This window comes from Pseudomonas sp. Colony2 (genome assembly GCF_019382755.1).
Classification (GTDB): domain Bacteria; phylum Pseudomonadota; class Gammaproteobacteria; order Pseudomonadales; family Pseudomonadaceae; genus Aquipseudomonas.
On the sequence record NZ_CP080030.1, the window covers coordinates 882016 to 939686 of the forward strand.

Here is a 57671-nt window from a genome sequence, read left to right on the forward strand (position 1 = left end):
ACCCGTTAATGGTGGACGTGTTCATCGAGAGGATCGAGCACTCGATCAGCGAGCCCGTAAGCAGATCAGCCATGAGTTGGGACATAACCGCATCGATGTGGTGAGTGCCTACATCGGAGGCCGGCGATGACGGCCGAGTTCGACATAGCGTTGTTCCTGCGCCCCATGCTCAAAGGTGCGCATGCCACGCAGCAGCGGCACATCAGGCAAGCAGAAAGGATGCACGAGGTGATTCGTGAACGCTGGGGTTGCGCGACTCCCTGGTCCTGGAGAGAAAAGCACGTGAGATGGTTTCTGGAGCACTATTTGCGATGCTCAGCTCCAGCTACCGTCTACTACTACGAGTTAACAGCAGGGTTGATCCGCCGTAGAAAGGCAAAAGTCGTGGTTGCCTGATAGACCTTTAAGCATGAGCCCCTGAGTATGGGAATGCGGAGCCTTCCCATACTCAGGGGCTTGGCTGAAGAAGCGCAGGCATACCAGAGATCTGGCAACTGTCGTCACTCCTTTCGCTCTACTACAGGACACGGATCGTAACCGGTGGCGCGTACCTTTTGGATGTTCAGCGAATCGGTACGACGTTGCGATCTCTGGTTTGATTGATGGCCGATGCCGACAGGCTGCCGGTGGCCGCCTTCTGGATATGTTCACTCCACCAGGCCATCATCGGACGCCGGCGTTCGATGTAATCCGCCCGGTTGTAGGCGCTACGAACTTCGTCCTTGTCGACATGCGCCAGCGCGACCTCTATCAGCTCCGGATCCCAGCCATGCTCATTCAGGATGGTGCTCGCCATCGAGCGCAAGCCGTGGCTGACCAGACGGTCCTGAAAGCCCATGCGCTTCAACGCCATGTTGGCGGTCTGGCTATTGGCATGGGTGCGGGGATTTCTATCTGAGGGGAACACGTACTCTCTGTTACCGCTGAGTTGCTTGAGCGTCTCCAGTAACGAAAGTGCCTGATCGGTAAGAGGGATTGTGTGCGGCCGACGCTTTTTCATGCGCTCTGGCGGAATGGTCCAAATGCGCTTGTCGAAGTCGATATCTGCCCATCGTGTGGTGGCCGCTTCGGCAGGGCGGGTCATCGTGTGCAGTTGCCATTCGATCAGGCAGCGGGTCGTGCGCTTGATGCTGGCGTTCGCGATTTCCATCATGAGCTCGGGAAGCTCCTCAGGTGGTAGCGCAGCCATGTTCTCTTTCTTGGGTTTCTTGAATACCGCCCGAATTCCATTGAGGGGGTTCGCGAATATCAGCCCGGAGTTGACCCCGTAGGTCATGATCTCGTTCAGTCGTTGGCTCAATCGTTTCACGGTTTCGAGGCTCCCTTTGGCCTCGATTGGACGAAGGATCTTGATAACCATCGGAGCAGTGATTTGAGAGAGCGGCGTTGTTTTCATGCTTGGGAAAACATGAAGCGTCAGCGATCTCCAAATGTCTTCGGCGTAGGCTTTGGTTACGGAGTCTTTCTTCAGCTCGAACCAGGCCGTGGCCACCTTCTCGAAAGTGTGTTCACTCTCAGCAAGTTTGGCTTGTCTTACCTCATCACGCTGGGTTTTGGGATCAATGCCCAAAGCGAGCAACTCACGCGCCTCTGCGGCTTTCTTTCGGGCGTTGGCTAGCGAGAGGTCGGGGTATGGACCAAGCGCCATGTTGATACGGCTTCTGGTCAACGGCTCGCGGTAATTGAAATTCCACATCATCGAGCCGCTGGCGCGTACTCGAAGCTGCAAGCCATCGCCGTCGCTGAGGACGAAGTCTTTACCAGTTGCCTTGACTGCCTTGAGCTGGCGATCGGAGAGGCGGGTTGCGTTAGTAGGCATGGGGCTACCTCCAGCACCGTTTTGGTATCCTGAAAATAGCATTTGGTAGTCCGGGATACCACCTGGGATACCAAAGCGCCTGGAACTCAGAAACCGTGCAAAGCCTCCATAAGCGCTGAAACCCCCGTATTCACTGGATTTCAGGCACAAAAAAAGACGTCCGTGGACGTCTTTAGATGATCAAGTGGTGGAGCCGGGGGGATTTGAACCCCCGTCCGCCAGTACTCCGCTGTCGGTACTACATGCGTAGCCGTTTCTATTAAGTTAACCCTCAGCGACCCGAAGGGCAGGGTGCTTTGGGCGAGTTGTGTAAGTTTTAGCCGCTTCGTCCACAACGTACTGCACGGCGATTCTGTTCTATATGACAATCACTTTGGGTTTACAGACATCCCCTGATGATTGCTGGACCCGAAGGTACCAGGAGGGAAGGGCTAAGGCTGCTTACGCAGCGAGAGCGTATTCCCCGTAGGTTTCGTCATTGGCAACTATAAGAAGTTGCAACAGTGGATTTACGAGTTCTGTTACCAACTCGGCATGCACCTAAAGTTTCGCAACCGGCGTCGAATCCTAAACGGCCCCGTGCTCGTAACTCGTTGTTTCTTAGTGAGTGACAAGCCTGTGCAGTGTACGTCAATCGATCACAGAAGGCCAACCCGAAGGTTGGCCTCGGGCAATCAGCGAGTTACTGATTGCCGCCTTTGTCCGAGTCTTGCAGGCTTTGCAGGGCCTTGGAGGTGATCTCGATGCATTTCTTGTCATCGCCTGCCGCATGGGCTGCCTTGGCTTGGGAAACGGCGGTGTCGATTTCGCCAGATTTGCCGCTGGTGTCGGTGGCGAGCAACGCTTTACCGTTGTTGATTTTGTCCAGGTTGATTTGGCACAGATCGTCTTTTGTTCCGGCCGCAAACGCGGGGGACGCCAGCATCGCAGCGGTAATGAACAAACCAGCAAGAGCGGAACGCTTCATGGGTATCTCCTTGTGCAAATAGGGCTCGATGCTGCCGGTTTTCCGTGCAGCCAGCGAGGTCACTGATGAGCCTCGTTTGTCGAGGCCTATGCAGATGACTACGCCGGCGCGCAGGGGTTCTGTTTTGTCGCTGGATTAGTCGAAAAACCCCGAAATCATTAGGTTTGGCACCAAAAAGGGGCGGCTCTAATGGGCGCGCGCCTGGGTTACTCGGTCCACGAGGTAGACCAGGCCGTGGTAGTCAATTCCACCGTGTTGCGTCAGACCAATCTCACACGTACGGCTGGTGGAGATGCCTTCGCTGCAATACTGCACCGCGTCCTTCAGGCTGCGTAGCGAGTGGGCATTCAGTTCGGGCGTGGTGAAGCCTTTGTCGCCGGCAAACCCGCAGCAATGAATGCCTTCGGGGATCACCACGTTTTTGCTGCACTGCCTGGCCAGGTCGATCAGCGCCTGGCTCTCTCCCAGGTGTTGGGTGCTGCAGGTGACGTGCACGGCGATCGGGGCTTCCTGGGGGGTGAAGTCGAGGCGGTCCATCAGGTGGGTGCGAATAAAACGCACGGGGTCGTAGAGGTCGAGACGGGTTTCGGCCAGGTCCTGGACCAGGCGCAGGGTGCACGGGCTGGTGTCGCAGTAGATCGGGTCGAGGCCGCCACGGCTGGCTTGGAGCAGGGCGCCGATCAGTTCCTGGCGTTTGTGTTCGGCTTGTTCGGCGTAGCCCTTGGATGCGAATGGTTGGCCGCAGCAGAGGTTGTCCTGATTGTCGGGGAAGACTACCTGGTAACCGGCTTTTTCCAGCAGGCCGCGGGTTTTGTCGTACAGCGACATCTGTTCGTGGTCGCCGGCTGCTGGGCCCATCGCGCGTGAGACGCAAGCGGCGAGGTACACCACGCGGGGTCGCTCATCGCTCACGGCGGGGCTGAAGCGAATGGCCTTTTCCGGTTGCGGCATGGCGTTGGTCCACTGCGGGATTTGCCCCTTGGACAGCCGGGTTACCGTGGCCGAGAGCTTCGCCAGTCGCGGCGCGCCCAGCAGCATGCGCGCGCCGTTGGCTACGTGCAGGGTGAAGCGCGCACCTTGCAGTGCCGTGGCGAAGTGCGCCGACAGCCATTCGGCGGTTTTCGTACGGTCGGCGTCGCGGCTGCGCAGCTTTTTCACCAGGTCGCCGGTATTGATTCCCACGGGGCAACGCTGAGCACAAAGCCCGGTCGCCGCGCAGGTGTCGATGCCCTGGTATTGATAGGCCGCTTCCAGTTCAGTGGTGTCGATACCGGCGCGTTTCCTGGCCTGGATATCACGCCAGATCACAATGCGCTGGCGCGGGCTCAGGGTCAGCCCCTTAGACGGGCACACCGGTTCGCAGAAACCGCACTCGATGCACTTATCCACAAGCTCGTCGGCGGCGGGCAGTGGCTTGAGGTGCTTGAGGTGGATTTGCGGGTCTTCGCTGAGCACCACGTCCGGGTTGAGAATGCCGTTGGGGTCAAGCAGGCGCTTGAGCTGCCACATCAATTGGTAGGCATCGCTGCCCCATTCCAGTTCGACAAAGGGCGCCATGTTGCGACCGGTACCGTGCTCGGCCTTCAGCGAGCCGCCAAACTCCACGGCCACCAACTGGGCGACGTCGTCCATGAACGCCTGGTAGCGTGCGACTTCTTCCGCGCTGTTGAAGCCTTGGGTGAAGACGAAGTGCAGATTGCCTTCCAGGGCGTGTCCGAAAAGGATCGCTTCGTCGTAGTGATGTTTGTCGAACAGCTCGATCAGGCGATTGACGCCAATGGCCAGTTGTTCCACCGGGAAGGTCACGTCTTCGATAATCACGGTGGTGCCGGTTTTACGCACGGCGCCCACGGCGGGGAAGGTGTCTTTGCGGATTGCCCACAGGCGGGCGTTTTCCACCGGGTCTTCGGTGAAGTCGACTTGTTTCTCCACTGGGAAGCTGGCCAGGGAAGCCATGATCAGCGCCAGTTGCTCATGCAGCAGCGAGGGCGAGGCGGCGCGGGATTCGATCAGCAGGGCGCAGGCATTTTCCGATAGCTGCTGTACGAAAGCCGGCATGCCGGGTTTGTCCTGCACCGAACGCATGCTGCGGCGGTCCAGTAGTTCAACCGCTGAAACAGGTTGGGTTTTGAGTACGGTCACCGCGTTGCAGCAGGTTTCCACATCCGGGAACACGATCAGGGCCGAGGCTTTGTTCGGGTGGTCGATCACCGTGTCGTAGGTCACTGCGCTGATAAAGCCCAGGGTGCCTTCGGAGCCGACCAGCAAATGGCTGAGGATATCCAGTGGCTCGTCGAAATCCACCAGGGCGTTGAGTGACAAGCCGGTGGTGTTTTTCAGACGGTATTTGTGGCGGATTTTTGCAGCCAGCTCAGCGTTTGCCCGGGTTTCGCGACCCAGGGTTGCCAGGCGTTCAAGCAGGTCGCCGTGACGTTGGCGAAAGGCCGCAACACTGGCCGGATCTTCCGTGTCCAGGCGGCTACCATCGGCCAGCACCAGGCGAATGCCCGCCAGGGTGTGATAGGTATTCTGCGCCGTGCCGCAGCACATGCCGCTGGCATTGTTGGCGACGATGCCGCCAATCTTGCAGGCATTGATCGACGCCGGGTCCGGGCCGATCTTGCGCCCGAACGGTGCCAGCCAGGCGTTGGCCTGCGCCCCGATCACGCCGGGCTGCAGACGAATTTGTGTGCCCTGGCCGCGAATCTCGCGCCCGTTCCAATTGTCCCCCAGCACGATCAGTACCGAGTCGCTGATGGCCTGTCCCGAAAGGCTGGTGCCCGCCGCACGAAAGGTCACCGGCACGCGATCGCGTTGGGCCAGTTGCAGCAGCGCCACCACTTCATCTTCCGATTCAACCCGGATCACCAGTTGTGGGATCAGTCGGTAAAAACTGGCGTCGGTGCCGAAGGCGAGTGTGGAAAGTGGATCGTCGAAACGACGATCTTTCGGGATCAGTTGTGCGGCGTCGCTCAGAAAAGCAGCAGGCAGGCTCATCGGTCCTCCAGAAATAGCAGACGCCGGAATCGCTGCCCGGCGTCGGTTCTTACCCTATCGCGTGCAGGTCTTAGTGCACCAGCATACCGGTGAACCAGTAAGCCTGGGCCAAGGTGATCAGCCCGACGATCGTCGCGAAAAACAGGCTGTGCTTGAGGGTAAAGCGGAACAGGTCGGATTCCTTGCCCACCAGGCCAGTGGCGGCGCATGCCACGGCAATCGACTGCGGCGAGATCATCTTGCCGGTCACGCCGCCGCTGGTGTTCGCCGCTACCAACAAGGTGTCGTTGACGCCGATTTGGTGCGCGGTGGTGGCTTGCAGCGAGCTGAACAGTGCGTTGGATGAAGTATCAGAACCCGTCAGGAATACCCCGAGCCAGCCGAGGAATGGCGAGAAGAACGGGAATGCCGCGCCGGTAGCCGCCAGCACCAGGGCCATGGTTGATGACATGCCCGAATAGTTGGTGACGAAGGCAAAGGCCAGCACCATGCCGATGGAAAGGATCGGCCAGCGCAGCTCATAAAAGGTTTCTTTCAAGGTGGTCAGACCAGTTTTGAAATCAATCTTCAGCACCAGCATCGATACCAGGGCGGAGAAGAAAATCGCCGTGCCGGTCGCGGAAATCGGATCAAGCTTGAATACCGCCGGGATGGCCGTCGGGGTGGCAACGATGGGCGCAACCTTGATCACCAGTTGATCCAGGTGCGGGATCGCAAAGTTGAATACCGAGCTGTACATCGCGCCGCCGGCGGCGAACATCGCCTTGAACGGCTTGAGGGTCCAGATGGTGACCAGCACGGTCAGGATCAGGAACGGCGACCAGGCCTTGAAAATTTCCCCCAGGCTGTAAGGCGAAGCCAGGGTGTTGCGCGGCAGGCCAAAGCCACCGGCGCTGGCAGTGACGGCAGTGCCGGACGTTGCGCCAACGATTTGCGCGCCGGCACTGCGCTTGGGCTGCCAGACTTTCAGGAACAGGGTCAGGGAAATCAGGCTGGCCAGGGCCGAGGTGATGTCCGGCAGTTCCGGGCCGATGTAGTTCGAGGTGAAGAACTGGGTAACGGCGAAGCTCAGGCCTGCAACCAGTGCGGCTGGCCAGGTTTCCTTGACGCCGCGCAGGCCGTCCATCATGAACACCAGCCAGAACGGCACGAACAGTGACAGCAGCGGCAACTGGCGACCGGCCATGGCGCCGATCTTGAACGCGTCGATCCCGGTCACCTGCCCGGCCACGATGATCGGAATCCCCAGTGCGCCGAACGCAACGGGGGCGGTGTTGGCAATCAGGCACAGGCCGGCGGCATACAGCGGGTTGAAACCCAGGCCTACCAGCAGTGCGGCAGTAATCGCCACCGGTGCGCCGAAACCGGCGGCGCCTTCCAGGAACGCGCCGAAGCAGAAGCCGATCAGCAGCACTTGCAGGCGCTGGTCGTCGGTAATCGACAGCACGGAGCTGCGGATGATTTCGAACTGGCCGCTCTTGACCGTCAGTTTGTACAGGAATACGGCGGCGACGATGATCCAGGCGATTGGCCACAGGCCGTAGGCGAAGCCATAACCGGCGGCGGCGAGCGCCATGTCGACCGGCATCTGGAAGGCAAATATCGCCACCAGGATCGACAGTGCCAGGGTGATGCTGCCCGCAACGTGGCCTTTGAGGCGAAACACCGCCAGGGCCAGGAAGAAAAATACGATAGGAATGACGGCGGCCAGTGCGGACAGGCCGAGGCTGCCGAGCGGGCTGTAGAGCTGTTGCCAGGTTTGCATATGGGGTGGCCCCTAATTGTTGTTGGTCAGGCACTGCTTGGATGATTTGGGTAATTGGTATTACCAATTTACAATCACCGTTGGCTAGGTTAAAAGCCTTCTGGGGGATGTGTCAATTTGCCGCTTGTGAATCTTTGGTTGTAGGTCGGGGTTGGTGGGTGCTGATTGGCTTAAACGAGGGCGTTCTGATAGGTGCCGGATGCGCGGCGATAGGCCAGAATAGGGGCCCCGGCGAGTGGTCGGGATGGTGGAGAGTGAGCTATGGGGTTTGATCAGGTGCGTCAGCGCCGTTTGTCTGACGACATCGTCGAGCAGCTTGAGGGCATGATCCTTGAGGGCACGCTGAAGTCGGGCGAGCGCTTGCCGGCCGAGCGCGCACTGGCCGAGCAGTTCGGGGTGTCGCGTCCGTCGTTGCGTGAGGCGATCCAGAAGCTGGTGGCAAAAGGTTTGCTGATCAGTCGCCAGGGTGGTGGCAATTATGTGGTGGAGTCGCTGGGTTCAACCTTCAGTGATCCGCTGCTGCATCTGCTGGAAAATAATCCGGAGGCTCAGCGTGATCTTCTGGAGTTTCGTCAGACCCTGGAGGCCTCGTGCGCGTATTACGCAGCGTTGCGTGCCACTGAGGTGGACCGCGAGCGGCTAACGGCAGCGTTCGAGGAGTTGCAGGATTGCTACACGCGGTCGGATGAAGTGAGCCGGGCGGAAGAGGGCGCGGCGGATGCGAGGTTTCACCTGGCCATCGCCGAGGCCAGCCATAACGCGGTATTGCTGCACACCATTCGCGGCCTGTTCGACCTGCTCAAGCGTAATGTGGTGACCAATATTGGCGGCATGTACCAGCAGCGTACGGAGACCCGCGACATGCTGATCAATCAGCACCGGGACCTGTACCTGGCGATTATCGAGGGGCGTGCCGAGCAGGCACGGGAAGTCTCAACACGTCACCTGCTGTATGTGCAGGAAGTGCTGGAGGAAGTGCGGCAGGAGGTTCAGCGCATGGCCCGGGCGGAACGGCGCAAAGGGATGTAGCAAATGCTGTGGATGAGGGAGCGGGCTCCGTCATCCACATCAAGTCACAAGAAAGTCAGTCTTCCTTGCCCTTGTTGCGCACGGCACGCTGCAATTCCCGGTTGGAATCGCGCTCGCGCTCGGTATCACGCTTGTCGTATTCCTTCTTGCCCTTGCCCAGTGCGATCTCGCACTTGACCAGGTGCTTGCTCCAGTACCACGACAGGCAGACACAGGCGTAGCCCTTTTGCTGCACGGCGGCGTGGAGCTTTTCAAGCTCGCGGGCATTGAGCAACAGCTTGCGCGTGCGCACCGGGTCGGCGATCACGTGGGTGCTGGCGGTCATCAGCGGCGTGATATGACTGCCGAGCAGCCATGCCTCGCCGTCTTTGAGCAGCACATAACTGTCGACCAGCTGCAGCTTGCTGGCACGCAGACTTTTTACTTCCCAGCCGGCCAGGACCAGACCAGCCTCGAAACGATGTTCGATGAAGTAATCGTGTCGCGCCTTTTTATTTTGCGCGATGGTCCCTGTTGGGTGTTTCTTTTGTTTAGCCATAGGGGCGGCATTATAGGGAGTTGCGAGCGCGTCGGCTACGGTCAACCTGCGTGCTTGAGCGTGTTGAATGAATCCCGGACAATGCAGGCTGGTTTTTGATTTTTTTCTTTCGCGAATCCTGTTGTCCTTTCGCGATGTTTGCCGCTCAGCTGTGGAAATAACGCTCACATGACGACGCATATTCAACGTTCGGCCCTGCTGCCTTATCCGGCACAGGCGCTCTATGACCTGGTCAACGACGTGGCGCGTTACCCGGAGTTCCTGCCTTGGTGTTCGACTGCCGAGGTGTTGGAGAGCAGTGATGAGCACATGGTTGCCAGCGTGGGTGTGGCAAAGGGCGGCTTGAGCCAGCACTTTGTCACGCGCAACACGCTGGTGCCCGGGCAGTCCATCGAGATGAATCTCGAAGAAGGTCCGTTCACTCAGTTGCACGGTGTGTGGGTGTTCAAGGCGTTGAACGAGAAAGCCTGCAAGATCAGCCTGGACCTGTCGTTCGACTATGCCGGCCCTATCGTGCGTGCCACCCTGGGGCCACTGTTCAATCAGGCGGCCAATACTCTGGTGGACGCGTTTTGCCAGCGCGCCAAGCAAATGCATGGCTGAGCCATTGGTTGAAATCGAGGTGGTGTACGCCGCGGTGGATCGCCAGGTGTTGATGAGCCTGGCAGTAGCGCCGGGCTCAACCCTCAGGGCTGCAGTGTTGGGCTCGGGAATGGCTGCGCAATTTCCGGAGCTGAATCTGCAGGATTGCCCCTTGGGGATTTTCGGCAAGGTGGTGGCAGACGCTGACGTGCGTGTGGTGCAGGCTGGAGACCGAATCGAGATCTATCGGCCATTGCTCGCAGATCCGATGGAGATACGTCGCTTGCGTGCGGCCAAGGCCGCCAAGGCAAAACAGCAGAATTCATAGCTTGCGAAACAGCAGGCAACAAAAAGCCCGGCATGCCGGGCTTTTTATCGAGCGCTGCAAACTTATTGCGGGCTGGCATCCAGGGGTTCTGGAGTCGGCACCGGAACGGTTTGTACTCCGTCGACGCCTTTCTGGATCTCGTCCAGCAAGGAGCCGGGCTTGGCCGGTACCTCGGACTTGGGCTTCTCCTCGTTCTGCGCGGGCGCAGGAGCGGTGGTGCCGTTGTCCTTGCCCAGCAAGGCTTCATCGCGGCTTACGCCCGGTTTGAAGTCCCCCGACAGGCTGACGAGCTGGTCATTGCCATTGAAGATGACACTGACCCGCTCCTGCTGGCGTTCACCGCCACCAGGTTGGATGCTATAGAGATAATCCCAGCGATCGGCATGGAATGTGTCGGTCAGCAGGGGATTGCCCATGATAAACCGTACTTGCCGTCGGGTCATTCCCGGGCGTAACTGGTCTATCATGTCCTGCGTGACGACATTGCCCTGCTGGATGTCGATTTTGTAAACCCCGGGGAATGAACAACCGGCGAGTGCGAGCAGTCCCACAAAGGTGAAACTGGTTAGCAAGAGCTTGGTGTTTTGCATCGGTGGGCGACTTCCACTATCTTGGCTGGGACAACGTAAACGCCGATCATACCCGTATTAAGAGAAGCTGCGAAGCAGCATCCGCGAGAAAGCTAACCATGGTTGAAAATAGCGAACTACGCAAAGCCGGTCTTAAAGTGACTCTGCCACGAGTCAAGATTCTACAAATGCTCGATTCTGCTGAGCAGCGCCACATGAGTGCCGAGGATGTATACAAGGCGCTGATGGAGTCTAACGAGGACGTCGGCCTGGCCACGGTTTACCGTGTTCTGACCCAGTTTGAAGCAGCAGGACTGGTGGTTCGTCATAATTTCGACGGCGGTCATGCAGTGTTCGAACTGGCCGACGGCGGTCATCACGACCACATGGTTGACCTGGATACCAATGAGGTTATCGAGTTCACCAGTCCGGAAATCGAGAAGCTCCAGCACATGATCGCTGAGCAGCATGGATTCGATTTGGTGGACCACAATCTGGTTCTCTACATACGTAAGAAAAAGTAAGAAAGCTACGCAGATTCGCTCTGCGAAACGATCGAAGGCGACCCTAGGGTCGCCTTCGTGCTTTCTATAGAAAGAAAATACTCAGTAAGCCAGGCTTCAGACCTTCGCGGTTACCACCATTTTCTTCGCGTGAGCCAAGGACTCCTTGGTCAGGTCGATGCCGCCGAGCATCCGCGCCACTTCTTCTACCCGTTCGGTCTTGTTCAGCTTGGACACGGCGGTATGGGTCGCATCGCTGCCTCGCACCTTGTGCACGAACAAGTGCTGATGCCCTTGGGCGGCTACTTGTGGCAAGTGGGTGACGGTCAGTACTTGGCCGCGATCGCCCAGCCGGCGCAGCAACTGGCCCACGATCTCGGCAGTCGGGCCGCCGATCCCTACGTCCACTTCATCGAATACCAGTGTTGGCACGCGAGAGGTCTGGGCGGTGATCACCTGAATCGCCAGGCTGATCCGCGACAGCTCGCCGCCGGAAGCTACCTTTGCCAGTGCCTTGAGTGGCTGGCCCGGGTTCGCGCTGACCAGCAGTTCTACCTGTTCAAGGCCGTTGGGCAGCAGTTCATTGCTGGTGTTGGTGTGCAACTCGATGGTGAAGCGCCCGCCGGGCATGCCCAGGCGCTGGATTTCCTGCTCTACCGCACTGGCCAGGCCGGTCGCTGCCTGATGGCGCAGGTCGCTGAGCTCTCGGGCTTTCTCGTGATAATGACGAGCAAAGGACGCCAGCTCTTCACCCAGTCGCTCGATGGATTCGTCGTTGGCGTTCAGGGTTTCAATTTCATCCAGCAGCTTTTGCTGCATGGTTGCGACTTCGGTCGGCTGGATCCGGTGTTTGCGCGCCAGGGTGTAGATGGTGTCCAGGCGCTCTTCTATATCCTGCAGGCGGGCTGGGTCGGCATCGAAGTGATCGAGGAAGCGGTTCAGCTCGCCCACGGCTTCTTCTACCTGGATTTGCGCGCTGGTCAGCAAGGTGGTGGCTTCGTTCAGCGAGCCTGATGCGTTATTCACGCTGGATAGTCGGTTCAGGCTTGCAGTCAGGGCGTTGAGCACATTGCCTGAATCACTTTCGCTGCACTGCTCCACCACTTGCCGGCAGATGCCCAGCAGGGTTTCGGCGTTGGTGAGGTTCTTGTGTTCCTGTTCCAGTTGCTCCAGTTCCGTTTCGCCGAGCCCCAGGCTTTCCAGCTCTTCCAGTTGGTAGCTGAGCAATTGGTGGCGGGCACGCTGCTCATCGCCGGAGTTGGAAAGGCGCTCCAGCTCCTGGCGGGTCTGGCGCCAGCGCTGCGCAGCCAATTGCACCTGGCGCGCAAGATCGGTGGCACCGGCGTATTCGTCGAGGAGTCGGCGATGGGTGTCGGTTTTCAGCAGGGACTGGTGTTCATGCTGGCTGTGGATATCGATCAGCAGTTCGCCCAGGGCTTTCAAATCGCCGAGCGGGCAGGGCGTGCCATTTATATAGCCGCGGGAGCGCCCTTCGGCCGTGATCACCCGGCGCAGGATGCACGGGCCTTCATTGTTAAGGTCGCGCTCGGCAAGCCAGGCCTCGGCTTCCGGGATATCGGCCAGGTCAAAGGTGGCGAGGATGTCGGCCTTGTCGGCGCCCGGGCGTACCACCCCGCTGTCGGCGCGATCACCCAGGGTCAGGCCCAGGGCGTCGAGCATGATCGACTTGCCGGCGCCGGTTTCGCCTGTGATTACGCTCATCCCGCGATCCAGTTCAAGATCCAGGTGTTCAACGATGGCGTAGTTATGTACGGACAGGTGCACCAGCATGACGGCCGCTCCCAGGCTTTAGGTCTGGTTATTTATACAGTGTTTTGTTTGGAGGTGACAATCCTGATGCTTAGTCCGATTTGCTTGAATAAATCGCTTTTTAAGCGCAACAGGGAATGATTGATAAGAATTGATCCAGGACAAGTGAAAGACTTTTGGTAACGCCTCGACCCTTGAACCTGAAAATTGTGGCCCCATATACCGGAACAGAAGCGCGAGTCGAGTTCGCGCATGATTTTGAAAGGAGAAATCTATGGCTGACGAACAGACGCAGGATACGCAAAATCCAGACGCCAACCAGGCCGCAGGTGAAGACCTGGCCGCTCGTGTGCAAGTGCTCGAAGAGCAATTGGCAGGCGCACAGGATCAATCGTTGCGTGTTGCCGCCGATCTGCAGAACGTCCGCCGCCGCGCCGAGCAGGATGTAGAAAAAGCTCACAAATTCGCCCTGGAAAAATTTGCCGGTGATCTGTTGCCGATCATCGACAGCCTGGAGCGTGGCCTTGAGCTGTCCAACCCGGACGACGAAAACATCCGCCCAATGCGCGAAGGGATCGAACTGACCCTGAAAATGTTCCAGGACACCCTGAAGCGTTATCAGCTGGAAGCTATCGATCCGCAAGGCGGCGAGCCGTTCAATGCCGAGCATCACCAGGCAATGGCGATGCAGGAAAACGCTGATCTTGAGCCGAACAGCGTATTGAAGGTGTTCCAGAAGGGTTACCAGCTCAATGGTCGCTTGCTGCGCCCGGCAATGGTTGTGGTGAGCAAGGCTCCTGCACCGGTTGCACCTTCTATTGATGAGCAGGCTTGAAATAAGTCGTAACGGCCCCATCTATAAGTCAAGCGTTTAAGTACTGCCGCAGTTAGCCACCACTGCTGCGGCAAAAAAATCTAAGTTTCGGGAGAGTAAATCATGGGCAAAATTATCGGTATCGACCTGGGGACTACCAACTCCTGCGTTTCCGTGCTGGAAAACGGCGTATCCAAAGTTATTGAAAACGCTGAAGGCGCACGCACCACTCCGTCCATCGTGGCTTATGCCAACGACGGCGAAATCCTGGTGGGCCAGTCCGCCAAGCGTCAAGCTGTGACCAATCCGCATAACACCCTGTACGCGGTGAAGCGTCTGATCGGTCGTAAGTTCGACGAAGAAGTCGTACAGAAAGACATCAAGATGGTCCCGTACAAAATCGCCAAGGCTGACAACGGTGACGCCTGGGTTGAAGTGAACGGCCAGAAAATGTCGCCGCCACAAATCTCGGCTGAAATCTTGAAAAAGATGAAGAAAACCGCCGAAGACTACCTCGGTGAAGCCGTGACTGAAGCGGTGATCACCGTTCCGGCCTACTTCAACGACAGCCAGCGCCAGGCGACCAAAGACGCCGGCCGTATTGCTGGCCTGGACGTGAAACGTATCATCAACGAACCAACCGCAGCCGCTCTGGCCTACGGTATGGACAAGGCCAAGGGCGACCACACTGTGATCGTTTACGACCTGGGTGGCGGTACCTTCGACGTTTCCGTGATCGAAATCGCTGAAGTCGATGGCGAGCACCAGTTCGAAGTGTTGGCCACCAACGGTGACACGTTCCTGGGCGGCGAAGACTTTGACATTCGTCTGATCGACTACCTCGTTGACGAATTCAAGAAAGAAAGCGGCATGAACCTCAAGGGTGACCCGCTGGCCATGCAGCGCCTGAAAGAAGCCGCTGAGAAAGCCAAGATCGAACTGTCTTCGAGCAATTCGACCGACGTGAACCTGCCGTACATCACTGCAGACGCTACCGGTCCTAAGCACTTGAACGTGAAAATCTCCCGCGCCAAGCTGGAAGCGCTGGTAGAAGACCTGGTTCAACGCACCATCGAGCCTTGCCGCATTGCGCTGAAAGACTCGGGTATCGATGTTGGCGCGATCAACGACGTGATCCTGGTGGGCGGTCAGACCCGTATGCCACTGGTTCAGAAGCTGGTTACCGAGTTCTTCGGTAAAGAAGCGCGTAAAGACGTGAACCCGGACGAAGCAGTTGCCATGGGTGCTGCCATCCAGGGTGCGGTATTGGCCGGCGACGTGAAAGACGTTCTGCTGCTGGACGTAAGCCCGCTGACCCTGGGTATCGAAACCATGGGTGGCGTGATGACTGCGCTGATCGAGAAAAACACCACGATTCCTACCAAGAAATCGCAAGTGTTCTCGACTGCCGACGACAACCAGGGCGCCGTGACCATTCACGTGCTGCAAGGTGAGCGTAAGCAAGCCGGTCAGAACAAGTCCCTGGGCAAATTCGACCTGGCCGAGATTCCACCAGCACCACGTGGCGTGCCGCAAATTGAAGTGACCTTCGACATCGACGCCAACGGCATTCTGCACGTAGGCGCCAAAGACAAGGCCACCGGCAAGACTCAGTCGATCGTGATCAAGGCTAACTCGGGTCTGTCCGAGGAAGAAATCCAGCAGATGATCCGTGATGCTGAAGCCAATGCTGACGAAGACCGCAAGTTCGAAGAGCTGGCCGCTGCCCGTAACCAGGGTGATGCACTGGTTCACTCGACTCGCAAAATGATCGCTGACGCTGGCGACAAAGTGACTGCCGAAGAGAAAACTGCAATCGAAGCCGCAGTAGTTGCCCTGGAAGCCGCCGTTAAAGGCGACGACAAGGCTGCTATCGAAGCCAAGGTTGAAGAGCTGTCGAAAGTCTCTGCGCCAGTGGCTCAGAAAATGTACGCCGAACAAGGCCAACCGGCTGACGGTGCTGCACACCAGGCAGAACCTGAAGCCAAGCACGACGATGTTGTCGATGCCGAGTTCGAAGAAGTCAAAGACCAGAAGTAACTTGGTCGCCCGGTTGACCGCTCACAAGCGGTGACTGGTAGGATGTCGCCGCGCGGGAGCTTGCTCCCGCGTTGGCGTGTCTGGGGTACGCGAATTTTTACAGCATGCGACAACGCTCGGATGCTGGCGGTGTGATCGGGAATGCTCCTGCTTTCCGGACGACAGTCACCGCGTTTTTGGCCGGTTTCCGGTTGAAAGCAGTAACGACCAGGATCGTTGAATTGACGTGAGTTGGGTCCGGGCCTGTATTGGGGCTCAACGAGTTTGGCAAGGCTCAGGAGGGTTTTGCCGGACGTCCTTAAGAGTGCAAAGACTTATGGCAAAGCGTGACTATTACGAAGTGTTGGGTGTGGAGCGCGGCTCCAGCGAGGCGGACCTGAAAAAGGCTTACCGTCGCCTGGCGATGAAGCACCACCCGGACCGTAATCCGGATAGCAAAGAATCCGAAGAGCTGTTCAAAGAGGCCAATGAAGCCTACGAATGCCTGTGTGATCCGAACAAGCGCGCCGCTTACGATCAGTATGGCCATGCCGGTGTCGACCCAAGCATGGGTGGCGGCGGTGCCGGTTTCGGCGGGCAGAACTTCTCCGATATTTTCGGCGACGTGTTCAGCGACTTCTTTGGCGGCGGCCGCGGTGGCCAGCGTGGCGGTGCCCAGCGTGGCAGCGACCTGCGCTACACCCTGGAACTGAACCTGGAAGAAGCGGTGCGTGGCACCAGCGTCAATATCCGTGTTCCGACGCTGGTCAATTGCAAGCCGTGCGACGGTTCGGGCGCCAAGAAAGGCTCCTCGCCGATCACTTGCCCGACTTGCGGCGGTATCGGCCAGGTACGCATGCAGCAAGGCTTCTTCTCGGTGCAGCAAACCTGCCCGCGCTGCCACGGCCAGGGCAAGATCATTTCCGATCCGTGCGACTCGTGCCACGGCGAGGGGCGTGTCGAAGAGTACAAGACCCTCTCGGTGAAAGTGCCGGCGGGTGTTGACACCGGCGACCGCATTCGTCTGTCGGGCGAAGGCGAGGCGGGCACTCAGGGCGGCCCGACGGGCGACCTGTACGTGGTGATCAATGTGCGCGAGCACTCGATCTTCCAGCGCGACGGCAAGCATTTGTTCTGTGAAGTGCCGATCAGCTTTGTCGATGCGGCCCTGGGTGGCGAGCTTGAGATTCCGACGCTGGACGGTCGGGTCAAGCTGAAGATCCCTGAGGGTACGCAGACCGGCAAGCAGTTCCGTATCCGTGGCAAAGGCGTTGCGCCGGTGCGCGGTGGCGGTGCTGGCGACCTGATGTGCCGTGTGGCGGTAGAGACGCCGGTGAACCTGGGGCGTCGTCAGCGCGAACTGTTGGAAGAGTTCCGCAGCTCCCTGGCCGGCGATGACACACATTCGCCAAAAACCACCGGCTGGTTCGAAGGCGTGAAGCGCTTCTTCGGCGACCTGTAAGGAAGTGAGTATGCGACGTATCGCGGTGATGGGCGCTGCCGGGCGCATGGGCAAGACCCTGGTCGAGGCCGTGCAGGCACGCTCGCCGGCCTCCGGGCTGACGGCGGCGATTGTTCGTCCCGGCAGCACCTTGATAGGTGCGGACGCGGGTGAGTTGGCGTCCCTGGGGCGGATCGGCGTTTCGTTGTCCGGCAATCTGGAGCAGGTTGCCGACGAGTTCGACGTGCTGATCGATTTCACCCTGCCGGACGTGATGCTGAAAAACCTGGCGTTCTGCCGCAAGGCGGGCAAGGCCATGGTGATCGGCACAACGGGCCTGAGCGCCGAGCAAAAGCAGCTGCTGGTGGAGGCGGGCAAGGATATTCCAATCGTGTTCGCGGCCAATTTCAGCGTCGGCGTCAATCTGTCGCTGAAGCTGCTCGACATGGCGGCGCGGGTGATGGGTGATGAGGCTGACATCGAGATCATCGAGACTCATCACCGGCACAAGATCGATGCGCCGTCCGGTACGGCATTGCGTATGGGCGAGGCGATTGCCGATGCCCTGGGTCGTGACCTGTCGAAGGTGGCGGTGTATGGCCGCGAAGGCCATACCGGTGCCCGCGCCCACGACACCATCGGTTTTGCCACCGTTCGCGGCGGTGATGTGGTGGGCGATCACACCGTGCTGTTCGCAACCGAGGGTGAGCGTCTTGAGATCACCCACAAGGCGTCTAGCCGTATGACGTTCGCCAAGGGTGCTGTACGTGCGGCGCTGTGGCTTGAGGGTCGTGCGCCGGCCCTGTACGACATGCGCGACGTGCTGGACCTGCATTAAGAAGTAGCTAAAACGGGGTCTCAGGAATATGCTGAGGCCCCGTTTTTACCCGCTAGGCGACGTCCTGTCGCATTCCCCTGCCTTTAAGGCTCATTAGCGGTGGACCAAAAAAGCCTTTTTCTGTAAGCTACAGCTTTAGTGTGTCCACTAAAAGCGCGCAGAATAATTCAGTGAAGAAGCGGGGTGACGTGTCCATACGTCACTCCGCTTTTTTACAACCTGCGATCGCCCTTTCAGGCTTTATTTACGGGAGGTCTTCTTGACTAAGCCAGCCATACTCGCCCTTGCTGATGGCAGCATTTTTCGCGGCGAAGCCATTGGAGCCGACGGTCAGACCGTTGGAGAGGTGGTGTTCAACACCGCCATGACCGGCTATCAGGAAATCCTTACTGATCCTTCCTACGCCCAACAGATCGTTACCCTGACCTATCCGCACATCGGCAACACCGGTACTACACCGGAAGACGCCGAGTCTGATCGTGTCTGGTCGGCTGGCCTGGTCATTCGTGACCTGCCACTGGTAGCGAGCAACTGGCGTAACACGATGTCCCTGTCCGATTACCTGAAAGCCAACAACGTTGTGGCGATCGCCGGTATCGATACGCGTCGCCTGACACGCATCCTGCGTGAAAAAGGCTCGCAGAACGGCTGCATCATGGCCGGTGACAACATCTCCGAAGAAGCAGCGATTGCAGCGGCCCAAGGTTTCCCTGGCCTGAAAGGCATGGATCTGGCGAAAGTCGTCAGCACCAAGGAAACGTACGAGTGGCGCTCCACCGTCTGGGACTTGAAGACCGACAGCCACGCGACCATCGAAGCTTCCGAACTGCCGTACCACGTCGTGGCCTACGACTACGGTATCAAGCACAACATCCTGCGCATGCTGGTCGAGCGCGGTTGCCGCGTGACCGTGGTGCCTGCGCAGACCCCGGCCAACGACGTACTGGCCCTGCAGCCGGACGGCGTGTTCCTGTCCAACGGCCCGGGTGACCCGGAGCCTTGCGACTACGCCATCAAGGCGATCAAGGAAGTGCTGGAAACCGAGATCCCGGTGTTCGGCATCTGCCTCGGCCACCAGCTGCTGGCCCTGGCTTCCGGCGCCAAGACCCTGAAAATGGGTCACGGCCACCACGGTGCCAACCACCCGGTGCAGGACCTGGACACCGGCGTCGTGATGATCACCAGCCAGAACCACGGTTTTGCGGTAGATGAAGCGACGCTTCCGGGCAACGTCCGGGCGATTCACAAGTCGCTGTTCGACGGTTCCCTGCAAGGTATTGAGCGCACCGACAAGAGCGCGTTCAGCTTCCAGGGCCACCCTGAAGCAAGCCCGGGCCCGAACGACGTAGCGCCGCTGTTCGACCGTTTCATCAATGAGATGGCCAAGCGACGCTAACTGAGCGGCCTGAGGGCGGCCCGGGAAACCGGCGGCCCCCTCGGGCTCTTCAAAGATTGTTCAAGACGGCTTGCCGACTGACCTGCGGATTTGAGTGACAAACCCATGCCAAAACGTACAGACATAAAAAGCATCCTGATTCTCGGCGCTGGCCCGATCGTGATCGGCCAGGCCTGCGAATTCGACTACTCCGGCGCCCAGGCCTGTAAGGCCCTGCGCGAAGAGGGCTACCGCGTCATCCTGGTGAACTCCAACCCGGCCACCATCATGACCGACCCGGACATGGCCGACGCCACCTACATCGAGCCGATCAAGTGGCAGACCGTTGCCAAGATCATCGAGAAAGAGCGTCCGGACGCCCTGCTGCCAACCATGGGTGGCCAGACCGCCCTGAACTGCGCACTGGACCTGGAGCGCGAAGGCGTCCTGGAGAAGTTCGGCGTAGAGATGATCGGCGCCAATGCCGACACCATCGACAAGGCTGAAGACCGTTCGCGTTTCGACAAGGCCATGAAGTCCATCGGCCTTGATTGCCCGCGTTCCGGTATCGCCCACAGCATGGAAGAGGCCAACGCGGTCCTTGAGCGCCTGGGCTTCCCGTGCATCATCCGTCCGTCTTTCACCATGGGCGGCACCGGCGGCGGTATCGCTTACAACCGTGAAGAGTTCGAAGAAATCTGCGCCCGCGGCCTGGACCTGTCTCCGACCAAAGAGCTGCTGATCGACGAATCCCTGATCGGCTGGAAAGAATATGAGATGGAGGTTGTCCGCGATAAGAAGGACAACTGCATCATCGTCTGCTCGATCGAAAACTTCGACCCGATGGGCGTGCACACCGGTGACTCGATCACTGTTGCGCCAGCACAGACCCTGACGGACAAGGAATACCAGATCATGCGTAACGCCTCGTTGGCGGTATTGCGTGAGATCGGCGTGGAAACCGGTGGCTCCAACGTCCAGTTCGGCATCTGCCCGGACACTGGCCGCATGGTTGTGATCGAGATGAACCCGCGTGTATCGCGTTCTTCGGCGCTGGCATCGAAAGCTACCGGCTTCCCGATTGCGCGCATCGCCGCCAAGCTGGCGATCGGTTACACCCTGGACGAGCTGCAGAACGAAATCACCGGCGGCGCAACACCGGCTTCCTTCGAGCCGTCGATCGATTACGTCGTCACCAAGCTGCCACGCTTCGCTTTCGAGAAATTCCCGAAAGCCGACGCCCGCCTGACCACTCAGATGAAGTCGGTTGGTGAAGTCATGGCCATCGGCCGGACCTTCCAGGAGTCCCTGCAGAAAGCCCTGCGCGGCCTGGAAGTGGGCGTTTGCGGCCTGGACGAGAAGCTCGACCTGAGCAACCCGGAAAGCATGAGCGTGCTCAAGCGCGAGCTGACCGTGCCGGGTGCCGAGCGTATCTGGTACGTGGCCGATGCTTTCCGCGCCGGCATGACCGTCGAAGACATCTTCGGCATGAACATGATCGACCCGTGGTTCCTGGTGCAGATCGAAGATCTGATCAAGGAAGAAGAGAAGGTCAAGACCCTCGGTCTGTCCTCCATCGACCGCGACCTGATGTTCCGCCTCAAGCGCAAAGGTTTCTCCGACATGCGTCTGGCCAAGCTGCTGGGCGTGACCGAGAAGAACCTGCGCACCCATCGCCACAAGCTGGACATCTTCCCGGTCTACAAGCGCGTTGATACCTGTGCGGCCGAGTTCGCCACCGACACTGCATACATGTACTCCACCTACGAGGAAGAGTGCGAAGCCGCGCCGTCGGGCCGCGACAAGATCATGATCCTGGGCGGCGGTCCAAACCGTATCGGCCAAGGCATCGAGTTCGATTATTGCTGCGTACACGCCGCTCTCGCCCTGCGCGAAGACGGGTACGAGACCATCATGGTCAACTGCAACCCGGAAACTGTTTCTACTGACTACGACACTTCCGACCGTCTGTACTTCGAGCCGGTAACCCTGGAAGACGTACTGGAAATCTGCCGTGTCGAGAAGCCAAAAGGCGTGATCGTCCAGTACGGCGGCCAAACCCCGTTGAAACTGGCTCGCGCACTTGAAGCTGCTGGCGTGCCGATCATCGGTACCAGCCCTGACGCTATCGACCGTGCCGAAGACCGTGAGCGCTTCCAGCAGATGGTTGAGCGCCTGAACCTGCGTCAGCCGCCAAACGCCACTGTGCGCAGCGAAGACGAAGCGATCCGCGCGGCCAGCAAGATTGGTTACCCGCTGGTGGTGCGTCCGTCCTACGTACTGGGTGGCCGGGCGATGGAAATCGTCTACGAAGAAGACGAACTCAAGCGTTACCTGCGTGATGCGGTGAAAGTGTCCAACGACAGCCCGGTGCTGCTGGACCACTTCCTCAACTGCGCTATCGAGATGGACGTGGATGCGGTCTGCGACGGCACCGACGTGGTGATCGGCGCGATCATGCAGCACATCGAACAGGCTGGCGTTCACTCCGGTGACTCCGCTTGCTCGCTGCCGCCATACTCGCTGCCTGCACACATCCAGGACGAGATGCGCGAACAGGTCAAGAAAATGGCCCTGGAGCTGGGCGTGGTCGGCCTGATGAACGTACAGTTGGCGCTGCAAGGCGAAGACATCTACGTCATCGAAGTCAACCCGCGCGCCTCGCGTACCGTGCCGTTTGTTTCCAAGTGCATCGGTGTTTCCCTGGCAATGATTGCTGCCCGTGTGATGGCCGGTAAGACCTTGAAGGAAATCGGCTTCACCAAGGAAATCATTCCGAACTTCTACAGTGTGAAAGAGGCGGTGTTCCCATTCGCCAAATTCCCTGGTGTGGACCCGATCCTGGGCCCGGAGATGAAGTCCACCGGTGAAGTGATGGGCGTGGGCGATACCTTCGGTGAAGCGTTCGCCAAAGCCCAGATGGGCGCCAGCGAAGTGTTGCCTACCGGCGGTACTGCGTTCATCAGCGTACGCGATGATGACAAGCCGCTGGTTGCAGGCGTGGCCCGTGATCTGATCAACTTGGGCTTCGAAGTCGTGGCCACTGCCGGGACCGCCAAGCTGATCGAGGCTGCCGGCCTGAAAGTGCGTCGCGTGAACAAGGTAACGGAAGGCCGTCCACACGTGGTCGACATGATCAAGAATGACGAAGTCACCCTGATCATCAACACCACCGAAGGTCGCCAGTCGATCGCGGACTCCTACTCCATTCGTCGTAACGCCTTGCAGCACAAGATCTACTGCACCACCACCATTGCTGCTGGCGAAGCTATCTGCGAAGCGCTGAAGTTCGGTCCTGAAAAAACTGTGCGTCGCTTGCAGGATCTACACGCAGGATTGAAGGCATGATCAAATACCCAATGACCGTCCAGGGCGCAAAAGCCCTGGAAGAAGAGCACGCCCACCTGACCAAGGTCGTCCGTCCAAAGCTGAGCCAGGACATCGGTACGGCCCGGGAATTGGGTGACCTGAAGGAAAACGCTGAATACCATGCTGCCCGCGAGCAGCAAGGTATGGTCGAGGCGCGGATCCGTGACATCGAAGGCCGCCTGCAGAATTCGGTGGTTATCGACGTCACGACCATCCCGCATACCGGCAAGGTGATTTTCGGCACCACCGTGGAAATCGCCAACGTCGAGACTGACGAAAGCGTGGTTTACCACATCGTGGGTGAAGACGAGGCCGACTTCAAACTCGGCAAGATCTCCGTCGGTTCGCCGCTGGCCCGCGCCTTGATTGCCAAGGAAGAGGGTGACGTGGTGGCCGTCAAGACGCCTGGTGGCGTGATCGAGTACGAGATTGTCGAAGTTCGTCACATCTGAAAGACGGCGCCCGCTTCGTGCGGGCGCCATGCTTTGGCAGTTTGCCCAGATGCTTTGGGTTGGCGGCCTATGGCTGTTACATATTGGTGTGCTGCCGGCGCTGGGCCTGATTGGCCTGGCACCGTTGCTGATCGATGAGGTCAGCGGATTATTAAGCGCGTTGCTGGTAGGTTTTGCAGCAGCGTGCGTGACGCTTCAGGCGCTGGTGCTGATCAAGGCCGAAGGCTTGGGGAGTCTGTGGCGGGATATTCGCGGGCAACTGCTGTTGATGGCGCTGTATGCGTGCGCAATGTTTTGCGTGGTGCGTATCTTTCTGCCGGAGGCGTTGCGCTGGCAGCTGTTCAGCTATCTTGTGCTAGGGTTTTCCGGGTTGGTGCTGGTTGTACAGCCGGCGCCAGGATGGAGTGGCAGGGCGTGCGAAGCACGCCCGTGACCCTTGTTTCACTTGAAGCGGTGTACGTTCGACAGTTGCTTGTTGGCGCTGAAGTTCTTGCGATACAGCAGCGCCATCTTGCCGATGACCTGAACCAGGTCCGCTTTGCCAGCCTTGCACAGTTCTGCAATAGCTGCCAGGCGCGCCTCGCGATCAAGGATGCTGACCTTGATCTTGATTAGCTCGTGATCGCCCAATGCGCGTTCAAGTTCGGCTAACACACCTTCAGTCAAACCGTTGTCAGCCACAATCAAAACTGGTTTCAGATGGTGGCCAATGGATTTGTACTGTTTCTTCTGCTCTTGAGTGAGCGGCATAATCTGACCCCTGCGTCTGATCTTGTAAAAAGCGGCGGCCAGTTTACCCGAGCGAGTCCGGGACCGCCCAGTTAATCACGACCCGTTTTATTTTCGAGGTGGCCCGTGGCCCGTTCCAAAACTAGCCTTAAGTGGCTGCAAGAGCATTTCAACGACCCTTACGTCAAAATGGCGCAAAAGGATGGCTACCGTTCCCGGGCCAGCTACAAACTGCTGGAGATCCAGGAAAAGGACAAGTTGATCCGTCCTGGCATGAGCGTTATCGACCTGGGTGCCGCCCCGGGTGGCTGGTCCCAGGTGACCAGTCGTCTGATTGGTGGACAAGGTCGTTTGATCGCTTCCGACATCCTGGAAATGGACAGCATCCCTGACGTGACCTTTGTTCACGGCGATTTTACCCAGGATGAAGTGCTGGCACAGATCCTTGAGGCCGTCGGAAATTCGCAGGTAGACCTTGTGATTTCCGATATGGCCCCCAATATGAGTGGATTACCGGCTGTTGATATGCCGCGAGCCATGTTCCTGTGCGAATTGGCACTGGACCTGGCAGGACGGGTACTGCGTCCGGGTGGTGACTTCCTGGTCAAGGTCTTCCAGGGTGAAGGCTTCGACGAGTATCACAAGAACATCCGCAAACTGTTCGACAAGGTACAGACACGCAAGCCTGACTCTTCCCGGGACAGGTCTCGCGAGCAGTATTTGCTGGGTCGTGGCTTCCGTGGCATTGAAGGCGCTGCCAGTGAAGAGCGCTTTTGAGAAATTTGACGGAGGCGATAGGTTTTTTTATATCGCTTTCGTCACGAAGCTTTACGAATATTGTGTAGTCAAAGTTTCACAAAGGGTTACAGACGGCGCCTGCCAGAGTTGTAGGTAATGTAGTAAGTTAGGCCGGTGAATATCATGCGAAGCACGCGCCAGTAGCGGAGCTTGCTTCAGAGGGTAGTTAATTGAACGATATGGCAAAGAATCTGATCCTGTGGTTGATCATCGCGGCTGTCCTCGTGACGGTGATGAACAACTTCTCCAGCCCTAACGAGCCGCAGACCCTCAACTATTCCGACTTCATCCAGCAAGTTAAGGATGGCAAGGTCGAGCGCGTAGCGGTTGATGGCTACGTGATTACCGGCAAGCGCAACGATGGCGACAGCTTCAAGACCATCCGTCCGGCAATCCAGGACAATGGCCTGATCGGCGACCTGGTGGATAACCACGTGGTTGTCGAAGGCAAGCAGCCTGAGCAGCAGAGCATCTGGACCCAACTCCTGGTGGCCAGCTTCCCGATACTGGTGATTATCGCCGTGTTCATGTTCTTCATGCGCCAGATGCAAGGTGGTGCGGGAGGCAAGGGCGGGCCGATGAGCTTCGGCAAGAGCAAGGCGCGCCTGCTTTCCGAAGATCAGGTGAAAACCACCCTGGCTGACGTTGCGGGCTGCGACGAAGCCAAGGAAGAAGTGGGCGAACTGGTTGAATTCCTGCGCGATCCGGGCAAGTTCCAGCGCCTGGGTGGCCGTATTCCTCGCGGTGTGCTGATGGTTGGCCCGCCAGGTACCGGTAAAACCCTGTTGGCCAAGGCCATTGCCGGCGAAGCCAAAGTACCTTTCTTCACCATTTCCGGTTCCGACTTCGTCGAAATGTTCGTCGGTGTAGGTGCCAGCCGTGTTCGCGATATGTTCGAACAGGCCAAGAAGCACGCTCCGTGCATCATCTTCATCGATGAAATCGACGCCGTTGGTCGCCATCGTGGCGCCGGCATGGGCGGCGGTCATGATGAGCGTGAGCAGACGCTTAACCAGTTGCTGGTTGAGATGGACGGCTTTGAAATGAACGACGGCATCATCGTGATCGCCGCAACCAACCGTCCAGACGTACTCGACCCCGCGTTGCTGCGTCCGGGCCGTTTTGACCGTCAGGTCGTTGTCGGGTTGCCAGACATCCGTGGTCGTGAGCAGATCCTGAAAGTGCACATGCGCAAAGTGCCAATGGGCGACGACGTGGCTCCGGCCGTGATTGCCCGTGGTACTCCAGGCTTCTCCGGTGCCGACCTTGCCAACCTGGTGAACGAGGCGTCGCTGTTTGCCGCCCGTACCGGCAAGCGCATCGTTGAAATGAAAGAGTTCGAGCTGGCGAAAGACAAGATCATGATGGGCGCCGAGCGCAAATCCATGGTCATGTCCGAGAAAGAGAAGCAGAACACCGCTTATCATGAAGCCGGTCACGCCATTGTTGGCCGCGTTGTGCCTGAGCATGACCCAGTCTACAAGGTATCGATCATTCCTCGTGGCCGGGCGCTGGGCGTCACCATGTTCCTGCCGGAAGAGGATCGCTACAGCCTCTCCAAGCGTGCCTTGATCAGCCAGATCTGCTCGCTGTATGGCGGCCGGATCGCCGAAGAGATGACCCTGGGCTTCGATGGTGTTACCACCGGTGCCTCCAACGACATCATGCGTGCCAGCCAGATTGCACGGAACATGGTGACCAAGTGGGGTCTGTCGGAGAAACTCGGTCCTTTGATGTATGCCGAGGAAGAAGGCGAAGTATTCCTGGGTCGCGGTGGTGGTGGTCAAGCTGCCAGCTTCTCCGGCGAGACAGCCAAGCTGATCGACTCCGAGGTGCGCAGCATCATTGACCAGTGCTACGGCACGGCCAAGCAGATCCTCACCGACAACCGCGACAAGCTCGACGCCATGGCTGATGCCCTGATGAAGTACGAGACCATTGATGCCGAGCAGATTGACGACATCATGGCCGGTCGTACGCCTCGCGAGCCTCGCGATTGGGAAGGTGGTTCGGGTACTTCCGGCACTCCGCCAGTGGTACAGAACGAACGTCCTGAAGCCCCGATCGGCGGCCCGGCTGCTGACCATTAAGGTTTGAAATGACTTCTGCGTTGTCCTCGACCCGGTTGCCTTGCGGCAGCCGGGTTCTTGATTTGGCCCATACACACGTCATGGGCATTCTTAATGTAACCCCTGATTCCTTTTCCGATGGTGGTCGCTTCAGTCAGCTTGATGCTGCGTTGCGCCATGCGGAAGCGATGGTGGCTGCCGGTGCGACTCTGATTGACGTCGGTGGCGAATCAACCCGGCCCGGCGCGCGCGCAGTTTCTCCCCTGGAGGAACTGGAACGGGTTGCTCCGATTGTCGAGCGCATCCATCAAGAGCTGGACGTCATCATCTCTGTCGACACCTCGACCCCTGCCGTTATGCGCGAAACTGCGCGGCTGGGTGCAGGGTTGATCAACGATGTGCGCTCTTTGCAGCGCGATGGCGCTCTGGATGCGGCCGCCGCGACGGGGCTGCCGGTTTGTCTGATGCATATGCTTGGCGAGCCGGGCACGATGCAGGACGACCCGCATTACGACAATCTGGTCGGTGAAGTGAAAGGCTTCCTTGCTGAGCGCATGGCTCAATGCGCGGCGGCGGGGATTGCTCCCGAGCGGATAATCCTCGACCCGGGATTTGGCTTTGCCAAGACCTTGCAGCACAATTTAAGCCTGTTCAAGCATATGGAATCCCTGCATGCCCTTGGTCGCCCCTTGTTGGTCGGGGTTTCGCGCAAGAGCATGATAGGTCTGGCGTTGAATCGTCCCGTGGGTGAGCGGCTGCATGGCGGCCTGGCACTTGCGGCACTTGCCGTGGTCAAGGGTGCGCGCATCTTGCGCGTGCATGACGTGGCCGAGACGATAGATGTAGTGCGGATGATCGCAGCGGTTGAATCAGCCGAATAAGAATGATGGAGCACTTATGACTAAAAAGTATTTTGGCACCGATGGCATTCGCGGTCGGGTCGGCGAATTCCCGATTACTCCCGATTTCATGCTCAAGCTGGGCTGGGCCGCCGGCATGGCGTTCCGCAGCATGGGGGCCTGCCGTATCCTGGTGGGTAAGGACACGCGTATCTCGGGTTATATGTTTGAGTCTGCGCTGGAGGCAGGTCTGTCTGCTGCCGGCGCTGATGTGATGCTGTTGGGGCCGATGCCTACGCCGGCGATCGCTTACCTGACGCGTACCTTTCATGCTGAAGCCGGTATCGTGATCAGCGCTTCGCACAATCCCCACGATGACAACGGCATCAAGTTCTTCTCAGGCCAGGGCACCAAGCTGCCGGATGAGATCGAGCACATGATCGAAGAGTTGCTGGATGCGCCGATGACCGTCGTCGAATCGAGCAAGCTGGGCAAGGTTTCGCGGATTAACGACGCTTCCGGCCGTTACATCGAGTTTTGCAAAAGCAGCGTGCCTAGCAGCACCAATTTTGCCGGGTTGAAGGTCGTCATCGACTGCGCCCACGGCGCGACTTACAAAGTCGCACCGAGTGTGTTCAAGGAGCTTGGCGCAGACGTTACTGTACTGTCGGCGCAGCCGAACGGCCTGAACATCAACGACAACTGCGGCTCAACCCACATGGGGCAGTTGCAGGCGGCTGTCCTGGCTGAGCATGCCGACTTGGGCATCGCGTTCGATGGTGATGGCGACCGCGTATTGATGGTCGACCACACTGGCGCGATCGTCGATGGCGACGACCTGTTGTTCATCATCGCCCGTGACCTGCATGAGCGTAACAAGCTGCAAGGCGGCGTCGTCGGTACCTTGATGAGCAATCTTGGCCTGGAGCTGGCCCTGGCAGATCTGGGGATCCCGTTTGTGCGCGCCAATGTCGGTGACCGCTACGTGATTGCCGACCTGCTGGAGCGTAATTGGCAGGTGGGTGGCGAAAATTCCGGTCATATCGTCTGCTTCCAGCACACGACTACCGGGGATGCGATCATTGCGGCGCTGCAGGTGCTGCTGGCGCTGCGTCGCCGTGAAGAAAGCCTGGCCCAGGCGCGGCAGGCGTTGCGCAAGTGCCCGCAAGTGCTGCTCAACGTGCGCTTTGCAGGCGGTGACAACCCTATCGAGCATCCGGCTGTCAAAGAGGCCAGTGAGCGCGTGACTGCCGCCATGGCGGGGCGTGGCCGGGTCTTGCTGCGCAAGTCGGGTACCGAGCCTTTGGTGCGTGTAATGGTCGAGGGCGAGGACGAAACACAGGTTCGCGGCTATGCCGAAGAGCTGGCAAAACTGGTAACTGAAGTTTGCGCCTGAATTCGGCTTGCCAGTGATGATGTGGTTGGGTAACATCTGCGCCCACTTTGACCGACGAGGTACAGCATGCGTCGCACTATGGTAGCTGGTAACTGGAAGATGCACGGTACCCGCGCCAGTGTCGCTGAGCTGATCAATGGCCTTCGTCATTTGGCCTTGCCTAGCGGTGTTGATGTCGCGGTATTCCCGCCTTGCTTGTATATCAATCAAGTGATTGATGGCTTGAAAGGCAAGTCGATCCAGGTCGGCGCGCAGAACTCTGCGGTGGAATCCATGCAAGGTGCGTTGACCGGTGAGATTGCACCGAGTCAGCTGGTTGATGCGGGTTGCTCCCTGGTGCTTGTTGGGCACTCCGAGCGCCGCCAGATCATGGGCGAGCGTGATGGGACACTCAATCGCAAATTCGCGGCGGCACAGGCTTGCGGCTTGGTTCCGGTGTTGTGCATAGGGGAGACCCTTGAGCAGCGTGAGTCCGGTAAAACTCTTGAGGTTGTCGGGCGTCAGCTGGGCAGCATCATCGAGGAGCTGGGAGTCGGTGCCTTTGCAAATGCAGTAATTGCTTACGAGCCGGTCTGGGCCATTGGCACCGGGCTGACTGCTTCGCCGCAACAGGCGCAGGATGTGCACGCAGCCATCCGCGCGCAGTTGGCGGCAGAGAATTCTGAGGTCGCACGAGGTGTGCGGCTTCTATACGGCGGCAGCGTGAAGGCGGCCAATGCGGTCGAACTGTTCGGCATGCCGGATATCGATGGGGGGCTCATTGGTGGAGCTTCCCTGAATGCAGATGAGTTCGGTGCGATTTGTCGCGCCGCGGGAAACTGAAAAAATGCTGGAAACAGTCATCGTTGTTTTTCATCTGCTGGGTGCACTGGGCGTAGTTGCTCTGGTTTTGCTGCAGCAGGGTAAAGGTGCGGACGCTGGTGCGTCTTTCGGGGCAGGTGCTTCAAATACTGTGTTCGGAAGCCAAGGTTCCTCTACCTTTCTTAGTAAGTTTACTGCTATACTTGCCGCCGGTTTCTTCATAACCAGCTTGGGGTTAGGTTACTTTGCTAAAGAGAAAGCTCATGTGCTGACTCAAGTAGGTCTCCCAAACCCAGCAGTGTTGGAAGTACCAAAAGCAAAACCGGCTTCTGATGATGTCCCGGTGCTTCAAGAGCAAAAGTCGGCTACTCCAGCGACTGACGTACCTCCAGCTCAAGAGCAGAAGTAAGAAGGTTGTAAACGCTGTATTGCCGAGGTGGTGGAATTGGTAGACACGCAACCTTGAGGTGGTTGTGCCCATAGGGTGTAGGGGTTCGAGTCCCCTTCTCGGTACCAATTATCAGGAGAGCCCGCTGTTGCGGGCTTTCTTGTAGGTGGAAGGTTACATTGACCCTGTAAGGGATCGGTCGTATACTTCCGCCCCAGCTTTGTCGCGGGGTGGAGCAGTCTGGTAGCTCGTCGGGCTCATAACCCGAAGGTCGTCGGTTCAAATCCGGCCCCCGCAACCAGTTTTAGCGGAGCCCCTTTTAAGGGGCTTTTTGTTAGCTGGACACTTTCAACGCCGCTGTTCGACGGCGTTTCAAGGATGGGCGTTTCGCCCATTTTTTTATTTTGCACAGCATGCACATACATGCACGAGGGGGTTCAGGTGTCGAGCAAGCTAGAAGAGTTGCAGGCCTTGTTGGCCCCGGTGGTCGTGGCCCTAGGCTATGAATGCTGGGGTATTGAGTTTTCGGCTCAAGGTCGCCACTCAATGTTGCGCGTTTATATCGATAAAGAGGGCGGCGTGCTGGTGGACGATTGTGCCATTGTCAGCCGTCAGATCAGCGGTGTCCTGGATGTTGAAGATCCGATCTCCGTTGAATACACCCTCGAAGTTTCCTCGCCTGGCATGGAACGCCCACTGTTCACTATTGATCAGTTTGCAAAATTTGCCGGTGAACAAGTGAAGATCAAGCTGCGCTCTCCCTTTGAAGGGCGACGCAACTTTCAGGGCCTTCTGCGCGGTGTAGAAGAGCAGGACGTCGTGGTGCAGGTAGAAGACCATGAGTTCCTGTTGCCGATCGATATGATCGACAAGGCCAACATTATTCCCAGTTTTGACTGAGACGCGGATCCCGCGGATCCAATGGCTTGCGAAAGGCGAGGCGTACGATGAGCAAAGAAGTACTGCTGGTTGTTGAGTCGGTATCCAATGAAAAGGGCGTACCGGCAAACGTGATTTTTGAAGCGCTGGAGCTGGCCCTGGCCACTGCTACCAAAAAGCGTTTTGAAGACGAAGTTGATCTGCGTGTGGAAATCAACCGCCACACCGGTGCCTACGAGACTTTCCGTCGCTGGACGGTCGTCGAAGAAGCCGATCTTGATGATCCGGCCATCGAAACCTGGCCGAGCAAGGTTGCTGAAACGCATCCGGGCGCCCAGGTCGGTGATGTCGTCGAAGAAAAGATCGAATCCATCGAGTTCGGCCGCATCGCTGCACAGACTGCCAAGCAAGTCATCGTGCAGAAGGTCCGCGAAGCCGAGCGCGCTCAAGTCGTTGACGCTTATCGCGAGCGCCTGGGGGAAATCATCTCCGGCACCGTGAAAAAAGTCACCCGCGACAACGTGATCGTCGACCTGGGTAACAACGCTGAAGCGTTGCTGGCCCGCGAAGACATCATTTCCCGCGAAACTTTCCGGGTTGGCGTGCGCTTGCGTGCGCTGCTCAAGGAAATCCGCACCGAGAACCGCGGCCCTCAGTTGATCCTGTCGCGTACCGCGCCGGAAATGCTGATCGAGCTGTTCCGCATCGAAGTGCCGGAAATTGCCGAAGGCCTGATCGAAGTCATGGCTGCGTCCCGCGATCCGGGTTCACGCGCCAAGATCGCGGTCCGCTCCAAGGACAAACGCATCGACCCGCAAGGCGCTTGCATTGGTATGCGCGGTTCGCGCGTCCAGGCAGTGTCGGGCGAATTGGGCGGTGAGCGTGTGGACATCGTCCTGTGGGACGATAACCCTGCGCAGTTCGTGATCAACGCAATGTCGCCTGCTGAAGTGGCGGCAATTATCGTTGACGAGGATGCCCATGCAATGGACATCGCCGTTGGCGCAGACAATCTGGCTCAGGCCATCGGTCGCGGTGGTCAGAACGTACGTTTGGCCAGCCAGTTGACCGGCTGGACCCTGAACGTGATGACCGAATCGGACATCCAGGCTAAGCAGCAAGCAGAAACCGGTGACATCCTGCGCAACTTCATCGACGAGCTGGAAGTCGACGAAGACCTGGCACAGGTGCTGGTAGATGAAGGCTTCACCAGCCTGGAAGAGATTGCCTACGTACCGTTGGAAGAAATGCTCAACATCGACGGCTTTGACGAAGACACCGTCAACGAGCTTCGCGCTCGGGCCAAGGATCGTTTGTTGACTAAAGCCATCGCTACTGAGGAAAAGCTGGCAGACGCCCATCCGGCCGAAGACCTGCTCTCGCTTGAGGGTATGGACAAGGATTTGGCGATGGAACTGGCGGTGCGCGGCGTAATTACCCGCGAAGACCTGGCCGAGCAGTCTATTGACGACCTGCTCGACATCGACGGCATTGACGATGATCGTGCCGGCAAGTTGATCATGGCCGCCCGAGCCCATTGGTTCGAGTAATTAGGCGCGGCCTGAGGAGAGAAGTGCATGACGCAAGTCACGGTGAAACAACTGGCCGATGAGGTCAAAACACCGGTAGAGCGCCTGTTGCAGCAGATGCGTGAGGCAGGTCTGCCGCACACCGCCGCCGACGAAGGTGTGAGCGATAGTGAGAAGCAGTCTTTGCTGACTCACTTGAAGAGCAGCCACAAGGCGAAAGTGGAAGAACCGCGCAAGATTACATTGCAGCGCAAAACCACCAGCACCCTGCGTGTTGCTGGCAGCAAGAGCATCAGCGTTGAAGTACGCAAGAAGAAAGTCTTCGTACAGCGCAGCCCGGAAGAAATCGAAGCCGAGCGCAAACGCGAACTGGAAGAACGTCGCGCAGTAGAAAATGCTGCTCGTCAGAAGGCTGAAGAAGAAGCCAAGCGTCGCGCCGAAGAAGAAGCGCGTCGCCAGCCTGCTGCTGCGCAACCTGCTAACACTGAGGCCGTTGCTGCGCCTAGCGCGCCTGTTGAAGCTGTTCGTGAGGCCGCTCCGGTTGCCGCCGCGCCAGCTCCTGCAGCCGACGCTCGCAAACGCGAAGAACCTCGCCGCCCGGACAAACCACGTGCCGACGATAACAATCGTCGTGGCAGTGGCGATGGTGAGCGCAAAAACGCTCCACATCGTGCTTCGGTCAAAGAGAAGGCGCCAGCGCCACGCGTTGCCCCACGTACTACCGACGAAGAAAGCGACAGCTTCCGTCGCGGTGGTCGCGGCAAGGCCAAGCTGAAGAAGCGCAACGCCCACGGTTTCCAGAGCCCAACCGGCCCTGTCGTGCGTGACGTGCAGATCGGCGAGACCATCACTGTTGGCGACCTCGCCAATCAGATGTCGGTCAAGGCTGCTGAAATCATCAAGTTCATGTTCAAACTGGGTACCCCAGCGACCATCAACCAGGTACTGGACCAGGAAACTGCCCAACTGGTTGCTGAAGAGCTGGGCCACAAAGTGACCCTGGTCAGCGACACCGCCCTGGAAGATTCCCTGGCCGAGTCCCTGAAGTTTGAAGGCGAGACGTTCTCCCGTGCGCCAGTCGTGACCGTAATGGGCCACGTTGACCATGGTAAGACCTCGCTGCTCGACTATATCCGTCGTGCCAAGGTAGCTGCAGGCGAAGCCGGCGGCATCACCCAGCACATCGGTGCATACCACGTTGAAACCGAGCGCGGCATGGTCACCTTCCTCGACACCCCTGGTCACGCCGCGTTTACCGCCATGCGTGCCCGTGGTGCCAAGGCGACTGACATCGTGATCCTGGTAGTTGCAGCGGACGACGGCGTAATGCCGCAGACCATTGAAGCTGTCCAGCACGCTAAAGCCGCTGGTGTTCCTCTGGTTGTTGCAGTGAACAAAATCGACAAGCCGGGCGCCGATCTCGATCGCATCCGTAGCGAACTGTCGGTTCACGGCGTGACTTCCGAAGAGTGGGGCGGTGATACGCCATTCGTTTCGGTTTCGGCGAAAGTCGGTACCGGTGTAGACGAACTGCTCGAAGCTGTCCTGCTGCAAGCCGAAGTTCTTGAACTGAAAGCAACTCCATCGGCCCCGGGTCGTGGTGTTGTGGTTGAATCGCGTCTCGACAAGGGTCGTGGCCCGGTTGCAACCGTTCTGGTTCAAGACGGTACCCTGCGCCAAGGCGACATGGTACTGGTCGGTTCGAACTATGGCCGTGTACGTGCCATGCTCGACGAGAACGGCAAGCCAATCAAGGAAGCCGGTCCTTCCATCCCTGTCGAGATCCTCGGCCTGGACGGTACCCCGGACGCTGGCGACGAGATGAGCGTGCTGTCGGACGAGAAGAAAGCCCGTGAAGTGGCTCTGTTCCGTCAAGGCAAGTTCCGCGAAGTCAAGCTGGCCCGTGCTCACGCCGGCAAGCTGGAAAACATCTTCGAGAACATGGGCCAGGCAGAGAAGAAGACGCTTAACATCGTCCTCAAATCTGACGTTCGTGGTTCCCTCGAAGCGTTGAACGGCGCCTTGAATGGCCTGGGTAACGACGAAGTGCAAGTGCGTGTGGTCGGTGGCGGTGTCGGTGGTATCACCGAATCCGATGCCAACCTGGCGCTGGCCTCCAACGCTGTACTGTTCGGCTTCAACGTGCGTGCCGATGCTGGCGCACGGAAGATCGTCGAGCAGGAAGGCCTGGACATGCGTTACTACAACGTCATCTACGACATCATCGAAGACGTCAAGAAAGCCCTCACCGGCATGCTTGGCAGCGACGTCCGGGAGAACATCCTGGGTGTGGCCGAGGTGCGTGACGTGTTCCGCTCGCCGAAATTCGGCGCGATCGCCGGTTGCATGGTTATCGAAGGTGTTGTGCACCGTAACCGTCCAATCCGTGTACTGCGTGAAGACATCGTTATCTTCGAAGGCGAGCTGGAATCCCTGCGCCGCTTCAAGGATGACGCTTCCGAAGTACGTGCCGGCATGGAATGCGGTATTGGCGTCAAGAGCTACAACGACGTCAAGGCGGGTGACAAGATCGAAGTCTACGAGAAGGTCCAGGTTGCTCGCAGCCTCTAACTCGCGTACTTCAAGGGCCACGCAGCGCCCGGGCATGCAAATGCCTGGCGCTGTGTCCGGACTCTAAACGCAACGCCCGGTCTGGCTTTTGTCAGGCCGGGCGTTTGCCGCTTTCAGACCCCACGGGTTTCACCGTGTGGCAGCAACAGGTAACAAGACATGGCAAAAGAATACAGCCGTACCCAACGTATCGGCGATCAGATGCAGCGTGAGCTGGCACAGCTGATCCGTCGTGAAGTAAAAGACCCACGTGTTGGCCTGGTCACCATCACCGCCGTTGAAGTCAGCCGTGACGTTGGTCACGCCAAGATCTTCATCACCGTGATGGGCCAGGACAACAGCGAAGAAATCGCGCAAAGCATCAAGGTGCTCAACTCCGCCGCAGGTTTCCTGCGTATGCAGTTGGCCCGCGAAATGAAGCTGCGCAGCGTTCCTCAGTTGCACTTCCACTACGACGAAAGTGTCGTGCGTGGCGCGCACCTGTCGGCACTGATCGAGCGGGCCGTGGCTGAAGACAATCAGCACCCGGAATCCGCCACGCCTGAAGACGCCAAGGAGTAATCGGTGGCTCAGGTCAAACGTATCCGTCGTAATGTCAGCGGCATCATTCTGCTCGACAAGCCCATTGGTTTTACCTCCAATGCGGCGTTGCAGAAGGTTCGCTGGCTGCTCAATGCCGAGAAGGCAGGGCACACCGGCAGCCTCGACCCCTTGGCCACCGGCGTGTTGCCGTTGTGCTTCGGCGAGGCCACCAAGTTTTCGCAATACCTGCTCGATTCCGACAAGGGCTACGAGACCCTGATGCAACTGGGCAAGACCACCACCACGGCAGACGCCGAAGGTGATGTTTTGCAGGTTCGCGAGGTGACCGTCGGTCGTGCTGATATCGAAGCTGCCTTACCTGCTTTTCGTGGGCAAATCAGTCAGATACCGCCGATGTACTCGGCTCTCAAGCGTGATGGCCAGCCTCTTTACAAGCTGGCACGTGCAGGGGAAGTGGTGGAGCGCGAACCGCGTTCTGTTACTATTGCGCGCTTGGAATTGCTCGCTGCTGAAGGCGACACTGCCCGGTTGGCGGTGGACTGCAGCAAAGGCACCTATATCCGTACCCTCGTGGAAGATATCGGTGAGCAACTAGGCTGTGGCGCATACGTTGCAGAACTGCGACGCACCCAGGCAGGCCCTTTCACCCTGGCCCAGACGGTCACGCTGGAAGAGCTGGAGGCAGTGCATGCCGAAGGCGGCAACGAAGCGGTTGATCGCTTCCTGATGCCATCGGACAGCGGTTTACTGGATTGGCCATTGCTGCACTTCTCGGAGCACAGCGCGTTCTACTGGCTTAACGGCCAGCCGGTACGTGCACCGGATGCCCCGAAGTTCGGCATGGTGCGGGTACAAGATCACAACGGTCGCTTTATCGGTATCGGTGAAGTGAGCGAAGACGGGCGCATCGCGCCGCGTCGACTGATTCGGTCAGAATGACCGAAACCAGTTTGTGGTAAAAGCGCAGTAGCTTTTACTCAAACTGGAACGAGGGTGGCTGTTAGCAGGCATGGTCACTACTCATTTTTAGATACAGGGATTTGTCCCTGGCCTGTTGAAACTGCCCTTTGGGTGGTTTCCTGAAAAAAGGATTGCCTCATGGCTCTCGACGTTCAAGAAAAAGCACAAATCGTTGCTGACTATCAGCAAGCTGTTGGTGACACTGGTTCGCCAGAAGTGCAAGTTGCACTGCTGACCCACAACATCAACAAGCTGCAAGGTCACTTCAAGGCCAACGGTAAAGATCACCACTCCCGTCGTGGTCTGATCCGCATGGTAAACCAGCGCCGTAAGCTGCTGGACTACCTGAAAGGCAAGGATCTGGGTCGTTATCAGACTCTGATCGGTCGCCTGGGTCTGCGTCGCTAATAAGCGATTGCGCTAGAGGTTGGTTGGCTGTCGTGTGTCAGTGGGTTTCCCGCTGGCCCATGGCAGGCTTCCAGCCTCAAGTTTTATCTGGATACACGTTTTACCCTGGACAGGCGTTGGGCCGATTCCCGACATTGCCCAAGAATTTCGCAAGAAGACAAGTTCCCCAAGAGCCACAAAGAAGGTAGGACACCGTGAACCCGGTTATCAAAAAATTCCAGTTCGGTCAGTCGACCGTTACCCTCGAGACAGGCCGTATCGCCCGTCAAGCCTCCGGCGCAGTGCTGGTCACCGTTGACGACGACGTCACCGTATTGGTGACCGTTGTAGGCGCAAAGACCGCTGACCCAAGCAAAGGCTTCTTCCCTCTTTCCGTTCACTACCAGGAAAAGACTTACGCTGCCGGTAAGATCCCTGGTGGTTTCTTCAAGCGTGAAGGCCGTCCTTCCGAGAAAGAAACCCTGACTTCCCGACTGATCGACCGTCCGATCCGTCCGCTGTTCCCAGAAGGCTTCATGAACGAAGTGCAGGTTGTCTGCACCGTCGTTTCCACCAGCAAGAAGACCGATCCGGACATCGCTGCGATGATCGGTACCTCGGCGGCCCTGGCCATCTCCGGTATTCCTTTCGATGGTCCGATCGGCGCTGCCCGTGTTGCATTCCACGAAAGCACCGGCTACCTGCTGAACCCGACTTACGAACAACAGAAAGCTTCGAGCCTGGACATGGTCGTTGCCGGTACTTCGGAAGCCGTGTTGATGGTTGAATCGGAAGCCAAAGAGCTGACCGAAGACCAGATGCTGGGCGCTGTACTGTTTGCTCACGACGAGTTCCAGGTTGTGATCAACGCTGTCAAGGAACTGGCCGCTGAAGCTGCCAAGCCAACCTGGACCTGGGCTCCTCAGCCAGAAGCTACTGCACTGCTGGGCGCTATCCGCTCCGAGTTCGGCACCGCTATCTCCGACGCCTACACCATCACCATCAAGGCCGACCGTTACGCTCGCCTGGGTGAGCTGAAGGACCAGGTTGTTGCCAAGCTGTCCGGTGAAGAAGGCCAGCCTTCTTCCAGCGAAGTCAAAGCAGCCTTCGGCGAAATCGAATACCGCACCGTTCGCGAAAACATCGTTAACGGCAAGCCACGTATCGACGGCCGCGACACCCGCACCGTACGTCCGCTGAACATCGAAGTCGGCGTTCTGCCAAAAACCCACGGTTCGGCCCTGTTCACCCGCGGTGAAACCCAGGCCCTGGTTGTTGCAACACTGGGTACTGCCCGTGACGCACAGCTGCTGGACACCCTGGAAGGCGAGAAAAAAGACCCGTTCATGCTGCACTACAACTTCCCTCCGTTCTCGGTAGGTGAGTGTGGTCGCATGGGTGGCGCTGGTCGTCGCGAAATCGGTCACGGCCGTCTGGCCCGTCGTTCGATTGCAGCCATGTTGCCTGCCGCCGACGTGTTCCCGTACACCATTCGCGTTGTGTCGGAAATCACCGAGTCCAACGGTTCCAGCTCCATGGCTTCGGTCTGCGGCGCTTCCCTGGCTCTGATGGATGCCGGCGTTCCGATGAAGGCACCGGTTGCCGGTATCGCCATGGGCCTGGTTAAAGAAGGCGAAAAGTTCGCCATCCTGACCGACATCCTGGGCGACGAAGACCACCTGGGCGACATGGACTTCAAAGTAGCCGGTACCGCCAAAGGTGTTACCGCGCTGCAGATGGACATCAAGATCAAGGGCATCACCGAAGAAATCATGGAAATCGCTCTGGGCCAAGCCCTGGAAGCGCGCCTGAACATCCTCGGTCAGATGAACCAGATCATTGGCCAGTCCCGTACCGAACTGTCGGAAAATGCTCCGACCATGATCGCGATGAAAATCGACACCGACAAAATCCGTGATGTTATCGGTAAAGGCGGCGCGACCATTCGTGCGATCTGTGAAGAGACCAAGGCTTCGATCGACATCGAAGACGACGGCTCGATCAAGATCTTCGGCGAAACCAAGGAAGCGGCTGAAGCGGCACGTCAGCGCGTCCTGGGTATCACTGCTGAAGCCGAGATCGGCAAGATCTACGTCGGTAAGGTTGAGCGCATCGTCGACTTCGGCGCATTCGTCAACATCCTGCCGGGCAAGGACGGTCTGGTTCACATCTCCATGCTGAGCGATGCTCGCGTTGAGAAAGTGACCGACATCCTGAAAGAAGGCCAGGAAGTGGAAGTGCTGGTACTGGACGTGGACAACCGCGGCCGTATCAAGCTGTCCATCAAGGACGTAGCAGCAGCCAAGGCTTCGGGCGTTTAATCACCCCGTCGCTGCAAGCTGAAAAAGGACTCTTCGGAGTCCTTTTTTTATGCCTGCGGGAAAGTGTCGCGAAATCAGGCGTTTAGCCATACCCCAAAAGCCGCAACTTGCATGCAGGCACGTTCGTCTTCATGCAAGTTGCACGATTCCGAAAATCACCTGTTTTCATAACGTATTGTTTTATAAGGATTTAATTGGCCGCGTCGAGTTGGCACACTGTCTGCAATATCCCTGTTAACGCTGCAGCATCAAGGTTTACGTACTGCAGACTTTTAATAAAACAGGAGTTACTCGTATGAAGAAGTTCGCTCTCGCTACTGCTACCGCTCTGACCCTGGCCATGGGTGCTAACGTAGCCTTTGCTCAGACTTCCCAAGCCCCTATGACGCTGGCGGCCGGTGAAGTCACCAAGGCTAAAGAGTCCACTTCGGATACCTGGATCACCACCAAAGTCAAAGCTGACCTGCTGACCGAGAAAGGTATTCCTGGTTCGGACATTAAGGTTGAGACCAACAAAGGTGTGGTTTCCCTGTCCTCGACAGTTGCTATCTCTGACGCTCAGAAAGCTACTGCTGTAGCGATCACCAAGAAAATCAAAGGCGTAACCGCAGTTTCGGCTGACGGCCTGATGGCTGGCGGCGCTACCAAGGCTGATAACGTCGACAAAACCAAAAGCGCAGCTGCTGGTGCCAAAGAGTCCACCTCGGACACTTGGATCACCACCAAAGTGAAAGCTGACCTGGTAACCGAGAAAGGTATTCCTGGCACCGACATCAAAGTCGAAACCAACAAAGGTGTAGTTTCCCTGTCGTCGACCGTCGCAGTGACTGAAGCGCAGAAAACTACCGCGGTGAACATCACCAAGAAAATCAAAGGCGTTAAAGCTGTATCGGCCGACGGCCTGAAAGCAGAGTAACGCTTAACGAATCGCCTGAGCTAGGCGGAGGCGGCCACGAGCGAGTTAGATATCCGCTCAATGCACCTCACAGGTTCATGCGACCGACCACACGGATGTGGTCATTACAGGCCCCGGCACTTGTGTCGGGGCCTGTTCTATTGTGGGTAGAAAAGTGGGGAGGTCAGCGAGGCTCTTGTGGCGAGGGGGCTTGCCCCCGTTGGGCTGCGTAGCGGCCCCTTGGTATGACGACGGTGATCCGCCTGAATGACCGCGACGCCCTCATTGGGGCCGCTACGCAGCCCAACGGGGGACAAGCCCCCTCGCCACAGGTACTCAGCGGGTGCCGGTTTATTCGGCATCCAGATGCATCGGTGTTACCACCCGACCATCTTTCTCCGCTTCCCCAAGGTTTGCATCGATAAAGTAAACCCGCTCATCTTCCAGCTGCGCCTTGTCTACCAGGTAGTCCTTGATCGCGCTGGCGCGGTCCTGGCCCAGTTGGCGCAGCAACACGTCACTGCCACTCCAGAACTTGATCACACCGTCCCGCAGCTTGGCGGTGCGCTCGTCATTGCTCAGGTCTTTCCATTCGGCCGGAGGCTGTTGTTTCAGGCGGGTGCGGTAGATGCCTTCCAGCAGCGGCGCCTTTTCCTTTTCCGGTACTTCAAGCAACGACGCCTGGGCCGGCACCTTGTCGCCACGGCGCTGGAGGATCTTGTAGTAGTTGTACTGGTATTCGCGTTCCAGCCGTTGTGCGGCCAAAAGCGGGCCGTCACTGCTGGCAGCGGCGGTGCCTTCGATCTCCAGGCGCAGCGCAGGGCGCTCCTTGAGGGCTTTGGCCAGGCTGTCGAGGGCCGACTGGGAATCCTTGCTCAGCTCGCTCGAGCCTGCGGCAAACGACACGTTGCCAAGGTCTTGAGCACCACCACCGCTGATCAGGCCACCAATGAACTTGAATGGCGCCGTGGCCGCACGCACTACCAGGTTGCGCAGGGTCTGCCAGACAATCGGCATGACGCTGAACTGCGGGTTGTTCAAGTCGCCGGTCACCGGCAGTTCGATCGAGATCTTGCCGTCGGAGTCCTTGAGCAGGGCTATCGCCAGGCGAATCGGCAGGTCCACGGCGTCGGCGCTGTCGACCTTCTCACCCAGTTGCAGTTGCTCGACCACCACCTTGTTTTCGGCCTTCAACTGGCCCTTGGTGATGACGTAATGCAGGTCAAGGTTGAGCCGACCCTTGCGGATGCGGAACCCGGCAAACTTGCCCGAGTATGGCGTCAGGGTGGTCAGTTCGACGCGTTTGAAGCTGGTGGCGATATCCAGTGCGGCCATCGGGTCAAACGGATTCACGCTGCCCTTGATGGTGACCGGTGCATAACGGTCAACCTTGCCCTTGACGTCGACGCTCGCCGGTTTGGCCTGGCGACTGTCAATGGTGCCGATCTGGCCGTTGAGCTGCTGGATGGCCGTGGCGAAGTTCGGGGTCAGGCTGAAGTCGGCGAAGTTGGCCGAGCCGTCGTTGATCGCAATTTGACCAATATGAATGCCCAGGGGCTTCTCTTTGCTGGCCGCAGGTTTCGCCGCGGACTTGCCGGGGCTGTTGGCCGGCTGCGGGATCAGCAGGTCATCGATGTTGGTGGTGCGGTCATCGTTGATCATGAAGCGCGCATAGGGCTGCAACAGGTTGACCTTGTCGATCGACAGGCTGTCGCCATGTTGATAATTCACGCCTTCCAGCACCAGGCGCTGCCACTTGAGGAAGTCGCGGGTCTTCATGGTGTCCAGGGTGTGCAACTGGTCGACCTGGGCCCGGCCGGTCACCTGGAATGCCAGGGGGTCGGTGCTTTTCAGGTTCACGTCGAGGTTGCTGCCGAGCATGCCGCTACGCAGTTCCAGGCGGATAAATGGGCTGATATAGGACTGGGCGACGCGCAGGTCGATGTCCTTGGTATCCACTTTCAGCTTGGCGCTGACCGGGCTCAGGTTGACCTGGCCGGTCGCCTCGAGCTTGCCTTGTTTGCCTACGCCGGTATCGAGCTTGAGGGTAAAAGGGCTCTGGTTAAGGCTGTCGAAACCCTGCAGGTCAAGGTTCAGCGGCCCGACTTCCAGGGCGACTGCCGGTTTGGCCGAGCGGTCAGCCAGATGCACTTGATAGTCGCGCAGTTGCACGTCCTTGAGCAGCACTTGCCAAGGCTTGCTCGGCGCTGCCGGTGCAGGTTTTGGCGAGTCGGCGGTAGCGGGTGCGGTGGCTGGCTCGGCTGCGGGTGCAGTTGCAGGTTTGCTCGGTTGGCTGGCAAACAGCTTCTGCCAGTCCAGCTGGCCGTCGGCTTCAAGGGCGGCCCAGGTTTCGAGTTTATTACTGCGGATCTTGCCGACGATCACTTGCTGTTTGGCCAGGTCCACGGTGGTTTCGCTGACGTCCAGCTTCTGCAGGCGCGCGAGCGGCCGGCCATCCGGGGCCTTGATCGCAAACGGCGCGACACTCAGGGCAACGTTGGTCAGGTTCAGCTCGGTTTCCTTGGCCAGGCTCAGCTTGTAGTCGGTGCTGAAGTTGAGGATGCCGTCTTCCAGAACCAGCGGCACCGCGTCACGTACATACGGCCACCAGACTTTCATCTTGCCGTCGGTAACCTTGAGTTTGCCCTCGGAGGCGATCGGGATCAGGCTGAAGTTGCCGGTCCAGTCGATCTGGCCGCCTTCAGGGCCGGCTGCCACCAGGGTCATGTCGGCGTTGTCATCGGGCAGCGTGCTGAGGTTTTTCAGCTCGAAATCGAGTTTGTCGTAGAGAAACTCGATCGGCTCGCTCGGGCGCAAATCCTGGAAGTGCACATAGCCGCCTGCCAGCTTGATGTTATCGATGCGCAGCGGGAATGGCTTGGCGTTCGGATCGGTTGGTGTCGGTTCGCTGGCCGGGAGTTTGAACAGCTGCGCCAGGTTGAGCTGGCCGGATTTGTCGAACAGCAGCTCGGTCTTGGGCTTGTCGAGTTGTACGTCGGCCAGGTGCAGGGCGCGGGTCCACAGGCTGTCGATCTGCAGGTTGGCATAGAGGCGTTCAAAGGCCACTTGCTCCTTGCCCGGCTCACCGATATTCAGGCCCCACACGGTCAGTTCGAGGCTGAACGGGTTGAGCTCGATACGCTCGACACGCGCCGGCACCGTGGCGTAGTTGGCCAACTGTTGGTTGGCCACGCGAAGGGCAATACCGGGGAGAATCAGGAAGCCCAGCAAGCTGTACAGGGCAAGGGCGGTCAGCAAGGCGCCAGCGGCGCGAATCAATCCTTTGGGCATATGTGACGCCATCTATGTCAATCAAGAGTGCCTTGGAGTATGGCACGGGTTTACGGTTCCGAAGAGCCGGGCCTTTATTACTGCGCCCTGGCCCTTTTGGGACAAGTCCTACAGTTGCAGGATCAGGGTCTTCAGCGGTGGTTGCTGGTCGTGGGACGGGAAGTCTGCGCCGGGTGTCATGACCTGCCAGTCGCGCACCGGGCGCCCGGCCTTTTCCGCGCAGCGCAGGACCTGGTCACGCCAGTCGTCCATGCCGACTTTCGCCAGGTTGTTGCAGCAGATCAGCACGCCGTTGTCGGCCGTGGCCAGCAGCGCCGGCTTGAGCAGGCTCTGGTAGTCGCGCAGCAGGTCGACCGTGCCGAAGGCGCTCTTGGCCCAGGCGGGCGGGTCGAGCAGTACCAGATCGTATTGACGCTGCTCCAGGCGCGGGTAACTCGGCAGCTTCTGCCCCCGACGCTGGCTGATGGGCAGGCCGGCCAGCTGGCGGATTGCCGGGAAGTAGTCGGACTGGATGAATTCCATCGTCGGCAATTGCGGGTTGAGTTGACCGTTTTCGCGACCGACCGCCAGGTTGCCCTCGGCAAAGTCCAGGTTGCACACCTCACGAGCGCCACCGGCAGCAGCACTCAGGCCTACGCCGCAGGTGTAGGCAAACAGGTTCAGCACGCTTTCGCCGGCGCTGTGTGCCTTGACCCAGCCGCGGGTGTTGCGCAGGTCCAGGAACAACAGCGGGTCTTGCCCGGCATGGCGGCCGCGCACGCGGTAATTGAGGCCCCATTCGTGGCCGACCAGGTCTTCCAGGGCTGCGGGCTCGGCGCGGTACACCGTGTCTTCACGGTCGATGCGCGAGTTGCCCCGGGAGCGGTCGTTGTAGACCAGCAGCAGTTCAAGCCCCAGGTGCTGGTTGATTGCTTGATGCAGGTGCAACAGGTCGTCGCTTTCCAGCGACTGGTGAAAACTCTGCACCAGCAGTTGCGGGCCGTAGCGGTCGATCGTCAGGCCACCGGCGCCTTCCTGGCTGCCGTGGAACAGGCGATAGCAATCGGTACCTTGCGCATGCAGCTCGGCGAGCAGGTCCTGGCGATGATCGAGGGCGGCGCGCAGCGCCTGATTCAAGGAAGACATAGTGCGCGCCTTGCAGAGTAATTGGGGCGCGGGAGTTTAACAGTTATGGCTCCAGCAGGCCCATTCGCCTGTGGGCCCGCTGCACCGAACCATTGCGCATGGCCCAGCGCAACAACGGCGCGCTGCGCCTGACCCCGGCACGAATCATCTGGCGCTGGATCGGGCTTTGCTTCTGCCCGAGCATGTCGCTGGCCCAGTCCGGCAGCAGGTCGATACCGGCCTGCATCATCAGCGAGCCAAACGGCTTGGCCAGGGTGCTGGGAGACGGCGCATTGAGCAGCAGGCGCAGGACTTCGTGGCTGCGCTGGTCACACAGCAGTTGCGGACGGATACGCTCAAGGTAATCGGAAATTTCCTGGCGCGAACGCGGCACATGGCGCGCGCCCAATTGCTCGGCCACCAGGGCGATTTCGCTGTAGTACCGGTCTTGATCCCTCGCAGATAAATCCGGGTTGCGATAACGCAGGTGGGCCGCGAGAAAGTTGCTGACCTCCGCCACATGCACCCAGGTCAGCAACTCGGGATCACTGGCGGCATACGGTCGGCCGTCCGGTGCATGGCCGACCACTTGCAGGTGAATGGTGCGCACTTTCTCGATCAGCCATTCGGCGTCACGCCGCGAACCAAACGTGGTGCCGGAAATGAACTGCGAGGTGCGTCGTAACCGCCCCAGCATGTCCTGCCGAAAGTTCGAGTGGTCCCACACGCCGGCCAACGCCAGCGGGTGCAATGCCTGCAACATCAACGCGCTGATGCCGCCGATCAACATGCTGCTGAAGTCGCCATGGACCTTCCAGCTCACCGAGTTCGGCCCAAAGAGACCCGGATCGCCCTTGGGGTTCTCCAGGTCGAGTTGGCCCAGCGACAAGCCGGTCAGGCTCATCAGCTGGTTTTCGATGCGGCTGCGAATGAATTCCATGGGTTCCTAGCGGTTGAGGCGCTTGTCGATCAGGCCGTCCACCACGCTCGGGTCGGCCAGTGTGGATGTATCTCCCAGGCTGTCCAGCTCGTTGCAGGCAATCTTGCGCAGGATCCGCCGCATGATCTTGCCTGAGCGGGTTTTCGGCAAGGCCGGCGCCCATTGAATCAGCTCGGGCTTGGCGAAGCTGCCGATTTCCTTGCTGACCAGGTCCAGCAGGTGCTTTTTCAGCGCGTCGTCGGGCTCGACGCCATTCATGGGCGTGACGAAGGCATAGATGCCCTGGCCTTTTACGTCGTGTGGATAACCGACCACCGCGGCTTCTGCGACCTGATCATGCAGCACCAGGGCGCTTTCGACTTCGGCGGTGCCGATGCGGTGCCCGGAAACATTGATCACATCGTCGATGCGGCCGGTGATCCAGTAGTCACCATCCTCGTCGCGCCGCGCGCCGTCGCCGGTAAAGTAGTAGCCGGGGTAGGGTTTGAAATAGGTGTCGATCATCCGCTGAGGGTCGCCGTACACGCTGCGGATCTGCCCTGGCCAGCTGGATTTGATCGCCAGCACGCCGCTGCCGGCGCCACTGATTTCCTTGCCTTGCTCGTCGAGCAGCACCGGCACCACGCCAAACATCGGCTGGGTGGCGCAGCCGGGCTTGATCCGCTGGGCGCTGACCAGCGGGCTGAGCATGATGCCGCCGGTTTCGGTCTGCCACCAGGTGTCGACAATCGGGCAGCGTTGTTCGCCCACGGCATTGAAGTACCAGTCCCAGGCTTCCGGGTTGATTGGCTCGCCGACACTGCCCAGCAGGCGCAGGCTGGCGCGGGAAGTGTTTTCCAGTGGGCCGTGGCCTTCCCGCATCAGCGCGCGTAACGCGGTCGGCGCTGTGTAGAAGATGTTGACCTTGTGTTTGTCGATCACCTGCCAGAACCGCGAGCTGTCCGGGTAGCTCGGCACGCCTTCGAACATCAGCGAGGTCGCACCATTGGCCAGTGGCCCGTACACGATATAGCTGTGGCCGGTGACCCAGCCGACATCGGCGGTGCACCAGAACACTTCGCCTTCGCGGTAATCGAGCACGTACTTGAAGGTCATCGCAGCCTGCAGCAGGTAACCGCCGGTGGTGTGCAACACACCTTTGGGTTTGCCGGTGCTGCCGGAGGTGTAGAGGATAAACAGCGGGTCTTCCGCATCCATCGGCTCGGGCGGGCAGTCGTCGCTGGCTGCATCCAGGGCCTGTTGATACTTGAGGTCGCGCCCTTCAGTCCAATTGACTGCCGCGCCAGTGCGCTGCACCACCAGTACCGTGCTGACACCCGGGCAACTGGCCAGAGCCTTGTCGACATTCTGTTTCAGCGCCACCGGCTTGCCGCCGCGCACGCCTTCATCGGCGGTGATCACCGTGCGGCAATCGGCGTCGAGAATGCGGTCGCGCAGGGCGTCCGGCGAGAATCCGCCAAACACCACCGAATGCACCGCACCAATCCGCGTACAGGCCAGCATCGCGTAGGCCGCCTCGGGAATCATCGGCATGTAGATACACACGCGGTCGCCTTTCTTTACGCCACGGCTTTTCAGCACGTTGGCCAGGCGGCTGACGTTTTGGTGGAGTTGGCGGTAGGTGATTTTGGAAGACTTTGCAGGATCATCGCCTTCCCAGATGAAGGCCGGCTGGTCGGCACGTTGCGCCAGGTGACGGTCGATGCAGTTGTAACTGACGTTCAGTTGGCCACCGGCAAACCATTGGGCGGCGCCGGTCTTGATGTCGGATTTCTGAACGGTCTGCCAAGGCGTGGACCAGTCGAGAAAGCGCTTGGCCTGTTCGGCCCAGAACGTATCGGGTTGCTCGACGGATTGGCGGTAGAGGCGCTGGTAGTCCTCTTGACTGAGTTGCGCAGCCCGGCGGACGGCATCGGCGGTGGGGAACGTGCTGATATCGAACATGAGGGATCCTTATTCTTGTTTTTTGCGACAAGAGGGGAGCTTTGCGACCCTCGTAGGAGCTGGCTTGCCAGCGATTGCATCACTTCGGTATTGAGTTTCACCGAGGTGTTTGCATCGCTGGCAAGCCAGCTCCTACAAGGGTCCGCTCCCGCAGGTTCAGACCCTCATTGTAGTGCTGATACCATCAACCGCGGTGACGGCCGCGGAAGTAGTTGATCAACCCCTGGGTGGACGCGTCGTCCGCAGGCTGTTCTTCAGTGCCGGTCAGGCGGTTGTAGACGCCTTTGCCCAGCTCCTTGCCCAACTCCACGCCCCACTGGTCGAACGCGTTGATGCCCCAGATGACGCTTTGCACGAACACTTTGTGTTCATACATCGCCACCAGTGCGCCAAGACGGCGAGGGCTGATGCGTTCAACCACAATGGTGTTGCTCGGACGGTTGCCCGGGATCACCTTGTGCGGTGCCAGCTTCTGCACTTCGGCTTCGTCCATGCCCTTGTCGCGCAGCTCGGCTTCAGCCTCGGCGCGGGTCTTGCCGAGCATCAGGGCCTGGCTCTGGGACAGGCAGTTGGCGTACAGCCACTGATGGTGGTCGGAAACCGGGTTGAAGCTGACGATCGGTACGATGAAGTCGGCCGGGATCAGTTGGGTGCCCTGGTGCAGCAGCTGGTGGTAAGCATGCTGGCCGTTGCAGCCTACGCCGCCCCAGATAACCGGGCCGGTGTCGGTGGAAACCGGCGTACCGTCCTGGCGCACGCTCTTGCCGTTGGATTCCATGTCCAGCTGTTGCAGGTGCTTGGTGATGTTACGCAGGTAGTGATCGTACGGCAGGATTGCGTGGCTCTGCGCGCCCCAGAAGTTGCCGTACCACACGCCCAGCAGGCCGAGCAGCACCGGCATGTTCGCCTCGAATGGAGCGGTCTGGAAATGCTGGTCCATGGTGTAGGCGCCGGACAGCAGTTCCTTGAAGTTGGACATGCCGATGGCCAGCGCGATGGGCAGGCCGATGGCCGACCACAGCGAGTAACGACCGCCCACCCAGTCCCACATCGGGAAAATGTTCTCTTCGCGGATACCGAAGGCCACGGCCGCCGCGTTGTTGCTCGATACGGCGATGAAGTGGCGATACAGCTCGGCTTCCGAGCCACCCTGGGCCAGGTACCAGGCGCGGGCGGCCTGGGCGTTTTTCAGGGTTTCGAGGGTGTTGAAGGATTTCGACGAGACGATGAACAGCGTGGTCTCGGCGCGCAGCTTCATGGTCAGCTCGTGGAACTCACTGCCGTCGATGTTCGCCAGGTAATGGCAGCGCACGCCTTTGTGGGCGTAGGACAACAGCGCTTCAGACACCAGCTCCGGGCCGAGGAACGAGCCACCGATACCGATGTTCACCACGTCGGTGATCGGCTTCTCGGTGTAGCCACGCCACAGGCCGTCGTGGATGCGGCCGACCAGGTCAGTGATCTGGTTCAGCACCTTGTGCACGTCCGGCATGATGTTCACGCCGTTGACCGACAGTTTGTCACCCACTGGGCGGCGCAGTGCGGTGTGCAGCGCCGGGCGGCCTTCGGAAGAGTTGACCGGCTCGCCGTTGAACAGCGACTTGATCGCGCCCTGAAGGTCGACTTCCTTGGCCAGGCCTACCAGCAGGTCGCGGGTTTCGCTGGTGATCAGGTTTTTCGAGTAATCGAGGAAAAGTCCGCAGCTGCTCAAGGTGAACTGGGTAAAGCGCTGGGGATCGGCATTAAAGGCTTCGCGCATGCTGAAATCCTGCATGGCTTGGCGATGTTGATTGAGCGCTTGCCAGGCGGGCAGAGCGGTAACGTCATGAGGAGTGCGGTAGTACGCCATCGCTGCGGGTTTCCTTTTTATTGCTGGGACTGCTTTTAGGACACTTGAAAGCCGGGAATGTCCTGTCTTTGTGAAGATGACAGGCTCCGGTCAACGCCAACGAAGAGCGTAGGGCGAATACATTAAACCTAGCGTGTCGATCTGTCTTGGCTTTGTCTGCGCTGTGGCCGGTACTTTTTTATACCGGCCGATCAGGCAGTGCAACAGGCGGGGTGTGCGGCGGGGTCAGTTCAGGTGCAGATGCAGGTTGTCGATCAGCCGGGTGGCGCCCAGGTAGGCGGCGACCAGGATCACCAGGTCTTTGTCTTCGGCGGTGGCCGGACGCAGGTGCAGGCCCTGGCGAACCTCCAGGTAGTCCATGCGAAAACCTGCCGCTTCGATCTGCTGGACCTGTGCGGCACGCAGTTTGGCGAAGTCGCGGTCGCCCGCTTCAATGGCGGCGGCGATCTGGCTGAGGCTGCGGTACAGCACCGGTGCGATCGCGCGCTGCTCGTCGGTGAGGTAACCATTGCGCGACGACAGCGCGAGGCCGTCGTCGGCGCGCACGGTCGGCTCGCCGATAATCTGGATCGGCATGTTCAGGTCATGGACCATGGCGCGAATCACCGCCAGTTGCTGGTAGTCCTTCTGGCCAAAGATCGCCAGGTCCGGCTGGACCATGTTGAACAGCTTGCTGACCACCGTGGCCACGCCTTCAAAATGCCCGGGCCGGCTGGCGCCGCACAGGCCTTCGGACAGTTGCGGCACGCTGACGCGAGTCTGGCCGGCCATGCCGTCGGGGTACATTTCGTCGACGGTCGGGGCGAACAGCAGGTTGCAACCGGCTTGCAAGAGCTTCTCCTGGTCGGCCGCCAGGGTGCGCGGGTATTTGTCCAGGTCTTCGCCGGCGCCAAATTGCAGCGGGTTGACGAAAATGCTCGCCACCACGAAGTCGGCTTGTTGCGCAGCCTTGGTGACCAGCGTGGCATGGCCGCTGTGCAGGTTGCCCATGGTGGGCACGAAGCCGATGCGTTTGCCCGCGCTGCGGGCATGGGTGACGGCGGCGCGCAGTTCGCGCACGGTCTTGACGGTGTTCATGCGGAGAATCCGTGTTCGGCGCCCGGGAAGGTGATGGCTTTGACTTCGCTGACATAGGCGGCGAGGGCTGATTGGATGCTGTCCTGGCCCGCCATGAAGTTCTTCACGAACTTGGGTACGCGGCCGGTAAGGGACAGGCCCAGCATGTCATGCAGTACCAATACCTGGCCGTCTGTGGCAGAACCGGCGCCGATACCGATCACCGGTACTTTAACGGCCTGGGTGATTTCCGCTGCCAGCTCGCTTGGCACGCATTCGAGCAGAATCATGCACGCACCGGCCTGTTCAAGGGCGATGGCATCGGCCCGCATCTGGCGCGCCTGGGCTTCGCCGCGGCCTTGTACCTTGTAGCCGCCGAGGATATTCACCGACTGTGGCGTCAGGCCCATGTGCGCGCAAACCGGCACGCCGCGTTCAGCCAGCAAACGAATTGACTCGGCGAGCCAGGCGGCACCTTCAACCTTGATCATGTGTGCACCGGCACGCATCAGTTGAGCACTGTTGGTCAGGGTCTGTTCGATGGTGGCATCGGCCATGAAGGGCAGGTCGGCAATGATGAAGGCGCCTTCGTTGCCGCGCTTGACGCAGGCCGTGTGGTAAGCGATTTCATCGTTGGTGACGGGCAGGGTGCTGTCATTCCCTTGTAGAACCATGCCCAGGGAGTCCCCCACCAGCAACACTTCAACTCCTGCCTGGCTGCTGGCCTGGGCAAAAGTGGCGTCGTAGCAGGTCAGCATGGTGATCTTTTCACCTTTGAGCTTGAGGCTCTGCAAGGTGCTCAGGGTAACGTTTGGCATGAAAAGGGTCCTCATTCAGGCGCTTGGAAACAGCGAGTAACGCGCGTGAGTCTTCGTTTATACAGGCGCACTTTCTTAAGGATCAGTGCTTATAAGGCCTGGATTGCGCCCTTTAGCGCCGGGTAGGCGGCAGCGGGACGCCTATAGTCGTGAGGAGGACTCTGGAAGTCAATTGGATGTGTTACCGCATTGTTACGGCGGTGGTGTTACCGCTGTTACTGATGCGATTCAGCAGTAAATGATGCGTAGTAAATGCAGGAGCGAGCTTGCTCGCGAAGGTCGTCAATGATGACGCGGGAAGCCTGGCGCCCAGCGGTGTTCTCAGGTTTTTCGCGAGCAAGCTCGCTCCTACAGGTTTGAAGGCAGGCGTTCCAGGCCGACAAACGGGCAGGCATCCAGCAGGTCGCCGAGCAGGCGGCCATCGGCCAGTTGCAGGCTGGCCGGGGCCAGTTCTGCCAGCGGGTAAAGCACGAACGCCCGCAGGTGCATTTGATAGTGCGGCACCTTCAGGCGTGGCTCGTCGATCAGCCGGTCGCCAAACACCAGGATATCCAGGTCCAGGGTGCGCGGGCCCCAACGCTCAAGACGCTCGCGGCCCTGGTCATTCTCGATGGCTTGCAGCGCATCGAGCAGTTCCAGTGGTGCCAGGGCGCTGTCCAGGGCCGCGACCGCATTGGTATAGCGCGGCTGGCCCGGGAGCAGGGAATCACTTTGATAGAAGGCGGAGACGCCCGCCAGCGTGGTGTCCGGCAATTGCGCGAGGGCCTCGATGGCGTCGCGCAATTGTTGTTCAGGGGCAGCCAGGTTGCTGCCCATGCCGACGTAGATACGTTCCACGTGCTTACTCGCCCGACGCGCTCGATGAATCGCCAGCGCTGCGTTTGCGCTTGCTGCCACTGCTGCGGCGACGTTTTTTCGGGCCATCGCCGGTGGCTTCGCCTTTGCTGCTGAGCTCTTTGATCATCTCGCGGCGCTGGCTGTCGTTGGCGTCCTGGTAGTCGGTCCACCATTCGCCCAGGCCGTCGGTCTGCTCGCCGGCGCTTTCGCGCAGCAGCAGGAAGTCATAGCCGGCACGGAAGCGCGGGTTGTCCAGCAGCAGGTCGGCGCGTTTGCCGCTGCGGCGTGGCAGGCGCTCCTGCATGTCCCAGATCTCGCGGATCGGCATGGTGAAGCGTTTCGGGATGGCGATGCGCTGGCATTGCTCGGCGATCAGCTCGTGAGCGGCTTCCTGCATGGCCGGAATTGCCGGCATGCCACGGTCTTGCAAGCGCATGACGCGTTTTGGAAGCGCTGGCCACAACAGGGCGGCAAACAGGAACGCCGGGGTTACCGGTTTGTTCTGCTTGATGCGCAGGTCGGTGTTGATCAAGGCTTCGCTGATCAGCGTGTGGGTGTAGGTCGGGTTGTACTCCAGTGCTTCGGCGCTGGCCGGGAACAGTGGGTCGAACAACTGCAGGTCTACCAGCATTTCGAAGGTGTCGGCAGCATAGCCGGAGAGGAACAGCTTGAGCACCTCTTCGAACAACCGGGCCGAGGGGATTTCCCGCAGCATCGGCGCCAGGTCGCGAATCGGCGCGGCCGTGTGCTTCTCGATGCCGAAGTTCAGCTTGGCGGCGAAACGCACGGCCCGCAGCATGCGCACCGGGTCTTCCTGGTAGCGTTGCGTCGGGTCGCCGATCAGGCGCAGCAGGTTGTTGCGGATGTCGTGTACGCCATTGGCGTAATCGAGGATGCGCTCGCTGACCGGATCGTAATACAGGGCATTGATGGTGAAGTCGCGGCGCTGCGCGTCTTCTTCCAGGGTGCCGTAGACGTTGTCCCGCAGGATGCGCCCGCTTTCGTTGCGGGAAGACTGGTTAGTGTCTTCTTCTTCATCGTTTTGCGGATGGTTGGCGCGGAAGGTCGCGACCTCGATGATCTCGCGACCAAAGTGGATGTGCACCAACTTGAAGCGCCGGCCGATGATCCGCGCATTGCGGAATTCGGCACGCACTTGTTCCGGCGTGGCGCTGGTGGCGACGTCGAAATCCTTGGGAGTGATATTGAGCAACATGTCGCGCACGCAACCGCCAACCAGGTAGGCCTGGTAGCCGGCGTTCTGCAAACGTTCGACGATGTTCACCGCATAACGGCTGAACTGGGCGCGTTGCAGCGAATGCTGGCTGCTATTGAGCACTTCAGGCGTGCTGCGTTTGTGTTGCGTACGACGCAAGGGAGAACGGAATGACTGGAACAACTTCTTCAGCATGGGATGCACTGTTTGAAGGAATGTTCGGCCATAACGAAGAATGACCGCATGATGGGCCGGGATTCTAGCATTTAGTCAGGGGATGGTGTAGGAACTAGCTGCAAGGCTTGAGCCAGAAGCTTAAAAGAAGGGTGGCAGGTGCCAAATCGCGGAAACTACAAGGGGAGCCGAAGCTCCCCCAGAAGTAGTTGCGTGCTCTGTTTTTATTATTGGTTTCGGGCTTCTTGTTTTTGTTGATCGCCCTCGCCATGAAGCTTCACCTTCATGACACTCCCAATCGGGAGCCAAGAGCAAACGGATTGCTTTGGTCGCTGTGTTGCTGATCTACGATCCAACCAGTTCAGGCTCTGCCTTAGGGCAGTTTTTGTTGTTCTCGGCCTGGTTGCGGGGCAAGCCCCAAATGCAACGCCTCTCCAAAAGAATCAGTTAGCTGCGCCTCCGCCGTGTTGTTTTTGTTATGCGTGAGTCGATTCGTCTTATTTTTATTGTCTTGTACATTTGCTTGTTATTGTTTTTGTACTAAGCATATAGCAGGGTGCGTGCCAACTTTTGCGAGGCCCAGCAAAATAAGGGGTTTGGGGCGTTTTCGGGTTTTTTGTAGGCGAAAAAAAGCCGGGGCTTCGTTACCGTAAGCCCCGGCTTTTGTTACGTGAAAAATCAGCGGTAACAGTTTTTTCACATCTGCGGGTGTTACCTGTGGGGGCGACCCACTCAGCTTTCGCTGGCAACCCCGGTCTTGCGCCGCGGGATACCCAGGCGCTGGCGCCGTTCCCACAGGCATTTACGGCTGACGCCCAGTTTGCGCGCCAGTTCGGTCTCGGTCATGTGGTCCTGGTGCTCCAGCACGAAATGCTGGAAGTAATCTTCCAGTGACAAATCTTCTGTCGGCTCGTGGCTGTTGTTACTGCCGCCACCTTGCTGCGGTGGCAAACCGATGAAGTCATCATCATCCAGGTCGCTGAGCTCGATATCGATCCCCAGCAGCTCGGCGGAAATTTCCGGGCTCTCCGACAGAATCACCGCACGCTCTACCGCGTTTTCCAGCTCCCGCACGTTACCCGGCCAGGAGTAGTGACGAATCGCCTGCTCGGCATCGGCAGCAAACTTCAGGTCGGTACGGTTGATGCGCGCACTCTGGCGCGCCAGGAAGGCCGTGGCGATTTCGTTGACGTCAGCGCCGCGCTCACGCAGGGCCGGCAGTTTGAGTGCGATCACGTGCAGACGGTAATAAAGGTCTTCACGGAACTGGCCAATCTTGGCCAGGCTCTTCAGGTCACGGTGAGTGGCCGCAATCAGTCGTACGTCGACCTTTTGCGACTGTACCGAACCGACGCGACGTATTTCGCCTTCCTGGAGTACCCGCAGCAAGCGTGCCTGGGCTTCCAGCGGCAGTTCGCCAATCTCGTCGAGGAACAGCGTGCCGCCGTCGGCGGCTTCAACCAAACCCGCACGGCCAGCACTGGCGCCGGTAAAGGCGCCTTTTTCATGGCCGAACAATTCGGATTCGATCAGGGATTCGGGGATCGCCGCGCAGTTCACCGAGATCATCGGTGCCTTGGCGCGCTTGGACAGGTTGTGCAGGGCACGGGCCACCAGTTCTTTACCGGTACCGGACTCGCCCTGGATCAGTACATTGGAGTCGGTTGGCGCTACTTTGCGGATCTTGCTGTAAAGGTCCTGCATGGGTGGGCAGGAGCCGATGATGCCGATTTCGCCGTTACTGTTATCAATACCGGGTTTTTCAGAACCATTGGCGGCCTTGCCCGCTGCCGGGCGTTCAGCCGGTGCGCTGCTGGCCGATTGACGGTCACGCAGGATGCGCGCTACGGCCTGGAGCATTTCGTCGTGGTCGAAGGGCTTGGCAATGTAGTCCACCGCGCCCATCTTCATGGAGTCCACGGCCGAGCGCAGGCTGGCGTAGCTGGTCATGATCAGCACCGGAGTGCCTTGGCCGAGCTTGATCAGCTCGGTGCCGGGGGCGCCTGGCAAACGCAGGTCACTGACGATCAGGTCGAACGTGGGAATGCTGAAACGCTCTTGGGCTTCCTGCACCGAGCCGGCTTCGCTGACCTGGTACTGATTACGTTCAAGCAGGCGACGCAAGGCAGAGCGGATAATGGTTTCGTCTTCGACGATCAAAATGTGCGGCATTGATTCAACTCTCTCGACGGTCTCAGTTCACAGCGGACGTCGCTTCGACATGACGCGGCAAGGTCACCCGAATACGGGTGCCGCGTTGGCTTTCGGTGTCAGCCGGGCTGTCGATGGTGATTTGTCCATAATGCTCTTCAACGATGGAATAGACCAGTGCAAGGCCCAGACCGGTACCTTCACCCGGATCCTTGGTGGTGAAGAAGGGTTCGAACAATCGATCCATGATGTTCTGTGGAATGCCGCTGCCTTCGTCCTCGACGATCAGATCGACCGTGTGCTCGAAAGCCTCGCTCTTGACCCGTACTGCGCTGCCGGCCGGCGATGCGTCGCGGGCGTTGGACAGCAGGTTGATCAGCACTTGGGCCAGGCGTTGTGGATCACCGTCGACCCAGTGTTCCGGGTCGCACAGGTTAAAGAACTGTACTTCGAAATTGCGCCGGTTCAAGGCCAGCAGCCCAATGGCATCCTGGGCCACTTCGGCCAGGCACACCGCTTCGTCGTGATTCTGATGGGCGCCCGCGTGGGCAAAGCTCATCAGCGACTGCACGATGCGCGAAACACGCTTGGTCTGCTCGAGAATCTGCCCGCTGATTTCGATGATTTCGCCGTCTTCTTCGCGCTCTTCCCGCAGGTTTTGCGCGAGGCAGGCGATACCGGTGATCGGATTGCCGATTTCATGGGCCACACCCGCGGCCAGGCGCCCGATGCTGGCCAGGCGCTCGGAGTGCACCAGCTTGTCTTCGAGCATCTGGGTTTCGGTCAGGTCTTCCACCAGCAGCACCAGGCCGCTGTTGCCGGGCGCCAGTGGCTCGTCGATGGCGGCCTTGTGCAGGTTGAGCCAGCGGGTCTGGCCATCCAGCGCCAGGTGCTGTTTGTGCAAGTGTTCGTCGGGCAGGTTGATGAAGCCCTGGAGCAATTCTTTCCACGGGTCGCCAATGGTGTTCAGGCGCGAGCCCACCACACGTTGGGCGGCGATGCCGGTAAGCTCTTCCATGGCCTTGTTCCACATCAGGATCTCTTGATCCTTGGCCAGGGAGCAGACGCCCATCGGCAGTTCCTGCAACGTCTGGCGGTGATAGCGGCGCAGGGCGTCGAGTTCGGCGGCAAGGCCGGTGAGGCGGGAGTGGTAATCCTCCAGCCGGCTCTCGATGAAGTGGATGTCTTCGGTCACGTAGTTTTCGCCGCCGGCCTTGTAGGGCAGGAAGGTCTCGACCATGTCCTGGGACACGCTCGGGCCCATCAGGCCGGAGAGGTTGGCTTCGATACGGTCCCGCAGGCGGCGCAGGGCATAAGGCCGGCGCTCGTCGAACGGCAAGTAGAGATCGCGCAGGGCCTGCTCGACTTCCTTTTGTGCGGCCTTGGCGCCCAGCGGCTTGGCCAGTTGCGTGGCGAATTCCTGGGGTGAGGCCGCGTGCAGTTCGCGGCGTTGCGGGCGACGGACGTTGTCCACTGCGCAGGCTTCGGCAGCGCTGGTTTCTTCGGGGCTGGCGTTGGTGAACAGCGAGATCAGGGTGAACATCAGCACGTTGGCCGCCAGCGAGGCAATTGCCGCCATGTGCCAACTGGTGTCATCCAGCACGTAGATCATGTTCAGCAGCGGGATGTAGAAGCCCTGCAGGTTGCCCACCAGCGGCAGCAGCATGGTCACGGTCCATACCAGGATCCCGGCGAGCAAACCGGCGATAAAGCCTCGGCGGTTGGCGGTCGGCCAGTACAGCACCGACAGCACGCCCGGCAGGAACTGCAAGGTGGCAACGAAGGCAACGATGCCCAGGTTGGCCAGGTCCTGTTCTGCACCCAGCAACAGGTAGAAGCCATAGCCGGCCATGATGATCGCGACGATCAGGGCCCGGCGGGTCCATTTCAGCCAGCGGTAGATATTGCCTTCGGCCGGCGGCTGGTAGAGCGGCAGCACCAGGTGATTCAGCGCCATCCCCGACAGCGCCAGGGTACTGACGATGATCAGCCCGCTGGAGGCCGATAATCC

The 57671-nt window shown here is 59.1% G+C and carries 46 protein-coding genes, 2 tRNA genes, 1 other RNA gene and 1 pseudogene (1 of these 50 running past the window's edge); 30 read left to right on the forward strand and 20 right to left on the reverse strand.

Annotated features, from left to right (window positions below):
* A pseudogene (locus JV201_RS29540) lies at positions 1-130 on the forward strand (integrase); the annotation flags it as partial.
* Positions 127-396 carry a hypothetical protein gene (locus JV201_RS29545; protein WP_029299025.1) on the forward strand — a complete coding sequence of 90 codons (270 nt, stop codon included), beginning with the start codon at positions 127-129 and terminating at the stop codon, positions 394-396. The pseudogene JV201_RS29540 and the gene JV201_RS29545, both read left to right, overlap by 4 nt.
* Positions 397-562: 166 nt before the next feature.
* Here the strand turns inward: JV201_RS29545 and JV201_RS03525 are convergent, their stop codons facing one another.
* The 5 genes from JV201_RS03525 to JV201_RS03545 all read right to left on the reverse strand — a co-directional run bounded on the left by JV201_RS03525 (position 563) and on the right by JV201_RS03545 (position 7548).
* Positions 563-1819: an integrase domain-containing protein gene (locus JV201_RS03525; protein WP_029299023.1), complete on the reverse strand. Its 1257-nt coding sequence runs from the start codon at positions 1817-1819 to the stop codon at positions 563-565.
* A 185-nt stretch (positions 1820-2004) separates the two neighbouring features.
* Positions 2005-2398: a transfer-messenger RNA gene (gene ssrA / locus JV201_RS03530) on the reverse strand.
* A 103-nt stretch (positions 2399-2501) separates the two neighbouring features.
* Positions 2502-2786 carry a hypothetical protein gene (locus tag JV201_RS03535; RefSeq protein ID WP_008436825.1) on the reverse strand — a complete coding sequence of 95 codons (285 nt, stop codon included), beginning with the start codon at positions 2784-2786 and terminating at the stop codon, positions 2502-2504.
* Positions 2787-2972: 186 nt separating this feature from the next.
* On the reverse strand, positions 2973-5783 hold the full coding sequence (locus JV201_RS03540) for an FAD-binding and (Fe-S)-binding domain-containing protein (protein ID WP_219406528.1): 2811 nt from the start codon (positions 5781-5783) through the stop codon (positions 2973-2975).
* 70 nt (positions 5784-5853) lie between these two features.
* Entirely contained in the window at positions 5854-7548 is a 1695-nt protein-coding gene (locus JV201_RS03545) for a lactate permease LctP family transporter (protein WP_003212243.1), read from the reverse strand.
* A 261-nt stretch (positions 7549-7809) separates the two neighbouring features.
* Here JV201_RS03545 and JV201_RS03550 point away from each other — a divergent pair, with 261 nt between their 5' ends.
* Positions 7810-8577, forward strand: a complete 768-nt coding sequence (locus tag JV201_RS03550) for an FCD domain-containing protein (RefSeq protein ID WP_003212240.1) — start codon at positions 7810-7812, stop codon at positions 8575-8577.
* A 55-nt stretch (positions 8578-8632) separates the two neighbouring features.
* Here the strand turns inward: JV201_RS03550 and smpB are convergent, their stop codons facing one another.
* Complete coding sequence (gene smpB / locus JV201_RS03555) at positions 8633-9115, reverse strand: SsrA-binding protein SmpB (protein WP_003212238.1); 483 nt, start codon at positions 9113-9115, stop codon at positions 8633-8635.
* Positions 9116-9283: 168 nt separating this feature from the next.
* Between smpB and JV201_RS03560 the strand changes: the two genes are divergently transcribed.
* Both JV201_RS03560 and JV201_RS03565 read left to right on the forward strand, forming a co-directional pair.
* On the forward strand, positions 9284-9718 hold the full coding sequence (locus tag JV201_RS03560; protein WP_003212236.1) for a type II toxin-antitoxin system RatA family toxin: 435 nt from the start codon (positions 9284-9286) through the stop codon (positions 9716-9718).
* The gene (locus JV201_RS03565) at positions 9711-10025 is read left to right on the forward strand and encodes an RnfH family protein (protein ID WP_177009217.1); all 315 of its coding nucleotides are present in this window, start codon (positions 9711-9713) and stop codon (positions 10023-10025) included. The genes JV201_RS03560 and JV201_RS03565 overlap by 8 nt, the downstream gene beginning before the upstream one ends.
* 62 nt (positions 10026-10087) lie before the next feature.
* On the opposite strand, the gene JV201_RS03570 is transcribed toward JV201_RS03565, so the two are convergent.
* Positions 10088-10615 (reverse strand): outer membrane protein assembly factor BamE, encoded by a 528-nt coding sequence (locus JV201_RS03570; protein WP_003212232.1) that lies wholly within the window; start codon positions 10613-10615, stop codon positions 10088-10090.
* 98 nt (positions 10616-10713) lie between these two features.
* Between JV201_RS03570 and fur the strand changes: the two genes are divergently transcribed.
* Positions 10714-11118, forward strand: coding sequence for a ferric iron uptake transcriptional regulator (fur, locus tag JV201_RS03575; protein ID WP_003212228.1), 405 nt, complete (start codon positions 10714-10716; stop codon positions 11116-11118).
* A 96-nt stretch (positions 11119-11214) separates the two neighbouring features.
* On the opposite strand, the gene recN is transcribed toward fur, so the two are convergent.
* On the reverse strand, positions 11215-12888 hold the full coding sequence (gene recN, locus JV201_RS03580; RefSeq protein WP_087693402.1) for a DNA repair protein RecN: 1674 nt from the start codon (positions 12886-12888) through the stop codon (positions 11215-11217).
* Positions 12889-13141: 253 nt separating this feature from the next.
* On the opposite strand from recN, the gene grpE reads away from it, so the two are divergent.
* The 8 genes from grpE to JV201_RS03620 all read left to right on the forward strand — a co-directional run bounded on the left by grpE (position 13142) and on the right by JV201_RS03620 (position 23608).
* On the forward strand, positions 13142-13702 hold the full coding sequence (gene grpE, locus JV201_RS03585; RefSeq protein ID WP_003212224.1) for a nucleotide exchange factor GrpE: 561 nt from the start codon (positions 13142-13144) through the stop codon (positions 13700-13702).
* Between the two features lie 102 nt (positions 13703-13804).
* Positions 13805-15721, forward strand: coding sequence for a molecular chaperone DnaK (gene dnaK / locus JV201_RS03590; RefSeq protein WP_003212222.1), 1917 nt, complete (start codon positions 13805-13807; stop codon positions 15719-15721).
* Between the two features lie 316 nt (positions 15722-16037).
* Positions 16038-17162 carry a molecular chaperone DnaJ gene (gene dnaJ, locus JV201_RS03595; RefSeq protein WP_003212219.1) on the forward strand — a complete coding sequence of 375 codons (1125 nt, stop codon included), beginning with the start codon at positions 16038-16040 and terminating at the stop codon, positions 17160-17162.
* A gap of 10 nt (positions 17163-17172) precedes the next feature.
* Positions 17173-17979: a 4-hydroxy-tetrahydrodipicolinate reductase gene (dapB, locus tag JV201_RS03600; RefSeq protein ID WP_003212216.1), complete on the forward strand. Its 807-nt coding sequence runs from the start codon at positions 17173-17175 to the stop codon at positions 17977-17979.
* A 259-nt stretch (positions 17980-18238) separates the two neighbouring features.
* Positions 18239-19375 (forward strand): glutamine-hydrolyzing carbamoyl-phosphate synthase small subunit, encoded by a 1137-nt coding sequence (gene carA / locus JV201_RS03605; protein ID WP_003212214.1) that lies wholly within the window; start codon positions 18239-18241, stop codon positions 19373-19375.
* 105 nt (positions 19376-19480) lie between these two features.
* Positions 19481-22702 (forward strand): carbamoyl-phosphate synthase large subunit, encoded by a 3222-nt coding sequence (gene carB, locus JV201_RS03610; RefSeq protein WP_003212212.1) that lies wholly within the window; start codon positions 19481-19483, stop codon positions 22700-22702.
* Positions 22699-23175, forward strand: a complete 477-nt coding sequence (greA, locus tag JV201_RS03615) for a transcription elongation factor GreA (RefSeq protein WP_003212209.1) — start codon at positions 22699-22701, stop codon at positions 23173-23175. Before carB ends, greA begins: the two co-directional genes overlap by 4 nt.
* A 28-nt stretch (positions 23176-23203) precedes the next feature.
* Positions 23204-23608: a hypothetical protein gene (locus JV201_RS03620; protein WP_003212207.1), complete on the forward strand. Its 405-nt coding sequence runs from the start codon at positions 23204-23206 to the stop codon at positions 23606-23608.
* Between the two features lie 8 nt (positions 23609-23616).
* Here JV201_RS03620 and yhbY read toward each other — a convergent pair whose 3' ends face one another.
* Positions 23617-23925, reverse strand: a complete 309-nt coding sequence (gene yhbY / locus JV201_RS03625) for a ribosome assembly RNA-binding protein YhbY (RefSeq protein WP_003212205.1) — start codon at positions 23923-23925, stop codon at positions 23617-23619.
* Between the two features lie 105 nt (positions 23926-24030).
* Here yhbY and rlmE point away from each other — a divergent pair, with 105 nt between their 5' ends.
* The 16 genes from rlmE (at position 24031) to JV201_RS03705 (ending at position 40301) form a co-directional block, all read left to right on the forward strand.
* Positions 24031-24681, forward strand: a complete 651-nt coding sequence (rlmE, locus tag JV201_RS03630) for a 23S rRNA (uridine(2552)-2'-O)-methyltransferase RlmE (RefSeq protein WP_003212203.1) — start codon at positions 24031-24033, stop codon at positions 24679-24681.
* A 200-nt stretch (positions 24682-24881) separates the two neighbouring features.
* Positions 24882-26792 carry an ATP-dependent zinc metalloprotease FtsH gene (ftsH, locus tag JV201_RS03635; RefSeq protein ID WP_008436840.1) on the forward strand — a complete coding sequence of 637 codons (1911 nt, stop codon included), beginning with the start codon at positions 24882-24884 and terminating at the stop codon, positions 26790-26792.
* A gap of 8 nt (positions 26793-26800) precedes the next feature.
* Complete coding sequence (gene folP, locus JV201_RS03640) at positions 26801-27652, forward strand: dihydropteroate synthase (protein WP_102368079.1); 852 nt, start codon at positions 26801-26803, stop codon at positions 27650-27652.
* 16 nt (positions 27653-27668) lie between these two features.
* Positions 27669-29006, forward strand: a complete 1338-nt coding sequence (gene glmM / locus JV201_RS03645; RefSeq protein ID WP_003212196.1) for a phosphoglucosamine mutase — start codon at positions 27669-27671, stop codon at positions 29004-29006.
* A 66-nt stretch (positions 29007-29072) separates the two neighbouring features.
* Positions 29073-29828 carry a triose-phosphate isomerase gene (tpiA, locus tag JV201_RS03650; protein ID WP_003212194.1) on the forward strand — a complete coding sequence of 252 codons (756 nt, stop codon included), beginning with the start codon at positions 29073-29075 and terminating at the stop codon, positions 29826-29828.
* A gap of 4 nt (positions 29829-29832) precedes the next feature.
* Entirely contained in the window at positions 29833-30216 is a 384-nt protein-coding gene (gene secG, locus JV201_RS03655; protein ID WP_026078118.1) for a preprotein translocase subunit SecG, read from the forward strand.
* A 21-nt stretch (positions 30217-30237) separates the two neighbouring features.
* Positions 30238-30323 (forward strand) — tRNA-Leu (locus JV201_RS03660).
* A 96-nt stretch (positions 30324-30419) separates the two neighbouring features.
* Positions 30420-30496 (forward strand) — tRNA-Met (locus JV201_RS03665).
* A gap of 140 nt (positions 30497-30636) precedes the next feature.
* On the forward strand, positions 30637-31095 hold the full coding sequence (rimP, locus tag JV201_RS03670; RefSeq protein WP_003235029.1) for a ribosome maturation factor RimP: 459 nt from the start codon (positions 30637-30639) through the stop codon (positions 31093-31095).
* Between the two features lie 47 nt (positions 31096-31142).
* On the forward strand, positions 31143-32624 hold the full coding sequence (gene nusA / locus JV201_RS03675; protein ID WP_003212187.1) for a transcription termination factor NusA: 1482 nt from the start codon (positions 31143-31145) through the stop codon (positions 32622-32624).
* A 27-nt stretch (positions 32625-32651) separates the two neighbouring features.
* Complete coding sequence (gene infB / locus JV201_RS03680; RefSeq protein ID WP_003212186.1) at positions 32652-35174, forward strand: translation initiation factor IF-2; 2523 nt, start codon at positions 32652-32654, stop codon at positions 35172-35174.
* Between the two features lie 159 nt (positions 35175-35333).
* Positions 35334-35735 carry a 30S ribosome-binding factor RbfA gene (gene rbfA / locus JV201_RS03685; protein WP_003212184.1) on the forward strand — a complete coding sequence of 134 codons (402 nt, stop codon included), beginning with the start codon at positions 35334-35336 and terminating at the stop codon, positions 35733-35735.
* A 3-nt stretch (positions 35736-35738) separates the two neighbouring features.
* Entirely contained in the window at positions 35739-36656 is a 918-nt protein-coding gene (gene truB, locus JV201_RS03690) for a tRNA pseudouridine(55) synthase TruB (protein WP_003212182.1), read from the forward strand.
* A gap of 159 nt (positions 36657-36815) precedes the next feature.
* The gene (gene rpsO, locus JV201_RS03695) at positions 36816-37085 is read left to right on the forward strand and encodes a 30S ribosomal protein S15 (protein WP_003177875.1); all 270 of its coding nucleotides are present in this window, start codon (positions 36816-36818) and stop codon (positions 37083-37085) included.
* Positions 37086-37279: 194 nt separating this feature from the next.
* Positions 37280-39385 carry a polyribonucleotide nucleotidyltransferase gene (gene pnp / locus JV201_RS03700; protein ID WP_003212180.1) on the forward strand — a complete coding sequence of 702 codons (2106 nt, stop codon included), beginning with the start codon at positions 37280-37282 and terminating at the stop codon, positions 39383-39385.
* 295 nt (positions 39386-39680) lie between these two features.
* On the forward strand, positions 39681-40301 hold the full coding sequence (locus tag JV201_RS03705; protein WP_003212178.1) for a BON domain-containing protein: 621 nt from the start codon (positions 39681-39683) through the stop codon (positions 40299-40301).
* Between the two features lie 330 nt (positions 40302-40631).
* On the opposite strand, the gene JV201_RS03710 is transcribed toward JV201_RS03705, so the two are convergent.
* From JV201_RS03710 to JV201_RS03760, 11 genes are all read right to left on the reverse strand, one after another.
* Entirely contained in the window at positions 40632-43571 is a 2940-nt protein-coding gene (locus JV201_RS03710) for a DUF748 domain-containing protein (protein ID WP_008436847.1), read from the reverse strand.
* A 108-nt stretch (positions 43572-43679) separates the two neighbouring features.
* On the reverse strand, positions 43680-44696 hold the full coding sequence (locus tag JV201_RS03715) for a class I SAM-dependent rRNA methyltransferase (RefSeq protein ID WP_219406529.1): 1017 nt from the start codon (positions 44694-44696) through the stop codon (positions 43680-43682).
* A gap of 43 nt (positions 44697-44739) precedes the next feature.
* Positions 44740-45615, reverse strand: a complete 876-nt coding sequence (locus JV201_RS03720; protein WP_102604509.1) for an oxygenase MpaB family protein — start codon at positions 45613-45615, stop codon at positions 44740-44742.
* A 6-nt stretch (positions 45616-45621) separates the two neighbouring features.
* Positions 45622-47559 carry an acetate--CoA ligase gene (gene acs / locus JV201_RS03725; RefSeq protein WP_219406530.1) on the reverse strand — a complete coding sequence of 646 codons (1938 nt, stop codon included), beginning with the start codon at positions 47557-47559 and terminating at the stop codon, positions 45622-45624.
* Positions 47560-47743: 184 nt separating this feature from the next.
* Complete coding sequence (gene pgi, locus JV201_RS03730) at positions 47744-49408, reverse strand: glucose-6-phosphate isomerase (protein ID WP_003212168.1); 1665 nt, start codon at positions 49406-49408, stop codon at positions 47744-47746.
* A 225-nt stretch (positions 49409-49633) separates the two neighbouring features.
* Positions 49634-50485: a pantoate--beta-alanine ligase gene (gene panC / locus JV201_RS03735; RefSeq protein WP_008436871.1), complete on the reverse strand. Its 852-nt coding sequence runs from the start codon at positions 50483-50485 to the stop codon at positions 49634-49636.
* Positions 50482-51282, reverse strand: a complete 801-nt coding sequence (gene panB, locus JV201_RS03740) for a 3-methyl-2-oxobutanoate hydroxymethyltransferase (RefSeq protein WP_102368085.1) — start codon at positions 51280-51282, stop codon at positions 50482-50484. The genes panC and panB overlap by 4 nt, the downstream gene beginning before the upstream one ends.
* A gap of 348 nt (positions 51283-51630) precedes the next feature.
* A complete protein-coding gene (gene folK, locus JV201_RS03745; RefSeq protein ID WP_003212163.1) occupies positions 51631-52119 on the reverse strand; it encodes a 2-amino-4-hydroxy-6-hydroxymethyldihydropteridine diphosphokinase in 489 nt (162 codons plus the stop codon).
* 4 nt (positions 52120-52123) lie between these two features.
* A complete protein-coding gene (locus JV201_RS03750) occupies positions 52124-53530 on the reverse strand; it encodes a polynucleotide adenylyltransferase PcnB (protein ID WP_003212161.1) in 1407 nt (468 codons plus the stop codon).
* A 711-nt stretch (positions 53531-54241) separates the two neighbouring features.
* On the reverse strand, positions 54242-55681 hold the full coding sequence (locus JV201_RS03755; protein ID WP_003212159.1) for a sigma-54 dependent transcriptional regulator: 1440 nt from the start codon (positions 55679-55681) through the stop codon (positions 54242-54244).
* Between the two features lie 22 nt (positions 55682-55703).
* A protein-coding gene (locus JV201_RS03760) for a sensor histidine kinase (protein ID WP_219406531.1) crosses the window boundary here: on the reverse strand, positions 55704-57671 show its 3' portion. Its footprint extends 987 nt past the window's final position; only the last 1968 of its 2955 coding nucleotides appear in the window; its start codon lies off the right edge, out of view — the gene reads right to left on this strand; it ends in the stop codon at positions 55704-55706.

Excerpts from the sequence above, each read along its gene's own strand:
- grpE (WP_003212224.1), top strand. The coding sequence starts at position 13,142 with ATGGCTGACGAACAGACGCAGGATACGCAAAATCCAGACGCCAACCAG.
- JV201_RS03540 (WP_219406528.1), bottom strand. The coding sequence starts at position 5,783 with ATGAGCCTGCCTGCTGCTTTTCTGAGCGACGCCGCACAACTGATCCCG.
- recN (WP_087693402.1), bottom strand. The coding sequence starts at position 12,888 with ATGCTGGTGCACCTGTCCGTACATAACTACGCCATCGTTGAACACCTG.
- JV201_RS03550 (WP_003212240.1), top strand. The coding sequence starts at position 7,810 with ATGGGGTTTGATCAGGTGCGTCAGCGCCGTTTGTCTGACGACATCGTC.
- JV201_RS03755 (WP_003212159.1), bottom strand. The coding sequence starts at position 55,681 with ATGCCGCACATTTTGATCGTCGAAGACGAAACCATTATCCGCTCTGCC.
- JV201_RS03750 (WP_003212161.1), bottom strand. The coding sequence starts at position 53,530 with ATGCTGAAGAAGTTGTTCCAGTCATTCCGTTCTCCCTTGCGTCGTACG.
- nusA (WP_003212187.1), top strand. The coding sequence starts at position 31,143 with ATGAGCAAAGAAGTACTGCTGGTTGTTGAGTCGGTATCCAATGAAAAG.
- rbfA (WP_003212184.1), top strand. The coding sequence starts at position 35,334 with ATGGCAAAAGAATACAGCCGTACCCAACGTATCGGCGATCAGATGCAG.
- JV201_RS03620 (WP_003212207.1), top strand. The coding sequence starts at position 23,204 with ATGCTTTGGCAGTTTGCCCAGATGCTTTGGGTTGGCGGCCTATGGCTG.
- folP (WP_102368079.1), top strand. The coding sequence starts at position 26,801 with ATGACTTCTGCGTTGTCCTCGACCCGGTTGCCTTGCGGCAGCCGGGTT.
- pgi (WP_003212168.1), bottom strand. The coding sequence starts at position 49,408 with ATGGCGTACTACCGCACTCCTCATGACGTTACCGCTCTGCCCGCCTGG.
- panC (WP_008436871.1), bottom strand. The coding sequence starts at position 50,485 with ATGAACACCGTCAAGACCGTGCGCGAACTGCGCGCCGCCGTCACCCAT.
- panB (WP_102368085.1), bottom strand. The coding sequence starts at position 51,282 with ATGCCAAACGTTACCCTGAGCACCTTGCAGAGCCTCAAGCTCAAAGGT.
- dnaJ (WP_003212219.1), top strand. The coding sequence starts at position 16,038 with ATGGCAAAGCGTGACTATTACGAAGTGTTGGGTGTGGAGCGCGGCTCC.
- JV201_RS03560 (WP_003212236.1), top strand. The coding sequence starts at position 9,284 with ATGACGACGCATATTCAACGTTCGGCCCTGCTGCCTTATCCGGCACAG.
- greA (WP_003212209.1), top strand. The coding sequence starts at position 22,699 with ATGATCAAATACCCAATGACCGTCCAGGGCGCAAAAGCCCTGGAAGAA.
- infB (WP_003212186.1), top strand. The coding sequence starts at position 32,652 with ATGACGCAAGTCACGGTGAAACAACTGGCCGATGAGGTCAAAACACCG.
- smpB (WP_003212238.1), bottom strand. The coding sequence starts at position 9,115 with ATGGCTAAACAAAAGAAACACCCAACAGGGACCATCGCGCAAAATAAA.
- JV201_RS03525 (WP_029299023.1), bottom strand. The coding sequence starts at position 1,819 with ATGCCTACTAACGCAACCCGCCTCTCCGATCGCCAGCTCAAGGCAGTC.
- dapB (WP_003212216.1), top strand. The coding sequence starts at position 17,173 with ATGCGACGTATCGCGGTGATGGGCGCTGCCGGGCGCATGGGCAAGACC.
- JV201_RS29545 (WP_029299025.1), top strand. The coding sequence starts at position 127 with ATGACGGCCGAGTTCGACATAGCGTTGTTCCTGCGCCCCATGCTCAAA.
- fur (WP_003212228.1), top strand. The coding sequence starts at position 10,714 with ATGGTTGAAAATAGCGAACTACGCAAAGCCGGTCTTAAAGTGACTCTG.
- JV201_RS03705 (WP_003212178.1), top strand. The coding sequence starts at position 39,681 with ATGAAGAAGTTCGCTCTCGCTACTGCTACCGCTCTGACCCTGGCCATG.
- tpiA (WP_003212194.1), top strand. The coding sequence starts at position 29,073 with ATGCGTCGCACTATGGTAGCTGGTAACTGGAAGATGCACGGTACCCGC.
- dnaK (WP_003212222.1), top strand. The coding sequence starts at position 13,805 with ATGGGCAAAATTATCGGTATCGACCTGGGGACTACCAACTCCTGCGTT.
- ftsH (WP_008436840.1), top strand. The coding sequence starts at position 24,882 with ATGGCAAAGAATCTGATCCTGTGGTTGATCATCGCGGCTGTCCTCGTG.
- JV201_RS03710 (WP_008436847.1), bottom strand. The coding sequence starts at position 43,571 with ATGCCCAAAGGATTGATTCGCGCCGCTGGCGCCTTGCTGACCGCCCTT.
- JV201_RS03565 (WP_177009217.1), top strand. The coding sequence starts at position 9,711 with ATGGCTGAGCCATTGGTTGAAATCGAGGTGGTGTACGCCGCGGTGGAT.
- secG (WP_026078118.1), top strand. The coding sequence starts at position 29,833 with ATGCTGGAAACAGTCATCGTTGTTTTTCATCTGCTGGGTGCACTGGGC.
- JV201_RS03545 (WP_003212243.1), bottom strand. The coding sequence starts at position 7,548 with ATGCAAACCTGGCAACAGCTCTACAGCCCGCTCGGCAGCCTCGGCCTG.
- JV201_RS03715 (WP_219406529.1), bottom strand. The coding sequence starts at position 44,696 with ATGTCTTCCTTGAATCAGGCGCTGCGCGCCGCCCTCGATCATCGCCAG.
- JV201_RS03570 (WP_003212232.1), bottom strand. The coding sequence starts at position 10,615 with ATGCAAAACACCAAGCTCTTGCTAACCAGTTTCACCTTTGTGGGACTG.
- rpsO (WP_003177875.1), top strand. The coding sequence starts at position 36,816 with ATGGCTCTCGACGTTCAAGAAAAAGCACAAATCGTTGCTGACTATCAG.
- yhbY (WP_003212205.1), bottom strand. The coding sequence starts at position 23,925 with ATGCCGCTCACTCAAGAGCAGAAGAAACAGTACAAATCCATTGGCCAC.
- carB (WP_003212212.1), top strand. The coding sequence starts at position 19,481 with ATGCCAAAACGTACAGACATAAAAAGCATCCTGATTCTCGGCGCTGGC.
- JV201_RS03535 (WP_008436825.1), bottom strand. The coding sequence starts at position 2,786 with ATGAAGCGTTCCGCTCTTGCTGGTTTGTTCATTACCGCTGCGATGCTG.
- glmM (WP_003212196.1), top strand. The coding sequence starts at position 27,669 with ATGACTAAAAAGTATTTTGGCACCGATGGCATTCGCGGTCGGGTCGGC.
- JV201_RS03720 (WP_102604509.1), bottom strand. The coding sequence starts at position 45,615 with ATGGAATTCATTCGCAGCCGCATCGAAAACCAGCTGATGAGCCTGACC.
- acs (WP_219406530.1), bottom strand. The coding sequence starts at position 47,559 with ATGTTCGATATCAGCACGTTCCCCACCGCCGATGCCGTCCGCCGGGCT.